Annotated in this window: 46 protein-coding genes (2 of these 46 only partly in view); 29 read left to right on the forward strand and 17 right to left on the reverse strand. The window is 67.3% G+C overall.

The window, feature by feature from the left end; genetic code table 11:
- Positions 1-954 carry the 3' portion of a glucarate dehydratase gene (gene gudD / locus LZ005_RS06275; protein WP_237805800.1) on the forward strand. It extends 378 nt beyond the left edge of the window, so the window shows 954 of its 1,332 coding nt (coding positions 379-1,332); its start codon lies off the left edge, out of view; the stop codon is at positions 952-954.
- A 6-nt stretch (positions 955-960) separates the two neighbouring features.
- Here the strand turns inward: gudD and LZ005_RS06280 are convergent, their stop codons facing one another.
- From LZ005_RS06280 to LZ005_RS06290, 3 genes are read right to left on the reverse strand one after another with little or no spacing between them, the layout of a single operon-like run.
- Positions 961-3,021 (reverse strand): GDSL-type esterase/lipase family protein, encoded by a 2,061-nt coding sequence (locus LZ005_RS06280; protein ID WP_237805802.1) that lies wholly within the window; start codon positions 3,019-3,021, stop codon positions 961-963.
- Positions 3,018-5,282, reverse strand: a complete 2,265-nt coding sequence (locus LZ005_RS06285; RefSeq protein WP_237805803.1) for a glycoside hydrolase family 2 TIM barrel-domain containing protein — start codon at positions 5,280-5,282, stop codon at positions 3,018-3,020. Before LZ005_RS06285 ends, LZ005_RS06280 begins: the two co-directional genes overlap by 4 nt.
- A complete protein-coding gene (locus tag LZ005_RS06290; protein WP_237805805.1) occupies positions 5,282-6,493 on the reverse strand; it encodes a DUF4861 family protein in 1,212 nt (403 codons plus the stop codon). Before LZ005_RS06290 ends, LZ005_RS06285 begins: the two co-directional genes overlap by 1 nt.
- 346 nt (positions 6,494-6,839) lie before the next feature.
- Here LZ005_RS06290 and LZ005_RS06295 point away from each other — a divergent pair, with 346 nt between their 5' ends.
- Positions 6,840-9,182: an outer membrane beta-barrel family protein gene (locus LZ005_RS06295; protein ID WP_237805807.1), complete on the forward strand. Its 2,343-nt coding sequence runs from the start codon at positions 6,840-6,842 to the stop codon at positions 9,180-9,182.
- A gap of 3 nt (positions 9,183-9,185) precedes the next feature.
- Positions 9,186-10,316 carry an FMN-dependent L-lactate dehydrogenase LldD gene (gene lldD, locus LZ005_RS06300; RefSeq protein WP_237805809.1) on the forward strand — a complete coding sequence of 377 codons (1,131 nt, stop codon included), beginning with the start codon at positions 9,186-9,188 and terminating at the stop codon, positions 10,314-10,316.
- 343 nt (positions 10,317-10,659) lie between these two features.
- On the opposite strand, the gene LZ005_RS06305 is transcribed toward lldD, so the two are convergent.
- Entirely contained in the window at positions 10,660-12,153 is a 1,494-nt protein-coding gene (locus tag LZ005_RS06305) for a glycoside hydrolase family 28 protein (protein WP_237805811.1), read from the reverse strand.
- Between the two features lie 127 nt (positions 12,154-12,280).
- Between LZ005_RS06305 and LZ005_RS06310 the strand changes: the two genes are divergently transcribed.
- The gene (locus LZ005_RS06310; RefSeq protein WP_237805813.1) at positions 12,281-15,517 is read left to right on the forward strand and encodes a discoidin domain-containing protein; all 3,237 of its coding nucleotides are present in this window, start codon (positions 12,281-12,283) and stop codon (positions 15,515-15,517) included.
- A 32-nt stretch (positions 15,518-15,549) separates the two neighbouring features.
- Positions 15,550-16,092 (forward strand): N-acetyltransferase, encoded by a 543-nt coding sequence (locus LZ005_RS06315; protein ID WP_237805815.1) that lies wholly within the window; start codon positions 15,550-15,552, stop codon positions 16,090-16,092.
- On the opposite strand, the gene LZ005_RS06320 is transcribed toward LZ005_RS06315, so the two are convergent.
- The 3 genes from LZ005_RS06320 to LZ005_RS06330 all read right to left on the reverse strand — a co-directional run bounded on the left by LZ005_RS06320 (position 16,070) and on the right by LZ005_RS06330 (position 18,309).
- Complete coding sequence (locus tag LZ005_RS06320) at positions 16,070-17,359, reverse strand: NCS2 family permease (RefSeq protein WP_237805817.1); 1,290 nt, start codon at positions 17,357-17,359, stop codon at positions 16,070-16,072. The two genes, LZ005_RS06315 and LZ005_RS06320, sit on opposite strands and share 23 nt — an antisense overlap.
- Positions 17,360-17,420: 61 nt before the next feature.
- Positions 17,421-17,834 (reverse strand): response regulator, encoded by a 414-nt coding sequence (locus LZ005_RS06325; RefSeq protein ID WP_237805819.1) that lies wholly within the window; start codon positions 17,832-17,834, stop codon positions 17,421-17,423.
- On the reverse strand, positions 17,824-18,309 hold the full coding sequence (locus tag LZ005_RS06330; RefSeq protein WP_237805821.1) for a GAF domain-containing protein: 486 nt from the start codon (positions 18,307-18,309) through the stop codon (positions 17,824-17,826). The genes LZ005_RS06325 and LZ005_RS06330 overlap by 11 nt, the downstream gene beginning before the upstream one ends.
- A gap of 89 nt (positions 18,310-18,398) precedes the next feature.
- Between LZ005_RS06330 and LZ005_RS06335 the strand changes: the two genes are divergently transcribed.
- Together LZ005_RS06335 and LZ005_RS06340 are read left to right on the forward strand one after the other, a co-directional pair.
- Positions 18,399-19,379, forward strand: coding sequence for a YafY family protein (locus LZ005_RS06335; RefSeq protein ID WP_237805823.1), 981 nt, complete (start codon positions 18,399-18,401; stop codon positions 19,377-19,379).
- 28 nt (positions 19,380-19,407) lie between these two features.
- Entirely contained in the window at positions 19,408-21,648 is a 2,241-nt protein-coding gene (locus LZ005_RS06340) for an ATP-binding protein (protein WP_237805825.1), read from the forward strand.
- Positions 21,649-21,654: 6 nt separating this feature from the next.
- On the opposite strand, the gene LZ005_RS06345 is transcribed toward LZ005_RS06340, so the two are convergent.
- The 4 genes from LZ005_RS06345 to LZ005_RS06360 are packed head-to-tail and all read right to left on the reverse strand — an operon-like array spanning position 21,655 to position 25,220.
- Positions 21,655-23,061: a glycosyltransferase gene (locus LZ005_RS06345; protein WP_237805827.1), complete on the reverse strand. Its 1,407-nt coding sequence runs from the start codon at positions 23,059-23,061 to the stop codon at positions 21,655-21,657.
- Positions 23,058-24,110, reverse strand: a complete 1,053-nt coding sequence (locus LZ005_RS06350) for a HEAT repeat domain-containing protein (protein WP_237805829.1) — start codon at positions 24,108-24,110, stop codon at positions 23,058-23,060. Before LZ005_RS06350 ends, LZ005_RS06345 begins: the two co-directional genes overlap by 4 nt.
- Positions 24,088-24,828, reverse strand: coding sequence for a YaiO family outer membrane beta-barrel protein (locus LZ005_RS06355; RefSeq protein ID WP_237805831.1), 741 nt, complete (start codon positions 24,826-24,828; stop codon positions 24,088-24,090). Before LZ005_RS06355 ends, LZ005_RS06350 begins: the two co-directional genes overlap by 23 nt.
- Positions 24,825-25,220: a response regulator transcription factor gene (locus LZ005_RS06360; protein WP_237805833.1), complete on the reverse strand. Its 396-nt coding sequence runs from the start codon at positions 25,218-25,220 to the stop codon at positions 24,825-24,827. Before LZ005_RS06360 ends, LZ005_RS06355 begins: the two co-directional genes overlap by 4 nt.
- Before the next feature lie 95 nt (positions 25,221-25,315).
- Between LZ005_RS06360 and LZ005_RS06365 the strand changes: the two genes are divergently transcribed.
- Both LZ005_RS06365 and LZ005_RS06370 read left to right on the forward strand, forming a co-directional pair.
- Positions 25,316-26,515, forward strand: coding sequence for a class I SAM-dependent rRNA methyltransferase (locus tag LZ005_RS06365; protein ID WP_237805835.1), 1,200 nt, complete (start codon positions 25,316-25,318; stop codon positions 26,513-26,515).
- A gap of 19 nt (positions 26,516-26,534) precedes the next feature.
- Complete coding sequence (locus LZ005_RS06370; protein ID WP_237805837.1) at positions 26,535-28,166, forward strand: PAS domain-containing protein; 1,632 nt, start codon at positions 26,535-26,537, stop codon at positions 28,164-28,166.
- Positions 28,167-28,177: 11 nt separating this feature from the next.
- Here the strand turns inward: LZ005_RS06370 and LZ005_RS06375 are convergent, their stop codons facing one another.
- Complete coding sequence (locus LZ005_RS06375; RefSeq protein ID WP_237805839.1) at positions 28,178-28,846, reverse strand: transposase; 669 nt, start codon at positions 28,844-28,846, stop codon at positions 28,178-28,180.
- Between the two features lie 244 nt (positions 28,847-29,090).
- On the opposite strand from LZ005_RS06375, the gene LZ005_RS06380 reads away from it, so the two are divergent.
- The 11 genes from LZ005_RS06380 to LZ005_RS06430 all read left to right on the forward strand — a co-directional run bounded on the left by LZ005_RS06380 (position 29,091) and on the right by LZ005_RS06430 (position 39,705).
- Complete coding sequence (locus tag LZ005_RS06380; protein ID WP_237805841.1) at positions 29,091-29,534, forward strand: bacteriohemerythrin; 444 nt, start codon at positions 29,091-29,093, stop codon at positions 29,532-29,534.
- Positions 29,535-29,597: 63 nt separating this feature from the next.
- Positions 29,598-31,091 (forward strand): PAS domain S-box protein, encoded by a 1,494-nt coding sequence (locus tag LZ005_RS06385; protein WP_237805843.1) that lies wholly within the window; start codon positions 29,598-29,600, stop codon positions 31,089-31,091.
- Between the two features lie 27 nt (positions 31,092-31,118).
- A complete protein-coding gene (locus tag LZ005_RS06390; protein ID WP_237805845.1) occupies positions 31,119-31,532 on the forward strand; it encodes a response regulator in 414 nt (137 codons plus the stop codon).
- 3 nt (positions 31,533-31,535) lie between these two features.
- On the forward strand, positions 31,536-33,005 hold the full coding sequence (locus tag LZ005_RS06395) for a response regulator (RefSeq protein WP_237805847.1): 1,470 nt from the start codon (positions 31,536-31,538) through the stop codon (positions 33,003-33,005).
- A gap of 5 nt (positions 33,006-33,010) precedes the next feature.
- Positions 33,011-33,649 (forward strand): response regulator transcription factor, encoded by a 639-nt coding sequence (locus LZ005_RS06400; RefSeq protein WP_237805849.1) that lies wholly within the window; start codon positions 33,011-33,013, stop codon positions 33,647-33,649.
- A 102-nt stretch (positions 33,650-33,751) separates the two neighbouring features.
- Complete coding sequence (locus LZ005_RS06405) at positions 33,752-34,159, forward strand: hypothetical protein (RefSeq protein ID WP_237805851.1); 408 nt, start codon at positions 33,752-33,754, stop codon at positions 34,157-34,159.
- A 3-nt stretch (positions 34,160-34,162) separates the two neighbouring features.
- A complete protein-coding gene (locus tag LZ005_RS06410; protein ID WP_237805853.1) occupies positions 34,163-35,146 on the forward strand; it encodes a zinc-dependent alcohol dehydrogenase family protein in 984 nt (327 codons plus the stop codon).
- Complete coding sequence (locus tag LZ005_RS06415; protein ID WP_237805855.1) at positions 35,143-36,537, forward strand: efflux transporter outer membrane subunit; 1,395 nt, start codon at positions 35,143-35,145, stop codon at positions 36,535-36,537. Before LZ005_RS06410 ends, LZ005_RS06415 begins: the two co-directional genes overlap by 4 nt.
- The gene (locus LZ005_RS06420; RefSeq protein ID WP_237805857.1) at positions 36,534-37,814 is read left to right on the forward strand and encodes an efflux RND transporter periplasmic adaptor subunit; all 1,281 of its coding nucleotides are present in this window, start codon (positions 36,534-36,536) and stop codon (positions 37,812-37,814) included. Before LZ005_RS06415 ends, LZ005_RS06420 begins: the two co-directional genes overlap by 4 nt.
- Positions 37,811-38,500: an ABC transporter ATP-binding protein gene (locus LZ005_RS06425; protein WP_237805859.1), complete on the forward strand. Its 690-nt coding sequence runs from the start codon at positions 37,811-37,813 to the stop codon at positions 38,498-38,500. The genes LZ005_RS06420 and LZ005_RS06425 overlap by 4 nt, the downstream gene beginning before the upstream one ends.
- Positions 38,500-39,705: an ABC transporter permease gene (locus LZ005_RS06430; protein WP_237805861.1), complete on the forward strand. Its 1,206-nt coding sequence runs from the start codon at positions 38,500-38,502 to the stop codon at positions 39,703-39,705. The genes LZ005_RS06425 and LZ005_RS06430 overlap by 1 nt, the downstream gene beginning before the upstream one ends.
- Positions 39,706-39,711: 6 nt before the next feature.
- On the opposite strand, the gene LZ005_RS06435 is transcribed toward LZ005_RS06430, so the two are convergent.
- Genes LZ005_RS06435 through LZ005_RS06445 form a run of 3 tightly spaced genes read right to left on the reverse strand, consistent with a single transcriptional unit; the run spans position 39,712 to position 42,143 of the window.
- Positions 39,712-41,508: an alpha/beta hydrolase gene (locus LZ005_RS06435; RefSeq protein WP_237805862.1), complete on the reverse strand. Its 1,797-nt coding sequence runs from the start codon at positions 41,506-41,508 to the stop codon at positions 39,712-39,714.
- Positions 41,505-41,699, reverse strand: coding sequence for a DUF2892 domain-containing protein (locus LZ005_RS06440; RefSeq protein ID WP_237805864.1), 195 nt, complete (start codon positions 41,697-41,699; stop codon positions 41,505-41,507). Before LZ005_RS06440 ends, LZ005_RS06435 begins: the two co-directional genes overlap by 4 nt.
- 33 nt (positions 41,700-41,732) lie before the next feature.
- Entirely contained in the window at positions 41,733-42,143 is a 411-nt protein-coding gene (locus tag LZ005_RS06445; protein WP_237805866.1) for a bacteriohemerythrin, read from the reverse strand.
- 144 nt (positions 42,144-42,287) lie between these two features.
- On the opposite strand from LZ005_RS06445, the gene LZ005_RS06450 reads away from it, so the two are divergent.
- The gene (locus tag LZ005_RS06450; RefSeq protein ID WP_237805868.1) at positions 42,288-44,744 is read left to right on the forward strand and encodes a cation-translocating P-type ATPase; all 2,457 of its coding nucleotides are present in this window, start codon (positions 42,288-42,290) and stop codon (positions 44,742-44,744) included.
- A 29-nt stretch (positions 44,745-44,773) separates the two neighbouring features.
- Complete coding sequence (locus LZ005_RS06455) at positions 44,774-46,372, forward strand: SulP family inorganic anion transporter (RefSeq protein WP_237805870.1); 1,599 nt, start codon at positions 44,774-44,776, stop codon at positions 46,370-46,372.
- Between the two features lie 4 nt (positions 46,373-46,376).
- Here the strand turns inward: LZ005_RS06455 and LZ005_RS21760 are convergent, their stop codons facing one another.
- Together LZ005_RS21760 and LZ005_RS06470 are read right to left on the reverse strand one after the other, a co-directional pair.
- Complete coding sequence (locus tag LZ005_RS21760; protein ID WP_373889308.1) at positions 46,377-48,038, reverse strand: methyl-accepting chemotaxis protein; 1,662 nt, start codon at positions 48,036-48,038, stop codon at positions 46,377-46,379.
- 157 nt (positions 48,039-48,195) lie between these two features.
- Positions 48,196-49,035, reverse strand: coding sequence for a universal stress protein (locus LZ005_RS06470; protein WP_237805872.1), 840 nt, complete (start codon positions 49,033-49,035; stop codon positions 48,196-48,198).
- A gap of 233 nt (positions 49,036-49,268) precedes the next feature.
- Here LZ005_RS06470 and LZ005_RS06475 point away from each other — a divergent pair, with 233 nt between their 5' ends.
- The 7 genes from LZ005_RS06475 to LZ005_RS06505 all read left to right on the forward strand — a co-directional run.
- Entirely contained in the window at positions 49,269-50,549 is a 1,281-nt protein-coding gene (locus tag LZ005_RS06475) for a hypothetical protein (protein ID WP_237805874.1), read from the forward strand.
- 120 nt (positions 50,550-50,669) lie between these two features.
- On the forward strand, positions 50,670-51,431 hold the full coding sequence (gene fnr, locus LZ005_RS06480) for a fumarate/nitrate reduction transcriptional regulator Fnr (RefSeq protein ID WP_237805876.1): 762 nt from the start codon (positions 50,670-50,672) through the stop codon (positions 51,429-51,431).
- 9 nt (positions 51,432-51,440) lie between these two features.
- Positions 51,441-51,842 (forward strand): TraR/DksA C4-type zinc finger protein, encoded by a 402-nt coding sequence (locus LZ005_RS06485; RefSeq protein ID WP_237805878.1) that lies wholly within the window; start codon positions 51,441-51,443, stop codon positions 51,840-51,842.
- A gap of 16 nt (positions 51,843-51,858) precedes the next feature.
- The gene (locus LZ005_RS06490; protein WP_237806128.1) at positions 51,859-53,220 is read left to right on the forward strand and encodes an MBL fold metallo-hydrolase RNA specificity domain-containing protein; all 1,362 of its coding nucleotides are present in this window, start codon (positions 51,859-51,861) and stop codon (positions 53,218-53,220) included.
- A 9-nt stretch (positions 53,221-53,229) separates the two neighbouring features.
- Positions 53,230-55,920: a bifunctional acetate--CoA ligase family protein/GNAT family N-acetyltransferase gene (locus LZ005_RS06495; protein ID WP_237805880.1), complete on the forward strand. Its 2,691-nt coding sequence runs from the start codon at positions 53,230-53,232 to the stop codon at positions 55,918-55,920.
- Positions 55,917-56,660: a sulfite exporter TauE/SafE family protein gene (locus LZ005_RS06500; protein ID WP_237805882.1), complete on the forward strand. Its 744-nt coding sequence runs from the start codon at positions 55,917-55,919 to the stop codon at positions 56,658-56,660. The genes LZ005_RS06495 and LZ005_RS06500 overlap by 4 nt, the downstream gene beginning before the upstream one ends.
- Positions 56,657-57,671 carry the 5' portion of a heavy metal translocating P-type ATPase gene (locus tag LZ005_RS06505; RefSeq protein WP_237805884.1) on the forward strand. It continues 1,397 nt past the right edge of the window, so only the first 1,015 of its 2,412 coding nucleotides appear in the window; its start codon is at positions 56,657-56,659; its stop codon lies off the right edge, out of view. The genes LZ005_RS06500 and LZ005_RS06505 overlap by 4 nt, the downstream gene beginning before the upstream one ends.

The following is a 57,671-nucleotide window of genomic DNA, read 5'->3' on the forward strand; positions in this document are numbered from 1 at the left end:
CTGCCCGTGTGTGCCCTGCTCGGCGACGGGCAGCAGCGCGCGCAGGTGCCGATGCTCGGCTACCTGTTCTACATCGGCGACCGGCGCCAGACGGACCTGGACTACGACAGCGCGCCCCAAGCCGAAGACGACTGGCTGCGCCTGCGCCACGAGGCCGCCCTGGACACCGCTGGGGTGCTGCGTCTGGCCGAGGCGGCCCAGCGCCGCTATGGTTTTCAGGACTTCAAACTGAAAGGCGGCGTGCTGGCCGGCGACGCCGAGATCGAGGCGGTGACGGCCCTGCATGCGCGCTTTCCCGAGGCGCGCATCACGCTCGACCCGAACGGCGCCTGGTCGCTGGCCGAGGCCGTGCGCCTATGCCGCGGCAAGGGTGAGGTGCTGGCTTATGCCGAAGATCCGTGCGGCGCGGAGAACGGCTTTTCGGGCCGCGAGGTGATGGCCGAATTTCGCCGCGCCACCGGTCTGCCCACTGCCACCAATATGATCGCCACCGACTGGCGCGAAATGGGCCATGCGGTGATGCTGCAGTCGGTCAGCATTCCGCTGGCGGACCCGCATTTCTGGACCATGGCCGGTTCGGTGCGGGTGGCGCAGATGTGTCATGAGTGGGGCCTGACCTGGGGCTCGCACTCCAACAATCACTTCGATGTGTCGCTCGCGATGTTCACCCATGTGGCGGCAGCGGCGCCGGGCCAGATCACGGCCATCGACACGCACTGGATCTGGCAGGACGGCCAATACCTGACGCGCAATCCGCTGCAGATCCTTGATGGCCAGGTCGCCGTGCCCAGCGCGCCGGGGCTCGGCGTGGAGCTCGATATGGACGCGGTCGAGCAGGCGCACGCGCTGTACCAGGCCAAGGGCCTGGGCGCGCGCGACGATGCGATGGCGATGCAGTATCTGATCCCGGGCTGGATATTCAAGCCCAAGCGCCCCTGTCTGGTGCGCGACTGAGGAGCGTCAGCGCAGCGCCGGCAGCAGGCTCGCCGGCACGGCGATGGCGGTCCCGTGGCGCATGCGCTGCGGCGTCCCTTCGTCGGGGAAGTGCATCTTGTCGCTCACGTTCTCCCAGTGGATCAGATCGCGCGAGCGCAATGCGCGGTAGTGCTTGGCCTGGTAGGCGTCGTAGTAGACGATGACGTCCCGGCCCACCTGCAGCGCGGTCGGCCCTTCGGCCCATTCGCCGGCGGGGCTGATCGGCGCGGACGGCGCGCCCACCTGGCCCTGCAGGCCGCCGCTGACGGGAGCCAGCAGCAGGTGCTTGCGCGGCGGGTAGCGCGTTTCATCCTTGTACAGTAGATAGGTCTGGCCGTCCTTCTGCACAAAGGTGGCGTCGATCGACGAAAAGCCCGGATCGAACATCACTTTCGGCGGCGTCAGCATGTACAGGTCGCGCGTGCTGCTCGTGTAGATGCGGTGGTTGTAGCCGTTCTCGGACTGGCCATCGCTCGCGGCGAAACGGCCCGGCACGGTGGACGCCCACATGAGCAGGTATTCGCCCTTGGCCGCGTCCCAGGTGATTTCGGGCGCCCAGGCATTGCGCGCCGTGGGTTCGCTCTCCATCACGGGCAGGGCGCGCGGCGTGGTCCAGGTTTTCAGATCGGCCGAGGCGGCGTAGCCGATGATGCGGTCGTTCCAGCCCGTGGTCCAGACCAGATGGAACAGGCCATCGGGACCGCGCAGCAGGCAGGGGTCGCGCATCAGGCCCGCACCGAGGTCGGAGCGCAGGAAGGCGGCGCCGCCGCCCAGCTTCTCCCAGTGGTAGCCGTCGGTGCTGGCGGCCAGGTGCAGGCCGTCCTTGCCGTTCTCGATGAAATAGGCGAAGACATAGGCCACGGCCTCGTCGCCGAGCGGACGCGCGGCCTGCTTGCCGGGGCTGGGCGGCACGGCGAAACTGGCTTGCTCGAGGTCGGGCGCGATGAAGGGCGCGAGCGCGGGCTGCACCTGCTTTAGCTGGCTGGCGACCAGGCGCGCCAGTTCCCAGGCGCCGCGGTTGCTGTGGTGGGTGTTGTCGATGCGGTCAGGCGCGGGCTGGGCGAACAGCTGCTTCGAGCCCTCCACCCCAAAGCGCTGATACAGCGGCTTGCTCAGGGCGTTCAGGTCGATGAAGGGCGCGCCTGCGGCGGCGGCCGCGCTGCGGGCGGCATTCGCATAGTCGATCAGCGAGGGCAGTACCTCGCCCTGGGCATTGAAGCCGCGCCGCTCCATCGGCGACAGCACCACGGCCACGCCGCCGCGCGCGCGGATGGCGTCGATGTGCTGGGTCAGCTCGGCCTGATAGCTGGCCAGGCTGCCTTTGCCGCTGGCGAGCTGCTTCTGGTCGTTGTGCCCGAACTGCAGCAGCACGGTGTCGCCCGGGCGCAGGCTGGCCACCACCTTATCGAGCCGGCGGCGGCCGATCGAGTCGCGGTAGGTCTCGCCCGATTCCGCGTGGTTGGCCACGGCCACTTCGCCCGTCACAAAGCGCGGCAGCATCTGGCCCCAGCTGGCATACGGCTCGCCCGACTGGTCGGCCACGGTGGAGTCGCCCAGCAGGAAGACCGTCGGCACGCTCACCGGCTCGATGCGCACCGCCTGTACCTGCGGGTGTTTACCTTCGAAGGACAGGGTCAGGCGGCCGTCCCAGGCCCAGGCTTCGTCGATCGCTTCGCGCGGGGTTTTGAGTCTGACCTCGCCGGCGGCGATGCCCGCGAGCGCCGGAATCTTCGGCGTGCGCACATTGACGATGAATCTGCGCGTGAGGCGCTGGCCGGGCGCGGTGGCCACGGCCTCCAGCATCAGGCGGCGCAGTTCGGCCTTGATGGTGGTGTCGCCCGCGTCCTTGCCGCCGAGGGTGACGGTGACGCGGTAATTCCCCTCGGGGACATCGACGCTGAAGGCCTGCGGCTGCTGCGGCTCGCTGCCGTAGCCGCGCGCGGCGCTGTAGACCGGCTGCGGCCCGGCCGAAAAATCGAATTGCAGCGGACCGGCGGCCAGGGCCGGCCCGCCCAGCAGGGCAAGCAGCAGGGGCAGGGCCTTCATTCGGTGCTCAGGGTGAGGGTCGCGGACGGCAGATTCGGCGCGCTGGCGGTGAACACCAGCCTGCCCTTGGCGGCCGTGGCCTTCACGATGGCGAGACAGCGCCCGGCGTAGCTCGCGCATTGCGGCGCCTGATAGCTGGCGTGGCTGTTGGCATCGCCATTGTCGACGGCGGCGATGCGGCCCGCGCCGTCGAGCTTGAAGCTGATCGGCAGACTCCCCACCGGGACCAATGTGCCCTGGGCGTCGAGCACGCGCACTTCCACCAGCGCGGCATCGTCAAAGCTGGTGCCAAGCCGCTGGCGCGTAGTGGTCAGGGCGATGCTGGCCGGCGCGCCGGCTGTGCGCAGGGTTTCGCTGGCCACGGCGCGGCCGCCATTGCGGGCTTCGGCGCGCAGGGCGCCGGCGGCATAGGCCGTGGTCCAGATGCGCGGGGCGTCGTTGGCCGGCTTCTTCTTCACACCGAGCGATTTATCGTTGAGGAAGAGTTCGACTTCTTCCGCGTTCGAATACACGGCCACCTGGGCTTCGTCATAGCTGTCCGGATCGCGCGGCGTCCAGTCGGCCACCCAGTTGCCGGCGCCGGCATTGCCGTCGCGCCGCACGATGTGCACCACCGGCTGGCGGCTCCACCAGCTCTGGCGCTGCAGGCCGAAATGGGTCCAGCTGCCGATGCGGTTGAACAGGGCATTGTTCCAGGTCGTCGCCGGCCAGTCGGCCTCGCCCAGATAGGCAAAGCCGGTCCACAGGAACTGGCCCGCATAGAAGGGGTTGTCGCGCAGGGCCAGCCATTGTTCGAGCGAGTGGTCGTTCTCGGTGCCGATCACCTTGCGCGTGGGCTTGGCCTGGTGGACGGCGATCAGCTCCTTGGGCCGGTAGTTCTGACCGATGATGTCCATGGTGTCGGCAAAGCCGTTTTCGTACACCTTCGACAGGGCCGGGCGGAACAGGCCCATGGTCACGGGCCGGGTCGGGTCGAGCTGGTGGATCAGGTCCTGCTGCTGGGCGTATTTGCGGAAGCCCTCGGGCGAGTTCAGGTCGTCGTGGATTTCATTGCCCACGCTGTAGAGCACGATCGACGGGTGGTTACGGTCGCGCACCACCATGCTGCGCGTATCGGCTTCCCACCACTGGCTGAAGAAGCGGTTGTAGCCCTGTTCGCCAAACTGCTTGGCGGCCGTCCAGGTATCGAAGGTTTCGTCCATGACGAGGAAACCCATCTCATCGGCCAGGTCGAGGAACTCCGGCGCCACCGGGTTGTGCGAGGTGCGGATCGCATTCACGCCCGCTTCCTTGAGCTTGCCGAGGCGATAGCGCCAGACGTCGAGCGGCACAGCCGCGCCGACGGCGCCGCCATCGTGGTGCAGGCAGACGCCGTAGAGCTTGATGTTCTCGTCGTTGAGCCAGAAGCCGGTGTCGGCGTCAAAGCGGGCCGAGCGGATGCCGAAGCGCGTCGTCTGCTCATCGAGCAGCTTGCCGTCCTTGCGCAACTGGGTCACAGCGCGGTACAGGCGCGGGCTGGACAGGCCCCAGCGCTGCGGCGCCGGGATGTTTAGCTCAAACGTGCTCGCAGCGCCCGTGTGCCGGGCAACTTCCTTGCCGGACGGGTCGTAGATGCTGGTGCTGATGCTGGCGTCCGCCTTGCCGGCATCGGCCTGCACGCGCAGCGTGGCTGTTTCGTTCGTAACAGATTGTGTTGCGATGAAAACGGATTGCAGGAACTGCGGCGCCGTGCTGACCAGGCGCACATGGCGGTAGATGCCCGCGCCCGTGTAGTAGCGCGAGGCCGGCTGCACGCTATTATCTACCCGCACCGCCAGCACATTGGCGCCGCCGACTTTCAGATGGGGCGTCAGATCGTAGCTGTAGCTGCTGTAGCCGTAAGGCCGTTGGCCGAGGCGCTTGCCGTTGATCCAGACCTCGGCATTGGCCATGATGCCGTCGAATTCGATGCGCACGCTGCGCCCAGCTTCATCCTTGGGGACGGTGAAGCGCTTGCGGTACCAGCCAATGCCGGTGGGCAGATAGCCGCCGCCGCGACCGGCTGGCGCGGCCTGATCGTAGGGGCCTTCGATCGACCAGTCGTGCGGCACGGCCAGGCTGCGCCAGGCCTCATCGCGAAAGCCCGGCTGCTCCGCGCCCTTGGCATCGCCTTTCAGAAAACGCCAGCCGGCGTCGAAGTCCTGGGTCACGCGGCCGTCGAGCGCCCAGGCGGGCAGGGCAAAGATCAGGACCAGCAGGGCCGCCAGCCTCGTGCGGCGCATTATTGGCCCTCCGCCGACCAGCTGACCTTCAGCGGATTGCGTTCACGCGCCACCATATTGCTGACCATGGCCTGCCAGTCGGCCATGGATTTCACATCGCTCGCGCGGTTCCAGGCGGCGCCCATCAGGTAGCGCAGCGGCTGGCCCGACTTGACCTTGGCCAGCAGCAGCAGATTCTTGTCATCCGCGGCGAACTGGGCCGGGGCGCCCGGAATGACGATGGCGGTGCCGAAGTCGCCATTGGTCTTTTGCTGGAACCACTGCAGGGTGGCGCCTTCCGGTTCCATCAGTTTGAATTCGGTTCTCGGCTCCTGGCCCTTGTCGGTGGGCGCCTTGTTCACGCCGACCGCGGCCGTCAGCTCAGCCTTGCCGCCGAAGTAGAAGGTGCTTTCCACGCGGTCGAACTGCTGGCCCGCGTCGAGCGAGATGCGCTTGGTTTCGCTGACGCCGACACCGCCGCCGTCCCAGGTGTCATAAGTGACTTCGAAAGTCGTGCGCACGGGGCCGTTGGCCAGCACTTTCCAGGTGGCGTAGTTGCGGCCGACGTAGAGGCGTTTGCCATCCCAGATGCCGGTGCCGCCCAGGCCGCGCGTGGTGCCGACCGAGTACATGTCCATGCCTTCGCCTTCGTCCACGTGGTAGTGGTCGTGGCCCTTGTTGTACCAGCGGTCGACGATCGGATAGCTGACGCGCTTGAACCAGATGTCGATGCCGCTAGTGACCAGCACTTCCTTGTCCGTGCCGGCCGGGGCCGGTGCCGCCAGGGCCGGACCATACATACGGTGGGCCAGACGGTCGTTTTCCCAGGCGAAGTCGTCCAGACGCTCGGGCACATAGCGCCCAAAGGCCTTGGCCGGGAAGACCGGCGCCACGCCGTCGATTTTTTCGACCGTGAAGCTGGCCGCCTTCTCGCCCTTGGCAAAGCTGTGCTGGAACAGCAGTTCACCGTAGGCCGCGCCGACGTTTTTCGGGTCTTTGATCAGCGGCGCCACATTCGTCACCTGGTAAGCCAGCACCTGGCCTTTGGCATCCTTGACGACCAGCTGCTGCAGGCGCGCGCCCGGCAGGGCCGCGTTGACGGCCGTCCAGGGTACGGCAATGGTCTCGGACGGACGCTCCGCGTCCAGCTCGTTGGTGACCGTGATCGTCATGCGCTCGGCGGCGGTGGCGGCGAGGGGCAGGGCAAGGGAAAGCAGGGCAAGGTGGCGCATCGTGGGTTCCGTCGAAATCAAAGTGGTCTAACCAATTATGCAAATTGGTCGGGTTGCTTTTTCGGATTGTAGTCGTAAATCCCCGCGTGGAGACATGCTGTTTGTAAAGTAATGTATATCTTTCAGACACACTGGGCTTACAAACGCAGAGTAGTGTGTCACAGTGGCCTGACCACTTGGTTCCGGCCCCAACACAAGGTTTAAAATACTCAAGTTCTTGATCGCCCATACACACGACGCGATCAAGCTGATGATTGTTTAGCAAAGCCGGATCACCAGGCGGGGCCAGCACGGTTTACAGTGTCGGCGTGCCGCGCCCAACGTGACGGCACCACCGGAAAACCCCATGCGATTGCCCATCACCAGCTGTCTTCTGATTACCCTGCAAGCCGGCGCCGCCCTGGCCCAGAGCGCGCCCGCGCCGGCCGCCAAGGACCCGGCCGCGCCGGCCCAGCCCGCCAAGCCGGCGGCCAGCACCACCGCCACGCCCGAGAAGAAGACCGATCCGGCCGCCGATGCCGCTCCCATGCAACAGGTGGAGGTGGTGGCCGAGCGCCCCACCAACCGCATCGACCGCCAGGTGTATGACGTCAAATCCGATATCAGCACCAGCAATGCCTCGGCCGCCGACGCGCTGTCGAATGTGCCCTCAGTGCAGGTGGACCCGGACGGCGCGGTGCGCCTGCGCGGCAACCAGAACGTGACGATTCTGCTCGACGGCAAACCCTCGGCCATGCTGTCCGGCGAGAACCGCGGCGCGGCCCTGAATGCCATGCCGGCCGATTTCATCGAGTCGATCGAAGTGATCAACAACCCGGGCGCCGAGTTCGGCAATGAAGGCGGCGGCGGGCCGATTCTGAATTTCATCTCGCGCCGCAATCGCAAGCCGGGCGGCTTTGGCGGCATCAATGGCAACTACGGCACGGCCGGACGATACAACGGCGGCATCAACGGCAGTTACAGCGAGGGCTATGCCTCGGTCGACGCCTTCCTGAATTTTCGCCATGACGGCCGCGGCAGCAACAGTTTCACCGAGCGCGAGCGGATTGACCCGATCAGCCGCGCCATCAGCCCCAGCACCCAGGAAGGGCGCAGCAAGGGCCTGAACGACAACGTCAATTTCGCGACGAATTTCCGCTACAACGTCGGCACGGCCGACCGGATGGGCGGCTCGCTCGGCTATAACCACGGCGGGCGCGACAGCAACGGCCTGACCCACTACCTCGATTACGCGAGCGACGGCCATTTGCTCGGCGATTCGCTGCGCAGCACCAGCAATTCCGGCACCTCCACCAGCCACAGCGGCAGCGTGTTCTACGAGCACAAGATGGAGGACGATGCGACGATCAAGGCCGACCTGCGCGTCTCGTCGAGCAAGAGCCCCTCGAACGTGCATGCGCGCCGCACCTTTACCCTCAGCACTTACCCGCGCCCGGACGACATCAGCAGCCAGTACCGCGATCCGTCGACGCGCCTAAGCGACTTCACGGTCGACTACCTCGGCAAGCTGGGCGAGGATGGCTATCTGGTGGCTGGCATCAAGGTGATCGACACCACCCAGGATTTCGACACCCGCTACACCAACACCGACCCGGTGACCGGCAACGAGACGATCAATGGCATCTACACCAATGCCTTCAATGTCGATGAGCGCGTGAGCGCGGCCTATGCCAGCTACGAATACCGGCTCAACGAGCGCTGGAGCGTGAAGGGCGGCCTGCGCACCGAGCACACCAAGATCGACCTCGAACAGCTGACCTCGCACATTTCGGTCAGCAATAGCTACAACAACACGATGCCGAGCGCCTTCGTGTCCTACAAGCTGGACAAGGACACCACGCTGCGGCTCGCCTATTCGCACCGCCTGCACCGGCCCAACTCGAACGATCTGAATCCCTACATCGTCTACCAGTCGCCGACCGACCGCAGCGTGGGTAATCCCAAGCTCAAGCCGTCGCAGAGCAATTCCTACGAGCTCAGCTACGACTCCACTGTGGCCGGCGTGAAGACCGACGTGCGCCTGTTCAGCCGGGTGGAGGACGATGTCGTCACCCAACGCCAGAGCCTGGCCAAGGACGAGAACGGCCAGGACATCGTGGTGACCACGCGCGAAAACTTCGGCACGTCCAAGTCGCGCGGGGTCGAGCTGGTGTTCAGCGGCAAACCGCTGCCCGGCCTGACCGTCAACCTGAACGGCAACTGGCGGCATAGCGAGCAGACCCAGTTTGCCAGCCTGTTCGGCGGACCGGCTACACTGAGCGGCAATGCCGTGTCCTGCCGCGCGCGCCTGAATTACCAGCTCAACGAGGCCGACCAGATTCAGCTGGCGATCAACGGCCAGGGCAAGCAGCTGTACGGCCAGGGTTACCGCGATCCGAACTGGACCGCCAACCTGACCTGGTCGCACCGCTTCAGCCCGACCCTGACGATGCTGATCAACAGCACCGATATTTTCAACACCAACCGCATGGAATCGCACACCACTTCCGACTTCCTGCGCCAGACCACCACCACCCGTTACGATGGCCGCATCATCTACATCGGCTTCCGCTACACGCTCGGTGGCGTCACTGGAGACCAGCGCTTCCGCCGCGGCGACGGCACGCCCGGCATGCGTGGTCCCGGCGGCGGCATGGGTCCCGGCGGCATGGGCCCGGGCGGCGGCGGGGGCGGCGGTCCCGGCATCTAAACGATGATCATTTCTTCCGCTACTGATTTTCGCGAGGCGGCGCGGCGCAAGCTGCCACCGTTTCTGTTCCACTATCTCGATGGCGGCGCCGGGGCCGAGCAGACCCTGCGCGCCAATGTCGACGATCTGCAGCAAGTCAAGCTGCGCCAGCGCGTGCTGCAAGGGTCCGAGCAGCTCGACCTCAGCACCACGTGGTTCGGCCGCCAGCACGATCTGCCGATCGGGCTGGCCCCGGTCGGCCTGACCGGGATGTATGCGCGGCGCGGCGAAGTGCAGGCCGCGCGCGCCGCCGCCAGCCGCAATATCCCCTTCATCCAGTCCACCGTGTCGGTCTGCCCGCTGGCCGAGGTCGCGCGCCAGGTCAGCCAGCCGATCTGGTTCCAGCTGTATGTGCTGAAAGACCGCGGCTTCATGCGCGACGTGCTGCAGCGCGCCAAGGACCTCGGCGCCAGCACCCTCGTGTTCACCGTCGACATGCCCGTGCCCGGCGCGCGCTACCGCGACGCCCACAGCGGCATGAGCGGACCGAACGCCGCGCTGCGCCGGATCATGCAGGCCATGCTGCATCCGACCTGGGCGCTCGACGTCGGCGTGTTCGGCCGGCCCCACGACCTCGGCAATATCTCCGCCTACCGCGGCCATGCCACCGGGCTGGAGGACTACATCGGCTGGCTCGGCGCCAATTTCGATCCCGGCATTGGCTGGAAGGACCTCGAATGGATCCGCGAAGAATGGCAGGGGCCGATGGTCATCAAAGGCATACTCGAAGCCGATGACGCGCGCGCCGCGCAGCGCTTCGGGGCCGACGGCATCGTCGTCTCCAACCACGGTGGGCGCCAGCTCGACGGCGCGCTCAGCACGGCGCAGGCCCTGCCCGCGATTGCCGACGCCGTCAAAGGCCAGATGAGCATTTTCGCCGACAGCGGCGTACGTACCGGCACCGACGTTTTCCGCCTGCTCGCGCTCGGCGCCGATGGCGTGCTGATCGGCCGCGCCTTCGTCTATGCGCTGGCCGCGCAAGGCCAGGCCGGTGTCGAAAAGCTCCTGGCGATCATGGAAAAGGACATCCGCACGAACATGGTGCTCACCGGCGTCAAGTCGATCCGCGACATCGGCCCCCACCTGCTCGCCTAAACACGGGGTCAGGTCCGGCAATCGGACATCCGAGAACCAAATGGCCCGCAGATTGTCTCGCTCATGGCGCGACAATTTGCGGGCCGCTTAGTTTCAACATGTCCGATTGCCGGACCTGACCCCGTTCTTAATCTGATGATGGCGGGGCGGGCGTCGGGGCTGCGCCGCTTGAATTGGACTTGCTGCAGATGGCGGCCTTTCACCTGGCTCGCCTAAACACGGGGTCAGGTCCGGCAATCGGACATCCGAGAACCAAATGGCCCGCAAATTGTCTCGCTCATCGCGCGACAATTTGCGGGCCGCTTAGTTTCGACATGTCCGATTGCCGGACCTGACCCCGTTCTTAATCGGTGACGTCGTCGGTGATGATGGCGGGGCGGGCTTCGGGGCTGTGCAGCTTGAATTGGACTTGCTGCAGGCGTAGGCCTTTCACGTGGCGTGCGTACAGGCCGTACGCGGGTGTGACGCCGAACATGCTGGGCTCGGGATACATGGTCTCGTTTTCGGGGATCGGGCGCTCGGCGTCCTCGCGCTTGCCGCCGCCGGCATGCACAGTCGTGATGTTCGACAGCACGACGTCCTCGATCGGATGGCCGGGCAGGCCGGCGATGATGCTGGCGTACTCGTGGGCGGCGCTGGCAACGCTCACCTGGTGGATGCTGATGCGCCGGATCTTGCCCACCGGCGTGCCTTCGGGCGCGCGCATGCGTCGGCCCAGGCGGATGAAGATCGGAGAATTGGTCAGCTCGCGCATGGCCAGATTGCTGACCACCACGTCCTCGATCAGCGCGCCGTCCACACTCTCGATCGCCAGCCCGCGGCAGCGCTCGAACACGCAGTTGCTGATGGCGATGTTGCGAAAGCCGCCGTTCGATTCGGTGCCGAGCTTGATGCGCCCGCACACGCCTTCGAGATCGGGCGCGCGCTGGGTCGTGCGGCCAAAGCTGCCGTCGAGATAGGTGCCGAGGTCGTAGCCGGATACCTGGCAGTTGGTGATTACCACGTTCTCGGTCATGCGCGCGCTGCCCAGCGCATACGAACTCTTGAGGCAGATGGCGTCGTCGTTCGGGCTGTTCACGCCGCAATTGGCGATGCGCACGTAATGGCAGGCGTCGATGTCGAAGCCGTCGCGCTCGGTATCGACCTGGAGATTGTCGATCGTCAGATGGTCGACGCCGGTTGCCAGCACGGCGAAATGGCCGCCTTTCAGTATGCTGAAGTCGCGCAGCAGCACGTGGCGGCAGTTCTTGAGGGCGATGGCTTTGTTGCCCTTGCCCTTCATGTCGGCCGCGTATTCCTGGCCGGGCTTCTGGCGTTCGCCCATGGGGTCGGCATTGCCGAGCGAACTGGGCATGTCGCCGGGCTTGCTCTGGCGGCGTGGGCCGGGTCCCTGGCGCGTCAGCCCGCGGCCCCAGATGCGGCCCTGGCCGGTGATCGCCACATGCGTGATGCCATCGCCGACGATGAGGCTGTTGTGCCAGTGGCTGTGGCCGAAGTCCTGGTACATGTCCCAGGGATTGGGCTCGGCCAGGTCGTAGGCCTTGCCTTCCGTACCGGGCTCGGCGGCGATCAGCAGGCTGCCGTTGTCCAGGTGCAGGGTGACGTGGGATTTCAGGTGCAGGGTAAAGCTCAGATACTGGCCGGCCGGCAGCAGCACGGTGCCGCCGCCTGCCTGCGCGGCGGCGTCGATGGCGCGCTGGATGGCCTCGGTATCGAGGGCCTTGCCGTCGCCCTTGGCGCCGTAGTCGCGCACATTGTGTTGCAGGGGCTGGGCGTGGATCGTGCCGGTGAGGCCGAGCAGGGCGGTGGTGGCGAGAAACTGGCGGCGTGCGGACATGGGCGTTGCGGGTGGTCGTCAATGCTGCGAGCCTAGCATTATTCGCCCCGTGCAATCCGCTCAATCTTGCGATTAGATGCGCTGGCCCGATTGCCGCTGGCGGGCTGGCCTCGGTAGACTGGTCCGCATGAAAATCCTGTCCACATTGCTGCTGAGCTTGATGCTCGCTGCCTCGGCCCAGGCGGCCGACCGTCTCGATTTGTCGGGTAGCTGGCGCTTTGCCCTGGACCCGCAGGATCATGGACCGCCATCGACCTGGCAGGCTCAGATCCAGTTGCCCGGGATATTGAACGCCCAGGGCTTTGGCGAGCCGATCAGCACGACGACACCCTGGGTTCTGTCGTTGTACGACAAGAACTGGGCGCTGCGCGATGAGTACAAGGCCTTCACCCAGCCGGGCCAGGTGAAGGTGCCGTTTCTGGCGCAACCGCCGCGCCACTATCTGGGCGCAGCCTGGTATGCGCGCGAGGTGGAGGTGCCGGCCAGCTGGCGCGGCAAGCGCATCAGCTTGTTCATGGAACGGCCGCATTGGGGTTCGACGGTCTGGCTCGATGGCCGCAAACTGGGCGAGCGCAATAGCCTGGTGGCCGAGCATACTTACGAACTCGGCATGCTGGCGCCGGGCCGCCATCAGCTGGCGGTGCGGGTAGACAACCGCATGCTGCTGCCTTATCGGCCCGATGCGCATAGTGTGTCCGATTCGCTGGGCATGAGCTGGAATGGCATCGTCGGCAAGCTGGAACTCCGCGCCAGCACGCCGGTCTATCTGGATGATGCCCAGGTCTATCCGGACGTGGCCACGCGCACGGTTGTGCTGCGCGTGAAAATTGGCAATGCCAGTGGCCGCGCCGGTCAGGGGCAGATCACGGCCAATGGCCAGCGCCTGGCTGTGCGCTGGTCTGCCGAGGGCGGTACGGCGGAGCTGCGCCTGCGGTTTCCGGCCGCCACGCCCCTGTGGGATGAATGGCATCCGGCCCTGCAGCAGATTCAGCTGCGCCTGCAGGGCGTGGGGGCGGACGATGCGCGCACGCTGAGCTTTGGCTTTGTGGAGGTGAAGGCACGCGGCAACGATATTCTGGTCAATGGCCGGTCGGTGTTCCTGCGCGGCACCCACCACGGCGGGGACTTCCCGCTGACCGGCTATCCGCCGACCGATGTCGCCTACTGGAAGCGCATCTTCAGTATCAACAAGGAATGGGGCATCAACCATATCCGCTTCCATTCGTTCACGCCGCCCGAGGCCGCTTTCCATGCAGCGGACGAGGTCGGCATCTATCTGCAGCCGGAGCCGGGCATGTGGAATGAGGTGTCGCCCGGTACGCCGATGGAGGCCATGCTGTATGCGGAAACGGAGGCGCTGATCCGCGCCTACGGCAACCACCCGTCCTTCCTGCTGCTGAGCCCGAGCAATGAGCCGAAGGGCAAGTGGAAGGCGGCCTTCGACACCTGGATCGCCCATTACCGCGTGGCCGACCCGCGCCGCCTGTACAGCAATGGTACGGGCCACACGGAGCCGGTGGTGCCGGAACTCGATCAGGGCACGGATTTTCTCGCCGTCCAGCGCATCGGGCCCAAGCCTCTGCGCAATGTGAAGGGCTGGTTCGGGCGCGACTATGCGGAGTCGATGGCCGGCATTCAGGTGCCGGTGCTCGGTCACGAAACAGGCCAGTGGGTCGCCTATCCGGATTTCCGCGTGATCGAGAAATTCACCGGCTATCTGCAGCCGGGCAATTACGAAATCTTCCGCGCCTCGGCCCGCGCCAACGGCGTGCTGGAAAAGAATGCCGAGTTCGCTTATGCCTCGGGCCGCTTCCAGCTGGCCTGCTACAAGGAGGAAATTGAGGCCGTGCTGCGCACGCCGGGCATGGCCGGCTATCAGCTGCTGGACCTGCACGATTATCTGGGGCAGGGCACGGCCCTGGTCGGTATTCTCGACCCCTTCTGGGAGCCGAAGTCCTATGCCACGGCGGCTGAGTTCCGCCGCTACAACGCGGAGACGGTGCCGCTCGCGCGCCTGAGCCGCAACACCCTGACCACAGCCGATACCCTCGATGTACCGGTCGAGGTGGCCCATTACGGGCAAGCGGCGCTGACGGCGGTGCAGGCCAGCTGGCAGGTGCTCGACAGCCAGGGCCGCGCGCTCGCGGGCGGCCAGTTCGCGCCGCGCGACCTGGCCATCGGCCGCGGCCAGGTGCTGGGCCGCATCGTCCAGCCGCTGGCCGCATTGCCGGCCCCGGCCGCTTACCGTCTGGTGGTGCGGCTGGACGGCCGCCAGATCGAGAATGACTGGCCGTTCTGGCTGTATCCGGCAAAAGTGGAGACGGCCGTGCCGCAGGGTGTGCGCCTGACCCAGTCCTGGCCCGAGGCGCAGGCCTGGCTGGCCGAGGGCGCGCGCGTGCTCTATCAGCCGCGCAAGGCCGACATCGCCTGGGATGGCGCGCCCCTCGACACCGTGCCGGTGTTCTGGAACCGCCTGATGAACCCGGCCTGGACGCGCATGCTGGGCCTGTGGATCGACGCCCGGCATCCGGCCCTGGCGGGCTTTCCGACCGCGGGCTTCATGGAGTGGCAATGGACGGAGCTGGTGCGCGGCGCGCGCAGCCTGCCGCTGGCCGGTCTGCCTGCCGCGCTGCAGCCGATCGTCCAGCCGATCGACGACTGGAACCGCAATCACAAGCTGGGCATGCTGTTCGAGGCGCGCGTGGGGCAGGGGCGTTTGCTGGTGTCGAGCATCGATATCAGCAGCCAGCTCGACGAGCGCATCGTCGCGCGCCAGCTGCGCCGCTCGCTGCTCGACTATATGGCCAGTGATGCGTTCGCGCCGACCGCCATGCTGAGCCCGGCGCAACTGCAGACCATGCTGTTCGATACGCGCGTGATGAAAAAGCTGGGCGCCACGGCTGAGGGGGCGGGCGCAGGCGCCATCGATGGCGATCCCAATACCAATTGGCAGGTGCCGGGCCGGCCGGATCTGGTGATCCGCTTCGCCGCGCCGGTGCCCTTCAATGGCCTGCTGCTGATGCCGCGCCAGAATCACCGCGACCACGAGGGCGATGTGCGCGACTATCTGGTGTCCGTGTCCGACGACGGCCAGCAGTGGCGCGAGGTGCAGCGCGGCAGCCTCGTTTCGGGCTTTGCCTTGCAGACGATTCGCTTCGCCGACGAGGTCAAGGCCCAGTACCTGAAATTCACGCCGCTGAGCGGCTTTGGCAACGACAAATTGACTGCGCTGGCCGAGCTGGCCGTGCTCTACACCGGGCCGGCCCTGCCGGAGACCGAGGGCGAGGTCCGCTACCAGCGCGCGCGCTCGGCCGCCGCCGACGTGGACGAGGCGGGGATGGTGGAGGACAAGCGCAAGCGCTAAACTCCCGCCTGTCGAGTTTGTCGGGAGCGGGAGTGGAAGCAGTGATCAGGCAGGCGCAGGGCGCCGATCTGGACGAGTTGATGCGCCTGGAGCGGGCTGGCTTTGCGCCCGCCATTCAGGAAACGGCGGAAACCTTTGCCGGCCGCCTGGCCGCCTTTCCCGGCGGCTGCTGGGTCATCGATGGCGGCGACGGCCGTCTGTACGGCTATCTGTGCGCCGAGTTCTGGCCGTATGCGCCAGACATCGACGCGGCGCGCTTCGCCCGCGACCACGCGGCGGCCGACACTCATCGCGCCGACGGCACCGAAGTCTATGTGTCCTCGACGGTGATCGACCCGGCCCTGCGCGGCGGCGGCTGGGGCCGGCGTCTATTTGAAGGCGCATTGGCGCGCATGCAAGCGAGCGCCCCCTGGCTGTGCTCGGCCATCCTGATCGTGCATCCCGAATGGCTGGGCGCACGGCGCATTTACAGCAGCGCGGGCTTTGGCGAGATTGGCCAGATCGATGGCTACTTCCCCGGCCACCCGGCCATCATCATGCGGCGCAGCCTGCTCAGTTCAGCCAGGCGAGCTTGAACACGAAGACGGCGGCGATCACCCAGACCACAGGTTGGACCTCGCGCCCGCGCCCGCTCAGCAGCTTCAGTCCGGCATAGCTGATGAAACCAAACGCGATGCCGTGCGCAATCGAGTAGGTGAAGGGAATGCTGATCGCGGTAATCGCGCCGGGCAGGCTCTCGGTGCTGTCTTCCCAGTCGAAATGGGAAAGGTCGCGCAGCATCAGGCAGGCCACGAACAGCAGGGCCGGTGCGGTCGCATAGGCGGGCACCACCCCAGCCAGCGGGGCAATAAATAGACAGGCCAGAAACAGCAGGGCGACGACCAGGGCCGTCAGGCCGGTGCGGCCGCCAGCCTGCACGCCGGCCGCGCTTTCGATATACGCGGTGGTGGACGATGTGCCGAGCATGGCCCCGGCCACGATAGCGCCCGAATCGGCCAGCAGCGCGCGGTTCAGGCGTTTGAGCTTGCCTTCGCTGAGCAGACCGGCGCGGTTGGCCACGCCCATCAGGGTGCCGGTCGCGTCGAACAGCTCGACCAGGAAGAACACGAGCACGATATTAAGCACACCCATCGACAGCGCGCCCTGAATGTCGAGCTTGAGGAAGGTCGGCGCCAGCGAGGGCGGGGCCGATACAAAGCCGTGGAACTGGTTGCCGCCAAACACGAAGCTGAGCGCGGTGACGGCCGCAATGCCAATCAAAATCGCGGCGCGCACCTTGAACTGGTCGAGCACGACGATCAGCGCGAAGCCGGCAATGGCCATCAGCGCGGGCGGCTTGTGCAGATCGCCGGCTGTGATGAAGGTGGCCGGATGGGCGGCCACGATGCCGGCATTTTTCAGTGCAATCAGGGCCAGGAACAGGCCGAGTCCGGCCGTGATGGCAAAGCGCAGGGTGCGCGGAATGCCGTTGACGATCATCTCGCGCAGGCCCAGCAGGCTGACGGCGATGAATAGGCAACCGGAAATGAAGATCGCGCCGAGCGCCGTGGTCCAGGGCACGCCCATGCCGAGCACGACGGCATAGGCGAAATAGGCATTCAGGCCCATGCCCGGCGCCATGCCGATCGGATAGTTGGCATACAGGCCCATGATCAGGCTGCCGAGCGCCGCCGCCACGCAGGTGGCCACGAAGACGGCCTCGCGCGGCATGCCCGCCTCCCCGAGGATGGCCGGGTTGACGAACATGATGTAGGCCATCGTCAGGAAGGTAGTCGCCCCGGCAATCAGCTCGGTGCGCACATCACTGCCATGGTCTTTTAGCTGGAAAAAGGAGGCGAGCATGGGAACTCCAGAAATGGCTTTCCGCGAGTGTGCCTGCTTGTTGGGCCTTTGCCAACTGTGTTCACGACGCCGCGCCCTGCTGACGCAGGAACTCGGCGAAGGTGTCGAGCAGGGTGCGCGCCCGGAAGGGCTTGATGATCACGCGCGCCACTTCGCGCTGGCGGAAGGCCTCGGCCAGCTTGCCATCGACCTGGCTGACCATCACGGCCAGCGGCAGCGGCCGCGTGGCGGGGCGCTCGCGCAGGTGGTCGATCAGGCGGAAATCGTAGTCGTAGGCTGAGCGTTCGGCGTCAAAGGCGAGCACGGCGCCGCCGACTTCGGTGGACTTGAGGGCCTGCATGGCCTGCTCGGCATTCCCGGCCTCGACGATTTCGGCAATCGCCAGCGAGCGCGCCGTCATCACCACGGTGCGGCGCAGCAGGGCGTCGGGCTCCACCAGCAGCATCGGTTTCAGCGCCATCTGCCTATCGGGCATGGAGTTCCTCCTCCACCAGTTGGCGCAGGCTCGCCAGGATCGCCAGTTCCACCGAGTCGAGCTGGCGCGTCACGCGGTCGATCAGGCACAGCGTGCCGGGCTTGCTGCCATCGGCCAGACGCAGTTGGGCGCCCGCGTAAAAACGGATGTGCGGCGCGCCCGTCACCAGCGGATTGTCGGCGAAGCGCGGATCGGCCAGGGCGTCGGGGATGACGAGTATGGCGTCCTGCAAGATGGCATGGGCGCAGAAGGATTCGTCGCGCCCGGTCTCGCACACGTCCAGTCCGACGCGCGACTTGAACCATTGGCGCTCGGCGTCGACCAGAGAAATGGTGGCAATCGGCACCGCGAATTCCTGCGCGGCGAAGGCGGTGATGCGGTCGAAGCGCTCCTCGGGCGGGGTGTCGAGGATAAGCAGGGCGCGCAAGGCGGCCAGGCGTTCACGCTCGTTGTCTGGGAGCGGGGCGGCGAGCATAGCATGTGGGCGAATTGTCGTGAATCGCACTGTAGCGGCTTTTTCAGGCGGCGTCGACTGGCGCACGCGAATCGGGTAGATTGCTGCCCATGGATCGGACCGAACGCCTGAAAAAGATCGAACGCCTGCTGCGCGAGCGCACTGTGGTGCCCCTGCAGGATTTTTTACATGAACTGGAAGTTTCCAAAGCCACTTTCAAACGTGACCTCGAGTATCTGCGCGACCGCCTGAACGCGCCCATCGACTGGGACCGCGACGCCGGCGGCTATCGCCTGGGCGAAGCCGGCGTCGGCGAGAAATACGAGCTGCCCGGCCTGTGGTTCACCGCCACCGAGGTGCATGCCCTGCTGACCATGCAGCAGCTGCTGGGCCAGCTCGGCCCGGGCCTGCTGGCGCCCTACATCGCGCCGTTTCAGGAGCGTCTGCGCCAGCTGTTGGACAGCAAGGCGGTGCCGGTTGATGCCTTTGCCGAGCGCGTCAAGATTCTGCGCCCGCAGGCGCGCCAGGGCGAGGCGCAGTTCTTCGAGACCGTGGTCTCGGCGGTCCTGCAGCGCCGCCGCCTGCGCCTGCGCCACTACCACCGCGAGCGCGACAGCCATCAGGAGCGCGAAGTCTCGCCCCAGCGCCTGCTGTATTACCGCGATAACTGGTATCTCGACGCCTGGTGCCACCTGCGCCAGGACCTGCGCCGCTTTGCGCTCGAGACCCTGAGCGCGGTGGTGCCGGCCGAGGGCGCCGTGCACGAGGTCGCGCTGGACGAGGTGCAGCGCCGGCTCGACGGCGGCTACGGCGCCTTTGCCGGCGGGCCCCTGCATTGGGCCGAACTGGAGTTCGCGCCCGAGCGCGCGCGCTGGGTCTCGCGCGAGCACTGGCATCCGGACCAGCAGGGCGAACTGCTGGCCGACGGGCGCTACCGCCTGCGCGTGCCGTATGGCGATCCGCGCGAGCTGCTGATGGACATTCAGCGCCATCTGCCCCAGGTGAGCGTGCTGGGGCCGCCGGCCCTGCGCGCCGCCCTGGCCGATCATTGCCGGGCCGCGTTGCGCCAGCTGGAGGCAAAGCCGGTATGATAAAGCCCCGTATCCCCCCGACCCCGTGATGCCTTTTCGCCGATTCCTCCACCGCCGCGGCCTGGCCGCCTATCTGGCCGCCGCACTGGCCGGCCTGTCGGTCGTGCTCACGCTGATTCTGGTGCTGGTCATCGGTGTGGCTGCATCGCAGCCGGTCAAGGAGAACATCGGCAATGGCCTGGCCGAACTGGCCGGCCAGCTGTCGGACAAGCTCGATCGCGGCATGTTCGAGCGCTATCGTGAAGTGCGCCTGATGGCCGAACGGGCTGAGATGCGGCCCGGCCACGTGCGCCCGGCCGAGCAGCGCCGCCTGCTCGACCAGCTGCGCGACACCTATCCCTACTATGCCTGGATCGGCATCGCCACCCTCGACGGCAAGGTGCTGGCTGCCACCGGCGGACTGCTCGAAGGCGCCGATATCAGCCAGCGCCCGTGGTTCGGCAATGCGCAGAAGGGCGTGTATCTGGGCGATGTGCACGAAGCCGTCAAGCTGGCCAAGCTGCTGCCCAATGCCAGCGGCGAGCCGCTCCGCTTTGTGGACGTGGCTTTTCCTGTGCAGGACGACGAAGGCAAGGTGGTGGCCGTGTTGGGCGCCCACCTGTCCTGGCAGTGGGCGCGCGAGGTCGAACAGTCGATCATGGAGCCGGTGGCCCAGCGCCTGCAGGCCGAATCGCTAGTCGCCGGGACCGACGGCTCGGCCCTGCTGGCCAGCCCCGGCATGCCGGCCAATGTGGCCAGCCAGGCCAGTTTCGCGGCGGCCGGCAAGAAGACCGGCTACCTGGTGGAGCGCTGGCCCGATGGGCGCAGCTATGTGGTCGGCTACAGCCGCAGCCAGGGCTTCGCCAGCTACCCGGGTCTGGGCTGGGTGAGCCTGGTGCGCCAGGATATCGATGCGGCCTACGCGCCGCTGCGCGCCCTGCAATGGCGCGTGCTGCTGATCGGCCTGGCCGTGGCCCTGCTGTTCTCGGCGCTCGGCGTGTGGCTGTCGCGCGCGATTTCGCGTCCGCTGACCGCGCTGGCCGACGCCGCCAGCGCCATGCGGCGCGATCAGCCGGCGCCTTTGCCGGCGGCGGCCGACACGTATATCGAAGTCCATACCCTGCGCGCCGCGATCGACCGGCTGGTGCAGGACCTGGGCAAGGAGCAGGGCGCGCTGGCCGCGCTGAACGCCGGCCTGGAGTCGCGCGTGGCCGAACGCACGGTGGCGCTGGAGGCGGCCCTGCAGGCCGTGCGCCTGAACGAGGCGCGTGTCCAGGCGATTCTGAATGCGGCCCAGGATGCCTACCTCGCCGTCGGCCTCGATGGCTTCATCCAGGATTGGGGCGGCGCGGCGCCGGCCATGTTCGGCTGGTCGCGCGAGGAGGCAGTCGGCAAGCGCGTGACGGACCTGCTGATTCCTGCCGCTTACCGGCAGCGCTTTGACAGCGGTCTGCTCGACGCCGGCGAAGTGGCGCGCGCCGAGGGGCGCCGGCTGGAGCGCGTGGTGCAGGCGCGCGACGGGCACAGCTTCCCGGTGGAAGTCAGTTTCACCTTGGTCGCCGCCGGCGGCCAGCAGTTTTACAGCGCCTTCCTGCACGATATCTCGGAGCGCAAGCAGGTGGAGCAGCGCAAGGATGAATTCATCGGCACCGCCTCGCATGAGCTGCGTACCCCGCTGACGGCCCTGCGCGCTGCCATCGACATGCTGGTCGACGGCATGGCCGGCGCGCTGCCGCCCGACGTCGACAAGCTGCTGCGCGTCGCCCAAGGCAGCTGCGACCGCATGGTGCGCCTGGTGAACGACATGCTCGACCTTGAGAAGATGGAGTGCGGGAAGATGAGCTACCAGTTCCAGCCCCAGGCCCTGCAGCCGGTGCTGGAGCAGGCGCGTGCCGCCATGCTGCCGCTGGCCGAGGAGGCCAATGTGCGCCTGCAGCTCGAGGTGGAAGGCGCGTTGGCCGCGCGGCTCGATGCCGACCGCATGCAGCAGGTGCTGACGAATCTGCTGTCGAACGCGATCAAGTTTTCGCCGCCGGGCGGCACGGTGTACCTGAGCGCCGGCCGTCACGGCCCCTGCCTGCGGGTGCGCGTGCGCGACGAAGGACCTGGCATTCCGGCCGAGTTTCAGGCGCGCGTGTTCGAGCGCTTTGCCCAGGCCGGGAAAGGGCCAGGCGGCAGCGGCCTCGGTCTGTCGATCTGCAAGCACATCGTCGAGGCCCACGGCGGCAGCATCCACTTCCAGAGCGTGGACGGCAAGGGCGCCAGCTTCATCATCGACCTGCCGGCCTGAGGACCGCTAGGCCTGCCAGCTGCCCTTGCGCTTCATGGCGCCCCACTGGGCGTCCTGCTGGCGCGCCCAACGATACAGACCGACCAGTCGCCACCAGCTATTGAGCTGGCGGTAGCCAAAATTTTCGACGATGCAGACCAGGCCAAGCGCCAGCAACTGGCGCCCGCGCGGGTAGATGTGAAACGACATCTCCTCCAGCATCAGGCCCGACGCCGACAGCAGGATGCCCAGGCCGATGGCGACGAACAAAAAAACGCTGAAGGCCTGCCACGAGACCCAGCCCATGGCGAAGGCCGCAATCATAAACAGATAGCCGCCCAGTTCAATCAGGGGGCCGAGCCACTCGAACAGGACCATGAAGGGAAAGGCCAGCCAGCCGGGTGCGCCGCCGTTCCGGCTGAACATCAGGCCCCAGTTGGCGCTCAGGCTCTCGCCCAGGCCGCGCTGCCAGCGGATGCGCTGGTTGCGCAGCGTAGCCAAGTCCTCGGGCGCTTCAGTCCAGCAGATCGGATCGGGCACAAATTCGATGCGATAGGCCTGGCCGCGTGCGCGCAGGGTGCGGTGCAGGCGCACGACCAGCTCCATGTCCTCGCCGATCGATTTGACCTTGTAGCCGCCGGCCGCGACCACCACATCCTTGCGGAAGATGCCGAAGGCGCCCGAGATGATCAGCATGCCGTTCAGGGCCGACCAGCCGAGGCGCCCAAACAGAAAGGCACGCAGGTACTCGACCACCTGAAACAGGGCGAGCGGATTGCGCGGCAGGCCGACCTTGGTCAAAAAACCGCCGGCCACTTCGCAGCCATTGGCGATGCGCACCGTGCCGCCGGTGGCGATCACGCTCGGATCGCTGAGGAAGGGCGCGACCACCCGCTGCAGGCTGTCGCGCTGGAGGATGGAGTCGGCATCGACGCCGCAGAACAGTGGATAGCGGGCCGCATTGATGCCGGCGTTGAGCGAATCGGCCTTGCCGCCGTTTTCCTTGTCGATCACGCGCAGATTGGGGTGGCGCGTGGAGCGGTAGACGCCGCGCACGGCCTGCGTTGGCAGCTGCAGGCGGTAGGCCTCGGACAGCGGCAGCAGGCCAAAGGCTTCGGTCAGCACGCGCAGCGTGCCGTCCTTGGAGCCGTCGTTGATGACGATGATTTCGAATTCGGCATAGGTCAGCTGCAGCATCGAATGGATCGAGGCGACGATCGTCGCTTCCTCGTTGTAGGCCGGGACCAGAATGCTGATCGGCGGCTCCAGGCCCGAATAGACCTGGGGCAGATCATCGAGCACGGCCTCCTGGGCGCGCCGGCGCAGGCTGACGATGGAGACCAGGTTAAGCAGCAAGTAGCTGCAATTGAGCAGAATGAAGTACAGCAGGATGAACCAGGTGAGGGCATCCACCAGCAGGCCATGCCAGTTCATGCGAGGCCTCCTTCGGCCAGAACGTGTTCGATCATGTCGCTCGCATAGCGGTCGCCGCTGCCCGCAGCCAGGGCGCGCAGGCGCTGCGGGTCAAGAAACGGCAGGCGGCACAGGGCTTGGGCTGCGCGGTAGCGCACCCACCATTGCGAATCCATTAACAGGGTCAGCAGCAGATTCAGGTCGGCCTCCTGGCCAACCTGGCCGAGGGCCTTGGCGGCCTGCACGCGCACATGCCAGTCCGGGTGGCGCGCCAGCGCGCGGATGCGCGGCAGCAGGGGCGGCGCGGCCGGCAGGCGCAGGGCCGCGCTCACCACATCGCTGCGTGGATGCGCGAGCAGCGGCGCGTGCACGCTGGCCGGCAGCTGCACGCGCAGGCCGTCGGCGATGCGCAGGCAGCGCAGCAGTGCATCCTCCTGTTGGTTTTGCAGCTGCTCGGTGAAGACGTGGGTCGCATCCTGCCCAGCCTCCTGCAGGATGGCGACGACTTTGGCCAGCGGCCAGTCGGGCCGGCCGATGGCCAGATAGACGAGGGCGCGGGTGGCGCGCGCCGGGTCGATCTTCACCATCGCCCAGGCGGCCACCAGTGAGCCGAGGGTATTGCGCCCGCGCGCCATCTCCAGCAGCCGCGGCCAGGCCGAGGCGGCCCGCAGATAGCCAAGCACCAGGCAGGCCACCAGCACGGTCGGGCGGTTGCCGCGCGCCAGAAAGCGCAGCGCCATCTGTTCTGCCCCGAGTTCCTGGGCGACCCGGTTCAGGCCTTCGCGCGCGCTGCCGCGCAGCGAGGCCTGCAGATGGACCCACAGGCGCAGAAAGGCCAGTTCGTCGCGCCGCGCCAGCGGCGGCAAAGGCGGCAGCGCGTCCTCGCTGGCAGCAATGGCCAGCAGCGGGCGCCAGACGGCGACCAGGCGCGCTGCGCGCCGTTCGGCGCGGCGCAGAGCGATCCGCATCAGCACGATCTGTCCGGCCAGAGCCAGGGTCAGGGCGAGCGCGCCCATCCCGGTCCAGAAGGCCAGGCGCAGATAGGGATCAGAAAGCGGTCCGAAGCCCAAGGCTGATGCTGGTGCGGTTGTACAGGTCGGGCTGGCGCGTGCGCGCCAGGCCGTATTGGAGGGTCCAGTGCGCGTCCAGGCTGTGGTGGCCGGTGACGGCCAGGGTGCGCGAACTGGTCAACAGCACGCGGCTGCCAAGCTGGCTCGCCTCCTGGCCGGCCGCCAGCGACAGGCTGACGGCGTCGGTGTCGCTGTAATACCAGTTCGAGCGCCATTCCGCGCTGTGCGCCGCGCTGCCATACGCGTGCGCACTGCGCAGCAGCAGGGCGTGGCTGAAGTCACCCGTGTAGCGCTCGGCGCCGAGCGTGAACTGGTTGACGCGCACGTTGGCGTAGCCGCTGGTGCGCACCGCCGCTTGCAGCAGCCAGCCGTGGGCGGCTTCCCACAGCAGGCCGCCGCCCAGCATATCGCGCGCCAGCACGTGGTGGCTGCTGCTGTAGGCTGCTTCGCCGGTGAAGCTCAGCTCGGGCAGCACCTGCAAGCTGCCGTCGGCTGCCACGCGCTGGTCGCGCAGGCCAAAGCGCTCGGTCTGAGATAGTTCCAGACCGGCGTTCAGATGGCGCCCATTCACCCGGCGCAGGCTCAGGCTATGCTCGGTCCAGTCGCTGCCGCCATTCGACAGCTGGTCGCGCGTGCTGGACAGGGCTGCCTGCCACTGGCCCTCGGCTTGGGCGCCGCCGCACGCGGCCAGCAGCAGGAGCAGGGCGCGCGCCTTCATGCTGTGCTCCGCAGGTAGCGGCGCAGGCGCGCCAGCAGTTCGTTGGGCTGAAAGGGTTTGACCACATAGTCGTTGGCGCCGGCGTCGAGGGCGCGCACGATGTCGGCCTCCATGCTTTTCGCCGTCAGCATCAGAATCGGCGCCGACTGCCAGCCATCGCTACGGGCGCGCATCGCGCGCACCAGCGCAAAGCCATCGTGAAAAGGCAGCATGACGTCGCTGAGGATCAGGTCCGGCACCGGCGCGCCCTGAGCGATGCGGGCCATGGCGGCGCGGCCATCGGTCGCCAGTTCCACCGTATAGCCTTGGCGCTCCAGCATGAACTGGAGGACCTGGCTGATGTGCTCATCGTCTTCCACCAGGAAGATCCGGGCGGGCGTGGTGTCGGGCATGGCGTCTCGGAAAAGTGATTTGGCGCCAATCTTAACGGAATTTCTAAGCCTGTGAAGGCGGTGTTGTACGCAGGCCCCTTGTTATAATCGCGGCCATGTTGACCATTACTCTGAAGCCCGGCAAGGAAAAGAGCCTGCTGCGGCGCCACCCCTGGGTGTTCCCCACCGCGATCGAGCGTGTCGATGGCAAGCGCGATGAATTGAATAAGCCTGGCGCCACCGCCGTGGTGAAGGCCGCCGATGGCCGCTTCCTCGCGCGCGCCGCCTTCAGCCCCGCCTCGCAGATCCGCGCCCGCGTCTGGACCTTCGACGAAAACGAACCGGTCGACCACGGCATGATCAAACGCCGCGTGCAGAAGGCGCTCGCCTACCGCCAGGCCGTGGTGCGCGACAGCGACGCAATCCGCCTGATTTTTGGCGAGGCCGATGGCTTCCCCGGTCTGGTGGTGGATTGGTACGGCGGCCCGTCCGGCCAGCTGGTATGCCAGTTCCAGTCGGCCGGTGTGGAAGCCTGGAAGCAGCCGATCGTGCAGGCCCTGATCGCCGCCACCGGCTGCCCCAACGTGTATGAGCGTTCCGACGCCGCCGTGCGCGAACGCGAAGGTCTGCCCCAGGTGACGGGCGTGCTGGCCGGCGCCGAGCCGGGCGACGAGACCCTGGTCACCGAGAACGGCGTGCGCTACGCGATCAATGTGAAGACCGGCCACAAAACCGGCTTCTACGTCGACCAGCGCGACAACCGCAAGCTGGTGATGGACCACGCGGCCGGGCGCGACGTGCTCAACTGCTTCTGCTACACGGGCGGTTTTTCGCTGGCCGCGCTCAAGGGCGGCGCCGCGCATGTGACCTCGGTCGATTCGGCCGGCGAGGCGCTCGCCCTGGCCCAGCGCAACCAGGCGCTCAACGACTTTGCGCCCGAACGCGCCGAGTGGTGGGACGACGATGTCTTCAAGCTGCTGCGCCACCTGCGCGACGAAGGGCGTACTTACGACATGATCATTCTCGACCCGCCCAAATTTGCGGCCTCGCCGCAACAGGTCGAGCGCGCGGCCCGTGCGTACAAAGATATCAACCTGATCGGCTTGCAATTATTGCGGGAGAATGGTTTATTGTTCACCTACTCGTGCTCAGGGGCAATCTCGGCCGATCTGTTCCAGAAGATCATCGCCGGCGCGGCCAGTGACGCCAAGGTGGACGCGCGCATTCTCAAGCGCCTGTCGGCCGGGGCCGATCACCCGATGTGCACCAATTTCCCAGAGGGCGAGTATCTGAAAGGCCTGATGCTGATGCGCTGAGGACAAGATGTCATCCACGATGGACCAAGACGAAAGCCTGCTCGAATTCGCGCCCGAAGAAGCGGCGCCTGTCGCCGATCCGGCCGATACGGCGCCGCCGTGGCGCGTGCTGATCGTGGACGACAACGAAGACGTGCACACGGTCACCGTGATCGCCCTGCGCAATACCGTGTACCAGGGCCGCAAGATCGAATTCATCCACGCCTACAGCGCCCAGCAGGGGTCCTCGATCCTGCGCCATCAGGAAGACATTGCGCTGGTGCTGCTCGACGTGGTGATGGAAACCAGCGACGCCGGCCTGCGCCTGGCGCGCCACATCCGCGAAGACCTCGACAACCACGCCGTGCAGATCGTGCTGCGCACCGGCCAGCCGGGCGAAGCGCCCGAGCGCCACGTGATCGTCGACTACGAGATCAACGACTACAAGTCCAAGAGCGAGCTTGGCGGCACGCAGCTGTTCACCGTCGTGGTGTCGGCCTTGCGCGCCTACGACAATCTGGTCAAGCAGCAGCAGAAGCACGATGCGCTGGCGGCCTCGCTGGCCAAGATCCACGACCTCGAGACCGCCATCAACGAGCACGCGCTGGTGGCGTTCACCGATCAGTATGGCTGCGTGATCCATGTGAACGACACCTTGTGCGAGGTGACCAAGTACACGCGTAGCGAGCTGATGGGGCGCGACCTGCGCCTGCTCAGTTCGGGCCAGCATCCGGACGCGTTCTGGAAGCATCTGTGGAGCACGGTCAGCGAAGGCCAGACCTGGCAGGGCGAGATCTGCAACCGCGCCAAGGATGGCAGCCTGTACTGGAGCGCCACCACCATCACCCCGTTCAAGCGCCCCGATGGCCGGCTGTACCAGTACATCTCGATCGGCACCGACATTACCGAGCGGCGCCGCGCCGAGCAGGTGCTGCGCGAAACCGAGGAGCGCTGGAAGTTCGCGCTCGAGGCCTCGGGCGACGGCGTGTGGGACGTGAATTTCGAGACCGGGCACGTGGTGTTTTCGCGCCGCTGGAAGACCATGAACGGCTATCCCGAGGATGCGCCCGATCTGGCCCTCGAAGGCTGGAAGAATCTGATCCACCCCGAGGACCGGCCCCAGGTCGAGGCCGACATGCGCGCCTACCTGACCGGCAAGACCGCGACCTATGTGAGCGAGCACCGCACGCGCTGTGCCGACGGCAGCTGGAAATGGGTGCTCGACCGCGGCCTGATCGTGCGCCGCAACGCACTCGGCAAGCCCGAACGCATGGTCGGCACCCACACCGACATCAGCGAGCGCAAAGCGGCGCTGACGCGCATGCAGGGCGGGGCCGAGGAATTCCGCAGCATGGTCGACAGTGCGCCGTTCGCGATCTGCGTGCGCCATCTGAGCGAGACCAGCATCGTCTACGCCAACACCGCGTATGCGTATCTGGCGGCGCAGACGGCCAGCATCAGCGTCGAGCGCGGGCCGCACGACAGCGAGCCCGGCGTGACCAGTCTGGACGCCTGGTTCGCCCAGCGCAGCGGCAAGGGCCCGAGCCTGCTGCATCTGCGCGAGACCGACGGCCATCTGCGCAATGTGGTGGCGTCCACCTATCCGCTGCAATTTGACGGCGTGCCCGCGCTGGTCGCCTGGTTCGTCGACGTCGCCCCACTTTCCGCCTAAACAAATCGGGGTCAGACCCCATTTATCTGGCGGGATACTTTTTGATGGGGCGGGCGGCCGCGCGGCGCGCTGGTTGTTTCCAATGGCAGATTGCGTTGCACGGCTTTGCGGAGCGCTTCGTCGGCATTGTGCGCCTGGGAGTCGAGGAAGAGTTCGCGATAGGCACGCCGGCGCGCATACACATCGGCGCCGAGGTCCAGCATGACCGGGTGGGGCGTCAGCCAGGGCTTGCCGGCGCCGTCGGCATTCGCGTGGTAGCTCGACCAGGGGAAGTCGCCCGGGTGCGCCACCAGGCCGGCGCGCACCGGATTGCTCTCGATATAGCGGTGGCAGGCGAGGACGTAGTGATCGTGTTCAGTCACGCTGGCATGAAAGCGCCCCTCCCACAGGCTGCCCGTGCGCGTGTAGCGGCGGTTCACGTACTGGGCGTAGCGCTGGTTCAGATGCTTCATTAGCAAAGAGACGCCGCTTTCGCTGGCTTGCGTCACCAACAGATGGACGTGGTTATCCATCAGCACGTAGGCATGCACGGCGCACGCCAGCTGGCCACTGTAGCTGGCCAGGTAATCGAGATACATCCGCCGGTCCGCGTCCTGCAGAAAGCAGACCTGACGGTTATTGCCGCGCTGAACCACGTGCATGGTCAGGCCGGGGATGCAAACACGGGGGCGGCGTGGCATGGAAGGCTCCAGTGAACTCAAGCAGACGCCATGCTGCGCGCCGTCCTGCTCACACAATACGATTTTGCGCAAAGCGCGAGCCACGTTTCCATCCAAACAAATGGGGTCTGACCCCGATTTTTCCGCGCAGATAAATGGGGTCTGACCCCGATTTTTGTTGGGGGAAGTTTGATCTGGGTCAAATTGGAAACATGACAAATCGCAAACTGGGGATTAGGCTGTAGGTGTTGTGGAGGAGGGGATCATGAAGGCACCTCGCTGGTCAGCGCAGATGGAAACCGGGCAGGATGCGGTCGACGCGGGCCACCGCGCCATGCTTACTTGCCTTGCGGAATTGGAACGCGTGCCCGACAGTCTGCTCGCGCCCCAGCTTGAAAGCCTGTTGGCAGCCGCGTGTGCGACCTTCGACGCGGAGGAAGCCTTGATCGCCTCGCTGCACCTGCCTCATGCCGCTGAGCATGCGGCCCACCACGCGCGTCTGCTCGATACCCTGCGCCAGGCGATTCCGTTTGCGCGCTCGGGGGATATGGGCACGGCGCGTGAGCTGCTGGGCTTGCTGCCGGTCTGGTTCAATCACCATATGATGACCATGGACGCGGCCTTGACCATGGCGGCGCGCTGGCTGCGCGCCAAGGCGCGCTTCGGTTCGGCGCCCGATGGTTTCATGGAAATGATGCAGGGCGCCTGAAACCCTTGGCCGCGCGGCCCGCGTGCCGCTATCATGGCGCTTTGTCTTGCGCCAGGATTTTTCGTGAACACGCCTCCCATCGCCGGCCAGAGCATCGAATGGCTGCTCATGTCGGCCACCGATCCGATGCTGATCGTCGATCGCGCCGGCCATATCGAAATGGCCAATCCGGCCGTCGAACAGCTGTTTGGCTATGCCCCGGGCGGCCTGCTCGGCCAGCCGATCGAGGCCTTGATCCCGCAACGCTTCGCCCACAGCCACGTGGGCCAGCGCGATGCCTATTTTGCGCGGCCGCGGTCGCGCTCGATGGGGGCGGGGCTGGAGCTGTCGGCGCGCCATCAGGATGGACGCGAGTTCCCGGTCGAGGTCAGCCTGTCGCCGCTGCGCACGCCGGACCAGCAGGTGATGGTGATGGCCACCATCCACGACATCAGCGCGCGCAAACAGGCGGAACTGGCCCTGCAGGAGAGCGAGGCGCGCATGCGCGCGATCTTCGAGACGGCCGTCGACGCCATCCTTACCATCGATGAGCATGGCATCCTCGAAAGCCTGAATCCGGCCGCCGAAGCCCTGTTCGGCTATGCGGAGGCTGAGCTGATCGGCAAGAATGTTTCGGTGCTGATGCCGGAGCCGCACCGCAGCCGCCACGATGGCTATCTGGCCCACTATCTGGGTACGGGCGAGAAGCGCATCATCGGCATCGGGCGCGAAGTCGAGGGCCTGCGCAAGGATGGCTCGGTGTTTCCGATCGATCTGGCCGTGGCCGAAATGCAGATCGGCGGGCGGCGCATGTTCACCGGCCTGGTGCGCGACATCACGGCGCGCAAGCGCAATGAAGAGGAAATGAAGCGTCTGCTGCAGGAAATCAGCAGCGCCAATGAGGAATTGACCAACTTCGCCTACGTCGTCTCGCACGACCTGAAGGCGCCGCTGCGCGGCATCGGCTCGCTGGCGGCCTGGCTGGCGGCCGACTACGCCGACAAATTCAACGAGGAAGGCAAGGAGCACATGCGCCTGCTGATCAACCGGGTCCACCGGATGAGCGGGCTGATCGATGGCATCCTGCAGTATTCGCGCGTGGGCCGGGTCAAGGAGGCGATGGTGCCGGTCGACCTGAACAAGCTGCTGGCCGATACGGTCGACCTGCTGGCGCCGCCGCCGCACATCACGGTGTCGGTGGCGCCGGGCTTGCCGACCCTGGTGCTGGAGCCGACCCGCATCGAGCAGGTGTTCCATAACCTGATCTCGAACGCCATCAAATATATGGACAAGGACGCCGGCCGCATCGAGGTCCTGTGCGAGGACGGCGGCGCCGACTGGAAGTTCTGCGTGGCCGACAATGGCCCGGGCATCGAGGCGCGCCATTTCGAGCGCATCTTCCAGCTGTTCCAGACCCTGGCCCCGCGCGATCGGGTGGAAAGCACGGGGGTCGGCCTGGCCCTGGTGAAGAAGATCGTCGAGATGTACCGCGGCCGGGTCTGGGTGGAATCGCGCGTGGGGGAAGGCGCGCGCTTTTGGTTTACACTACCGAAGGCTGCCGCTCGCGGCGCTCGCTAAGGCAGCCTATCTTTACAGGAAGGAAGCATGCACGTTACGAATAAGCCGATTCTGCTGGTGGAGGATGATCAGGTCGATGTCATGACCATCCTGCGCGCGCTGAAGGAAATCCATGTCGTGAACCCTGTCGTCAGCAAGGAGAACGGCGAGGAGGCCCTGCTGCACCTGCGCACGCCCGGCGTGGAGCGGCCTTGCATCATCCTGCTCGACTTGAACATGCCGATCATGAACGGCATCGAGTTCCTTCAGGCCGTGAAGGCCGACGAGAATCTGCGCCGCATTCCCGTCGTGGTCCTGACGACCTCCGAAGAGCAGCAGGACAAGGTCCGCAGTTTTGATCTCGGGGTGGCCGGCTACATGGCCAAGCCGGTGGATTACCACCGCTTCGTCGAGATGATCCGCTCGATCGACATGTACTGGACGATCAGCGAAATGCCCTGAGCCATGGTGCCGATCCGGGTTCTTATCGTCGAAGATGATCTGGTTGACCGCATCGCCTGCCGGCGCGCGTTTGCCGCTGACAGCGCGCGCCAGTTCGATCTGATCGAGGCCGACAGCGGCCAGCGCGGTCTGGAGCTGTGTCTGGCCCAGGCGCCCGACTGTGTGCTGCTCGACTACCATCTGCCCGATCTGACGGGCCTGGAATTCCTGGCGCGCCTGGTGGCCCAGACGCCGGCCGGCGAACTGCCGGTGCCGGTGATGATGCTGACCGGCGCCGACAGTGCGGCCGTGGCGGCCGAGGCCATGCGCAATGGCGCGCGTGACTATCTGGTCAAGGATGTCGACGGCACCTATCTCGACTATCTGCCCGGGGCCATCGAGCGCATGCTGCGCGAGCAGCGCCTGATGCAGGATAAGCACCAGCTCGAGGCGAAGTTCCGCACTCTGGTCGAGCAGATTCAGGCCATCACTTATATCGCTACCCTGGGCGAGCCGGCCAGCCTGCAGTACATCAGCCCGCAGATCCGCAGCCTCGGCTATTCGCCCGGCGAATGGCTGGCCCATCCGGATTGGCAGCGCAGCATGATGCACCCGGACGACCGTCAGCACGCCTGGCAGGCCATCACGGCCGCGCGCATCGCCGGCACGCCGCTGCGCACCGAATACCGGCTGTTCGCCCGCAGTGGCCAGGCCCTGTGGTTCCGCGATCAGGCCGAAGTCGTGCTGGACCCGGCCGGCAAGCCGCTGTTCATGCAGGGCCTGCTGGTCGATATCACGGCCTCCAAGCACGCCGAGCAGGCGCTGCGGTCCTCGCAGGCGGAACTGCGCAAGCTGGCCGCCCACCAGGAGGCCATCAAGGAAGATGAACGCAAGCGCATCGCGCGTGAAATCCACGATGAACTCGGAGGCCTGCTGACCGGCATCCGGGCGTATATCTCGGTGGTGCTGCAGCGCGCCGAGCAGGAGGGCAAGACGGCCGATCCGCTGCTCTCCGACGCGGCCGGCCTGACCCAGACCGCCATCGAAACGGTGCGCCGCGTGATCTCCGACCTGCGCCCTTCGGTGCTCGACCAGCTTGGCGTCTGGGCTGCGCTCGAATGGTATGGCGAGCAGATCCGCCAGCGCGCGGGTCTGGACTGCGAATGTGAACTGGAGCCGGAAGTCTCGGCGGTGGAGCTTGACCCGGAGCGCAGCACGATGGTGTTCCGCATCGTGCAGGAGGCGCTGACGAATGTGGTCAAGCATGCCAAGGCGACGCGGGTGCGCTGCCGCGCCGCGCTCGAGGGCGCGCAGCTGCTGCTGACGATCGAGGACAATGGGCGCGGCATCGATACCGAGCGTCTGCTCAACCGCGACTCTTTCGGCATCCTCGGCATGCACGAGCGCACGCGGCGCTTTAACGGTGAACTGAAAATCATGGGCCGGCCAGGGCAGGGTACCCTGCTGGAACTGCGCCTGCCATTGAAGGGATAGTGGGAATGGGTCAAGCGGGAATCAAGGTCTTGCTGGTCGATGATCATGCGATCGCGCGCAATGGCGTGCGGCTGATGCTGGGCACGGCTGGCGATATCACGGTCATGGGCGAGGCCAGCAATGCGCAGGAGGCGATGGAGCGCATCGCCGAGCAGGACTTCGACGTGGCCGTGGTGGACATCACCATGCCGGGCAAGAATGGGCTGGACCTGCTGAAGACCCTGCGCGCCGAACGGCCGCGCATGGCCGTGCTGATCCTGTCGACCTATTCGGAGGAAGTGTATGCGGTGCGCGCGCTCAAGCTGGGCGCGGCCGGTTATCTGACCAAGGATACGCCGACGGCGACGCTGGTCGAGGCTGTGCGCAAGGCGGCCGCGGGCGGCAAGCACGTGTCGCCGGCGCTGGTGGAAAAACTGGCTACGCTGATCGGCGGCGGCGGCGCTACCGACCATGAGGCCTTGTCGAACCGGGAATTCGAGGTCTTCAAGCTGATCGCAGCCGGCGAGTCGCTGGTGCGGATCGGCGAACTGCTGCACCTGAGTCCGAACACGGTGACGACCTACCGCACCCGGATTCTGGACAAGATGGGCATGGGCAGCAATGCCGAATTGACGCGCTACGCCCTCGAGCACGGCATCATCTGAAGCGCCTGTAGGGGAAGCCCTACAAAATCTGATGGCCTTGCCCGATTTTAAGGCAGGCTCGGCTCTTGCATACTGGCTTTATCGTTCCATTAAGGAGGTGATATGCAAGCCTTTCATCGTCTGGCCGCCGCCATCGCGCTCGCTCTGCCATTGCTGGCCAGTGCGGCCGGGCCGTCCGTCCAAACCCAGCAGGGCACGGCCTATATCAGCGGTGGTATCGGCGCTGAGGAACAGGCCGCGCTGGCGGCCGTCAAGCAGGACTTCAATCTGCATCTGCTGTTTGCCACCAAGGGCAGCGGCGAATTCCGCGCTGATGTCGCCCTGGTGATCACTGACGCCAAGGACGCGCCGGTGCTCAAGCTCACGGGCGCCGGCCCGCGCGTGTTCGTCAAGCTGGCACCGGGCAGCTACAAGGTGCAGGCCACGGCGGTCGGCAAGACGCAGCAGCAAAGCACGGCGATCAAGACCGGTGCGGCGCGCGAGCTTGTGTTCTACTGGGAAGGCGAGTAAGCCATGCTGGCGATGCAGCTCGGTGCACCGGGCCAGCCGCTGATGGCGGCCGAACTGCCGATTCCGCAGCCGGGACCGGGCCAGCTGCTGCTGCGCGTTCTGGCCTGCGGGGTCTGCCGCACCGATCTGCATATCGTCGATGGCGAACTGGCGCCGCACCGCAGCCCGCTGATTCCGGGTCATGAAATCGTCGGCGAGGTGGTCGCGCTGGGCGCCGGCGTGCAGCGCTTTGCCCTTGGCGCGCGGGTCGGCGTGGCCTGGCTGGGCGACAGCTGCGGCCACTGCCCGTTCTGCGCGGCGGCCCAGGAAAACCTGTGCGACGACGCCCGCTTCACCGGCTATGACTGCGACGGCGGCTATGCCGAATACACGCTGGCGCGGGCCGATTACTGCTTCGCGCTGCCCGCCGCCTACGACGACGCCCACGCGGCCCCACTGCTGTGTGCGGGCCTGATCGGCTACCGCGCCTACCGCATGGCGGGGCCGGCTGCGGTGCTTGGCCTGTATGGCTTTGGCGCGGCCGCCCATATCCTGGCGCAGGTGGCCCTGGCCGAGGGGCGCACCGTGTATGCGTTCACGCGGCCGGGCGATACCCAGTCGCAGGCCTTCGCGCGCCAGCTCGGCGTGCACTGGGCCGGGCCGAGCGACGCGGCGCCGCCGCAGACGCTCGATGCGGCCATTCTGTTCGCGCCCGATGGGACGCTGGTGCCGCGCGCACTGGCCCAGGTGCGCAAGGGCGGCAGCGTGATCTGCGCCGGCATCCACATGAGCGACATTCCAGCCTTTCCCTACCACCTGCTGTGGGGCGAACGGCGCCTGCAGTCAGTGGCCAATCTGACCCGTGCCGATGGCGAGGGCTTCATGCAGGTTGCGGCCAGCGTGCCCTTGCAGACCCATGTGCGCCCGTATCCGCTGCGCGCGGCCAACCAGGCCCTGGACGACGTGCGCGCCGGGCGCATCGACGGCGCGGCCGTGCTGATCCCATGAAACGACTGATCCTGCTTCCCCTGGCCGCCTTGAGCGCCTGCGCCTGGCTGCCGCAACCGACGCCGGTCCCGCCGGCCGCCGTGCAGGCCGTGCCGCCCGCCTGGACGCTGCCGGCCGGCGCCGGCGCCCAGCGCGACCTGGCCGGTTGGTGGGGCGACTTCGGCGATCCGCTGCTGGTCGAACTGGTGGAGCGCGCGCAGCGCGCCAACCCGAGTCTGGAAGCGGCCGGGGCCGCGCTGCGGCAGGCGCGCGCGCTGCGCGATGTGGCGGCGGCGGCGCTGGCGACGACGGTGTCGCTGTCGGCTTCGGCCCAGTCGAGCAAGAACGGCGACGCGGCTGCGGCGCGTACCTACAACGCCACCATCGATGCGGCCTGGGAGCCGGACTGGTTCGGCACGCGCCGCCTGTCGCTGCAGGCCAGCGAAGGCGAACTCGAGGTCGCCCGCATCACCCTGGCCGATGCCCGCGTGAGCCTGGCGGCCGAAGTGGCCCAGGCTTACATCACGCTGCGTGCGGGCCAGGAGCGTCTGGCTATCGCGCGCGACAATCTGGCCAGCCAGAGCGAGACTGAACAGATCACGGCCTGGCGCGCCCAGGCGGGTTTGCTGACTTCGCTCGAAGCCGAGCAGGCGCGTGCCGCGCGCGAACAGGCGGCGGCCCGTCTGCCTGCGCTGGAAACGGCCGTGGCCCAGGCGCGCCATGCGCTGGCCGTGCTGTGCGGCGAAGCGCCCGGCGCGCTCGACGCGCGTCTGGCCGCGCCGCGCCCGCTGCCCCTGGCCGGTGCCGATTTCGCCGTCAGCCTGCCGGCCCAGACCCTGGCCCAGCGCGCCGATGTGCGCAGCGCGCAAACCCGGGTCAGCATCGCCGAGGCGCGCTTTCGCCAGGCCGACGCGGCCCGGCTGCCGTCCCTGAAACTGGAAGGCTCGATCGGCCTGCATGGCCTGGGGATCGGCGGTGTCAGCACGACCTGGCTGACCGCCTTGCTGGGCTCGATCACCGGGCGCGCCTTCGACGGCGGCGCCGCGCGCGCCCAGATGGCGGCCGAGGCGGGCGCGCTGGCGGTGGCCCAGGCGAATTACCGCAGCACGATTCTGCAGGCCTTGCTGGAAGTCGAGGACGACCTGCAGAGCCTGGCCGCCGACAAGGCGCGCGCGGCCCGCCTGACGCAGGCGCGCGACGCGGCCGCCAACGCGGCTTTGCTGGCGCGCCAGCGCTATGCCAGCGGGCTGACCGATTTTCAAACGGTGCTGGAAACCCAGCGCAATCTGTTTTCGACCCAGGACGACCTGGCCGCCACCCGGAGCGCCCTCGCGGCCGACCAGGTGCGCCTGTACAAGGCGCTCGGCGGCGGCTGGGAAGCGCCCCCCATCGCAGGCAAGACGACACCATGAGCACGACACAAGCGGATCCCTTTCTCGACGGCGTGCGCCGTCCCTGGTGGCGCCAGCCCTGGCTGTGGGCCGCGCTGCTGGCCCTGGCCCTGGCCGGCGCCGGCATCGCCTGGTGGCAGCTGCAGCGGGCCGCGGCCGAGCAGCCGCGCTACCGCACGGTGGCGGCCGAACTGGGCGACGTGGCGCACACGGTGACGGCCAATGGCAGCCTGCAGCCGACCCGCTCGGTCAATATCGGCTCGGAGCTGTCGGGCACGGTGACGCGGGTGCTGGTCGATGTCAATGATGTGGTCAAGCGCGGCCAGGTGCTGGTCGAGCTCGACACGGCCAAGCTCAATGACCAGGTCCAGCGTTCGCGCGCGGCCCTGACGGCGGCCGAGGCGGCTGTCACCCAGGCGGTGGCCACGCGCGTCGAGGCCGAGGCCAGCCTGGCCCGCCTGGAAGAGGTGGCCCGCCTGTCGAACGGCAAGGTGCCGTCCAAGGCCGAGCTCGACACCGGACGCGCGAATGTGGCGCGCGCCAAGGCCAATGAATTGAACGCGCGCGCCGGCGTGAACAGCGCCAAGGCGGCCCTGTCGACCGATCTGACCAATCTGAGCAAGGCCGCCATCCGCGCGCCGATCGAAGGCGTGATCCTGAGCCGCAATGTCGATCCGGGCAATGCGGTGGCCGCCTCGCTGCAGGCCGTGACCCTGTTCACGATTGCCGAGGACCTCAAGCAGCTCAAGCTGCAGGTGAATATCGACGAGGCCGACGTCGGCACCGTCCAGCTCGGTCAGAAGGCGCAGTTCTCGGTCAGCAGCTATCCGAACCGGCCGTACCCGGCCCGCATCACGCGCGTGGCCTATGGCGCCACCATCACCGACAATGTGGTCACCTATCCGACCCAGCTCGAAGTCGACAACCGCGACCTCAGCCTGCGCCCCGGCATGACGGCCACGGCCACGATCCGCACGGCCGACCGCCACAATGTGCTGCTGGTGCCGAACAGCGCGCTGCGCTTCACGCCGGCCGGCACGGCCGCGGCGGCGAGCGCGGGCGGCGGCGGTCTGGTCTCGAGCCTGGTGCCGCGCATGCCGCAGCGCGCGCCGCGCAAGGCCGGCGCTGCCAATGGGGCCGAGGCGGCCGCGCGCAAGGTCTGGGTCCTGCGCGATGGTAAAGCGGTGGAGGTGGCAATCAGCACCGGCATCAGCGATGGCCGCATGACCGAAGTGGTGGGCGGCGATCTGAAACCGGGCATGCTGGTCATTACCGAGCAGCGGGCCGCTGCCAAATGAGCGAAGCGCTGATCCGCCTGCGCGGCGTCACCAAGCGTTACGGCAGCGGCGCAGCCACGGTCATGGCCCTGGCTGGCATCGATCTCGATATCGCGGCCGGCGAATTCCTCGCCATCATGGGGCCGAGCGGCTCCGGCAAATCGACGGCGATGAATATCCTCGGCTGTCTCGATACCCCCAGCAGCGGCGAATACCGGTTCATGGGGCGCGAAGTCTCGCGCCTGAGCCGCGACCAGCTGGCCCTGCTGCGGCGCAGCTACCTGGGCTTTGTGTTCCAGGGTTTTAATCTGCTGGCGCGCACCTCGGCCCAGGAAAACGTCGAGCTGCCGCTGCTGTACCGCGGCGAAACGGCGGCGCGCCGCCACGAGCTGGCGGCCCAGGCGCTGGCCGCCGTCGGCCTGCAGGGGCGCGAGCAGCATACGCCGGCCGAGCTGTCGGGCGGGCAGCAGCAGCGCGTGGCGATCGCGCGCGCCATCGTCAGCGAGCCGCGCGTGCTGCTGGCCGACGAACCGACCGGCAATCTCGACACCCAGCGCAGCCAGGAGATCATGGACCTGCTGGTGCGCCTGAACCAGGAGCGCGGCATCACGATTCTGATGGTCACGCACGAACCCGATATGGCCCATTACGCGCGCCGCATCGTGCGCTTTCGCGACGGCCGCATCGAAAGCGACGGAGGCGCCTGATGTTCTGGAATACCGTGCTGCTGGCCTTGCGCTCGATCCGGCGCAATGTGCTGCGTTCCTTCCTCACCATGCTCGGGATCGTGATCGGGGTGGCGGCGGTGATCACCATGGTCACGCTCGGCAATGGGGCGACCCAGGCCGTGCACGACCAGATTTCCAGCCTGGGCAGCAATCTGCTGATGGTGCGGCCCGGCCAGCGCCAGTTCGGCGGTGGCGGCCCCGGCGCGCCGGCCTTCAAGGAGGCCGATGTCCAGGCCATCGCGAGCCAGATCGGCGGAGTGCGCAAGGTGGCGCCCGAGGCGCGTGCCGGCATCATCGCCATCGCCAATGGGCGCAACTGGAGCACCTCGGCGATCGGCACCACCAATGACTGGTTCGAGGTCGGCAACTGGCGCCTGGCCGCCGGGCGCCTGTTCGAACCGGCCGAGCAGCGCGCCGGTGCGGCCGTCTGTGTGATCGGCGAGTCGGTGCGGCGCGCCCTGTTCGACGAGCAGATGCCGCTCGGCGAACGCCTGCGCCTGAAGCAGTTCTCGTGCGAGATCGTCGGCGTCATGGCCGGCAAAGGGCAGGGCGCGATGGGCAATGACCAGGACGATATGGTGGTGCTGCCGCTGTACACGGTGCAGCGCCGCGTGACGGGCAATCAGCGCGTCGGCACCCTGCTGGTGTCGCAGGCCGATGACGTCGACAGCGAAGCCGTGAAGGCCGCGCTGACCCAGCTGATGCGCGAGCGGCGCAAGCTGGCCGCCGGCGAAGACGATAATTTCAATGTGCTCGACACGCGCCAGCTGGCCGACACCCTGAGCGGCACCACGCGCGTGATGACCATGCTGCTGGGCGCGGTGGCGGCCGTCAGCCTGCTGGTCGGCGGCATCGGCATCATGAATATCATGCTCGTCAGCGTGACCGAGCGCACGCGCGAAATCGGCCTGCGCCTGGCCATCGGCGCGCTCGAGCGCGATGTGCTGATGCAGTTTCTGATTGAGGCGATGGTGCTGGCGGCCTTCGGTGGCCTGACCGGGGTGGTGCTGGCCACGCTGGCTTCGAGCCTGCTGGCGGCCGTGATGGGCGTGCCCTATCTGTTCAATCCGGCCATCAATGTGCTGTCCTTCGTGTTCTCGGCCGGGATCGGGGTGGTGTTCGGCTATGTGCCGGCACGCCGCGCCGCGCGCCTCGATCCGATCGAGGCGCTGCGGCACGAGTAGGGCGCCTCAGCGCTGCAGCACGTAGCTGCCGGGCGCGGCGCCCAGGCTGGCGCCCATCGGCGGCGGCGCCACGCGCTTGCCGGCATGGCGGCCCAGCCAGTCGGTCCAGGCCGGCCACCAGCTGCCTTCGGTCTGCGGGGTCTGGGTCTGCCAGGTGTCGGGATCGACATAGGCGCCGCCGCGCGCACGCGTACCCAGCTGGTAGCTGCGGCGCGGCTGGCCCGGCGGCGACACGACGCCGGCGTTGTGGCCGCCCGTGGTCAGCAGGAAGCTGATTTCCTCTTCCGCATGCAGGTGCAGCTTGTACACCGAGCGCCAGGGCGCCACGTGGTCGGTCACGGTGCCGACGGCGAAGATCGGCACGTGGATGTCTTCGAGCGCGACCGGCTTGCCGCCCGCGCGGTAGCGGCCGCTGGCCAGATCATTGCGCAGGAACAGCTGGCGCAGGTATTCCGAATGCATGCGGTAGGGCATGCGGGTGGCGTCGGCATTCCAGGCCATGAGGTCGGTCTGCACATCGGGCAGGTCGAGCAGGTATTTGCGCAGCCGGTAGGACCAGATCAGATCGTTGGAGCGCAGCAGCTGGAAGGCGCCGGCCATCTGGCGCGTGTCCAGATAGCCTTGCTGCCACATGCTGGCCTCGAGGAAGTTGACCTGGCTGTCGTCGATAAACAGCGACAGTTCGCCCGGCTCGGTGAAATCGACCTGGGCCGCCAGCATGGTCATGCTGTTCAGGCGCTGATCGCCGTCGCGCGCCATGGCGGCTGCGGCGATCGAGAGCAGGGTGCCGCCCAGGCAGTAGCCGCAGGCATTGACCTTGGGCGCGCCAATCGCGTCGAGCGCGGCCATGATGCCGAGGCGGCGGTAGTCCTCGAGCGAGAGATTGCGGTCGGCCTCGCCCGGATTTTTCCAGGAGATCATGTAGACCGTGTGGCCCTGGTCGACCAGATACTTGACCAGGGAGTTGGCCGGCGACAGGTCGAGAATGTAGTACTTCATGATCCAGGCCGGCACGAACAGCAGCGGCACGCTGTGCACGCGCGCCGTGCTCGGCGCGTATTGGATCAGCTCGATCAGTTCGTTACGGAACACGACCTCGCCCGGGGTGATGGCCAGGTTGCGCCCGACGGCGAACTCCTCGCTTGCGGGCGCCTCGCCCTGGGCGGCGGCGCGCAGGTCCTCGGCAAAGCGCAGCGCGCCATTCCAGAGATTCATGCCGCCGCGCTGCAGCGTGGTGTCGAGCACGACCGGATTGGTCAGCGGGAAATTCGAGGGCGCCAGCATGTCGAGCCACTGGCGCACGGTGAAGGTGACCACGTCTTCGTGGTGCTGGGAGACGCCGCTAACCCCGGTGGTGGCGCAATGCCACCATTGCTGCTGCAGCAGAAAAGCCTGGGACAGCAGATTGAAGGGCCAGCGGCGCCAGGCCGGATCGAGGAAGCGCTTGTCCTGCGGCAGCGGGTCGATGGCGTCGGGCGTGTGGTTGCCGCCGTTGGCCGCCAGGCGCAGCGCATACATTTGCCAGCGCCACAGCTTTTTCCAGGCCTTGAGGACGAGTTCCTCGCGCTTGGACGGCGACAGGCTCAGGTGGCTGAGCCAGTCGATATAGGCCAGGCCGATGGCGGCCGGCGAAATATTGCCCGTCACCCGGCCGAGCATGGCATTGAGAATCAGGTCCCAGCGCGCGGCGGCCAGGGCCTGTTGCGGGTCTTCTTGGTCGAGCACGCCCTGCCAGGCGCTGGCCAGCCTTTCCAGAGGGAGGCCGGGTCGGGTGGTCAGCGGTGACAGCGGCAGGTCGGTCATGCTTCCTCGCGCGAGCAGGTGTTAAAGCCAAACGGCAGATAGGCCGGGCAGAAGCGGATCACGCCGGTGGCCATGGGGATCAGGCCGAGATAGCCCCAGGCGCCCACCAGTCCAAGGGCGGCGCCTGCCACCAGGGTGAGACCAACGGCAATACGCAGAGCACGGTCAGTGGGGCCGACATTGGTTTTCATGATGTTCCTCTCTCGATGTAATAGACGAAAAACTCAGGCGCCAAGTTCCACCTGCGCTGGCTGGGCCAGCGCGACGGCCATGGCGAGGGCGCTGTCCATGGTCGCAATATGCAATTCCAGCCAGCGCGGCAGCAGTTCGAGCGCGCGCCGGGCCGGGGCCGGGTCGCCTGCGTCGAGCGCCGCCAGCGCGTGGTGCAGACCGCCGAGCACGCGCGCATGCTGCTCGCGGTGCGCCTGCAGGCCGGGAAAGTGTATCTCCTCCATCAAGGCTTCCTCCTCCTTGCAGTCGAGTTCGAGCGCGTCGAACAGGGCACGGCAATGGTGGGCAAAATCGCCCGGCGCCAAACGCGCCACGTGGGCCAGGGTGTCGAACAGGGCGCGGTGGGCTGCGTCCATATTCGGAACCCCAAGTTCCAGACTGCTCGACCAGGACGGCATGGACATGCTGGGCTCCTTGGATGGGGATGCTGGCGCCAGTGTCTTCCCGGGCCCCTGCAACTGCCTATGATCTAGATCAAATTTTACAACCATGTTTCACATTTTGCGTAGACGCGTAACAAGCCAGGTTGGCAGTGGTATGCTGTGCAGATGCGAGATACCAGTAGTCAATACGGCCTCAGCTCGGATGCCGCCGCGGCCCGGCTGGCGTCCGATGGGCCGAACGCCTTGCCGACCCAGCGCCGCCGTGCCTGGGATCTGGTGCGCGAGGCGGTGCAGGAGCCGATGTTCCTGATGCTGATCGTCGCGGCCGGGCTGTATCTGGCGCTCGGCGATGTCCACGAAGGCCTGGTGCTGCTGCTGATGGTCGGCGTCACCATCGGCCTCACACTCTTTCAGCAAGGTAAAACCGAACGCGCGCTCGACAGCCTGCGCGAGCTGGGCAGCCCGCTGGCCGCGGTCTGGCGCGATGGCGAGGTGCGCCAGGTGTCGAGCCGCGACATCGTGGTCGGCGACGTGCTCGTGCTGTCCGAGGGCGCGCGCGTGGCGGCCGATGCCCTGCTGCTGGAAGCGGTCGACCTCGAACTCGATGAATCCCTGCTGACCGGCGAGGCGCGCCCGGTCGCCAAACTGGCCGATCCCGAGGGCCCGCCGCCGGTGCCGGGCGAAGCCGTGCATGCGGTCTGGTCGGGCACCCTGGTCGTGCATGGCAGCGGGCTGGCGCGCGTATTCGCCACCGGGCCGCGCAGCGAGATCGGCAAAATCGGCGCCGCGCTGCATGGATTGGAGACGGCAGCCTCGCCGCTGCAGCAGCAGCTGGGCGGGCTGATCCGGCGGATGGCGTTTCTGGGTCTGGGCATGGCCTTGCTGGTCGCGCTGCTGCACGGCTTCTTGCAGGGCAAATGGATGGAAGCCCTGCTGGTCGGCATCGCGCTCGGCATGTCGCTGCTGCCGGAGGAATTCCCTGTCATCCTGACCGTGTTCCCGGCGATCGGCGCCTGGCGTCTGGCCCAGGCCCAGGTGATCACGCGCCGCCTGGCGGCGATCGAGACCCTGGGCGCCGTCACCGTGCTGTGCAGCGACAAGACCGGCACCCTGACCGAAAACCGCATGGCCGTGGTGGCCGTGCATACGCCGCAGGCCGCGTGGGAAGGCGGCGAGATGCCGGCCCCCTGCGCCGATCTGGTGCGGCTGGCGGCCCTGGCCAGCAAGCCGCTGCCTTTCGATCCGATGGAGAAGGCCTTCCATGCCTTGGCCGGTGAACTGAGCCTGGCCGGTGAACTGGTCCATGAATTCAGCCTGAGCGCCGAGCTGCCGGCCATGAGCCAGCTGTGGCGCCAGGACGATGGGCGCCTGCTGGTGGCCTGCAAGGGCGCACCGGAAGCGGTGGCGCGTCTGTGCGGGCGCGACCCGGCCCCGCTGCGGCCCGAGGTCGAACGCCTGGGCGCGCGCGGCTGGCGCGTGCTGGCGGTGGCGCGCGGCTGGCATACGGGCCCGCTGCCGGACGGGCAGGATGGCCTGACGCTCGAGTGGCTGGGTCTGGTGGCCCTGGCCGATCCGCTGCGCCCGGAAGTGCCGCAGGCGGTGGCAGCCTGTCACACGGCCGGTGTGCGCGTGCTGATGATCACTGGCGACCACCCGGCCACGGCGCGCGCCATCGCCCAGGCGGCGGGCCTGGCCTCGGACAGTGTGCTGCTCGGCGCCGAGATGGCCACGCTCGACGAGGCCAGTCTGCGCGCACGCCTGCAGAGCACCGGCATCTGCGCGCGCATCACGCCGGCCCAGAAGCTGCGCATCGTCCAGGCCCTGCAGGCCAATGGCGAGGTGGTGGCGATGACCGGCGACGGCGTCAATGATGCGCCAGCCCTGAAGGCGGCCCACGTCGGCATCGCAATGGGACGGCGCGGCACCGAGGTCGCGCGCGAGGCGGCTGCACTGGTGCTGCTGGACGACCATTTCGCTACCATCGTGCGCGCCATGGCCCTGGGCCGCCGCATCTTCAGCAACATGCAGAATGCGATGTCGTATGTGGTATCGATGCATGTGCCGATCGCCGGTCTGGCCCTGCTGCCCACGCTGCTCGGCACGCCGGTGCTGCTGTACCCGATGCACATCGCCTTCCTCGAACTGGTGATCGATCCGGCCAGTTCGCTCGCCTACGAAAGCGAAACGGCCGAGCAGGGCGCCATGCTGCGTCCGCCGCGTCCGGCCCGCGCCAGCCTGTTCGATCGCGGGCGTCTGCTGCGCGCCGTGGCTGGTGGTCTGGTGGCGATGACGGTGGCGGGTCTGGCCTACGTCTGGTGCATGCGCCACTTTCCGGAAGCCGAGGCGCGCGCGCTCAGTTTCGTGGCCCTGGTGGCGGCCAATCTGGGCCTGATCTGGGCCAATCTCGGGCGCCGCAGCCTGTGGGCCACGGCGCGCGAAAACCGCATGGCCCTGAGCCTGGCCGGGATCACGCTGGCGATGCTGGCCGCCGTCACCTATATCGCGCCGCTGACGCGCGCCTTTGAATTCGAACGTCCGCCGCTGGCCGCCCTGGTGCTGGCCTTTGGTTTCGGTTTTCTGACCTATTTCGGTGCGCGCCTGCTGCGTGCCGGACGCGCCTGAGGCGCACTGCAACAAGGAGTCTGCCACCCATGATCGCCATTCTTGAAGCCCACCGTGCCGGCCTGTTCCGGCGTCCGCATCTGCTGTCGAATGTCGTCTCCGGTCTGATCGTCGGGGTGGTCGCCTTGCCGCTGGCGATGGCGTTTGCGATCGCCTCGGGCGCACGGCCGGAGCAGGGCCTGTACACGGCCATCGTGGCGGGCGCGCTGGTGTCGCTGCTGGGCGGCAGCCGCGCCCAGATCGCGGGGCCGACCGGGGCCTTCATCGTGATCCTGTCCGGGATCACGGCGCGCTATGGCATCGACGGCCTGCAGATCGCGACCCTGATGGCCGGCCTGATGCTGGTGGCGATGGGCGCGGCGCGCATGGGCGGTGTGATCAAGTTCATTCCGGCGCCGGTGATCCTCGGCTTCACGGCCGGTATCGGCGTCATCATCTGGGTCGGCCAGTGGGCCGACTTTTTCGGCCTGCCGGCGCCGCATGCGAGCCACTTCCACCAGAAGCTGTGGCTGCTGCTGCAGAGCTTCCCGCAGCTGCATCCGGCCACCACCGGCCTGGCCGTCGGCAGCCTGGTGCTGACCTTGTTCTCGAACCGGCTGCCGGGCATGGCGCGTGTGCCGGGACCGCTGGTGGCTCTGGTCGCGGCCACGCTGGCCCAGGCCTACTTCCATTTCGATGGCGTGGCCACGATCGCCACGGCCTTTGGCGGCATTCCCCAGCAGCTGCCGGGCTTCTCGCTGCCCAGCCTGTCGTGGGCGCGCGTCATGGAGCTGATCGGTCCGGCCTTCACGATCGCCATGCTGGGCGCGATTGAATCGCTGCTGTCGGCCGTGGTGGCCGATGGCATGGCGGGTACGCGCCACGACTCGAATCAGGAGCTGATCGGGCAGGGCGTGGCGAATATCGTGGCGCCCCTGTTCGGCGGCTTTGCGGCCACCGGCGCCATCGCCCGCACCGCCACCAATGTGCGCAACGGCGGCACCAGCCCGCTGGCCGGGGTCGTGCACGCGGCCACGCTGCTGCTGGTGATTCTGCTGCTGGCCCCATTGGCGGCCCATGTGCCGCTGGCGGCGCTGGCGGCGATTCTGTTCGTGGTGGCCTACAACATGAGCGAGATCGGCCACGTGCTCAATCTGCTGCGCCGTGCGCCGCGCGCCGATGCCGTCATCCTGGTGATCACCTTTGCGCTGACGGTGCTGACCGATCTGGTGGTGGCGGTGAACATCGGCGTGATTCTGGCGACGCTGCAGTTCATGCGCCGCATGGCCGGTTCGGTCGAAGTCCAGCAGCAGACCGGCAGCGAACTGGGCGCCGAGCTGCCGCGCGGCGTGCTGGTGTACGCGATCGAGGGGCCGTTCTTCTTTGGCGCGGTGGAGAACTTCGAGCGCGCCCTGGCCCAGACCCACACCGATCCGCGCCTGCTGGTGCTGCGTCTGGGCGACGTGCCCTTCATCGATATGACTGGCTTATTGACGCTGGAAGAAGTGGTGGCCAAGCTGCATAAGCGCGGCGTGGCCGTGGTGGTGTGCGAGGCGAATGCCCGCGTGCGCGCCAAACTGGAACGGGCCGGCCTCGGGGCCCAGCTGCGCGTGGTCGACAGCTTGCCCGAGGCCGTGGCCCTGGCCTGAACGATCAGGCGCGCAGGGCGACGCGGTCCTGCGCCTTGTCTGCGGCGGGGAGGGCGCTGGTGCGGCGCGCCCGGCGATGAGCGTCGAGCGAGACCGGCGCGCTGTGGACGCTGGCGCGCAGCTTGAAGGCGGAGAAAGCCTCGGCCAGTTCGGCCGCCTGCTCGTGCAGGGCTTCGGCGGCCGATGCCGCCTCCTCGACCAGCGAGGCGTTCTGCTGGGTGGCGGCGTCGAGCTCCATGACGGCCTGATTGACCTGGGTGATGCCGGCCTCCTGCTCGGTGCTGGCCAGGCTGATTTCGCTGATGATGCCCGAAACGCGCTGCACGCTGCCGACGATCTCGCCCATCTGCTCACCGGCCTGATTGACCAGGGCACTGCCGCTGCTGACACGCTGCACGGAGTCGTCGATCAGGTCCTTGATTTCCTTGGCGGCGGCGGCCGAACGCTGGGCCAGGCTGCGCACTTCCTGGGCGACGACGGCGAAACCGCGCCCTTGCTCGCCGGCGCGGGCTGCCTCGACGGCGGCGTTGAGGGCCAGGATATTGGTCTGGAAGGCGATGCCGTCGATGACGCTGATGATGTCGGCCATGCGCCGTGCCGAGTCGCTGATGGCGCCCATGGTCTGCACCACTTCCTCGACCACGGCGCCGCCCTTGGTGGCCACGTCCTGGGCCGACTGGGCCAGCACATTCGCCTGGCGCGCGTTGTCGGCGTTGTGGCGCACGGTGCTGGTCAGCTCCTCCATCGAGGACGCGGTTTCCTCGAGCGTGCCGGCCTGGCGCTCGGTGCGTCCGGACAGGTCCTGATTGCCGCTGGCGATCTGCTCGGAGGCGCTGGCGATCGTCGCCACGCCCTCGTGCACCTTGCCGACGATGGTGTGCAGGCTTTCATTCATGTTCTTCAGGGCCAGCAGCAGCTGGCCGGCCTCGTCGCTGCCCTTGACGCGGATATCGCTGGTCAGGTCGCCCGAGGCCACGGTCTGGGCGATGCGCACGGCGCGCTTGAGCGGCTTGACGATCGAGCGGGTGATGGCCAGTGACATGCTGATCAGCAGACCGCCGAGCAGCAGGGTGCCGACGGCCGTCTTGGCCACGCGCTCCCAGACGGCGGCGTTGACGGTGTCGACATACACGCCCGAGCCGAGCACCCAGCCCCAGGCCTTGAAGGCTTTGACGAAGGAGATTTTTGGCATCGGCTGGTCGCTGCCGGGTTTCGGCCACTGGTAGGCGACCAGGCCGCCGTCGGCGGTGGCGGTGGCGGTGCGCGTGAATTCGCTGAAGATGGCTTTGCCGTCCGGGTCCTTGAACTGGCTCATGTCCTTGCCGTCGTTCTCGGGCTTGGTCGGGTGCATCACCATGACCGAATTGAAATCATTGACCCAGAAATATTCATTGCCGCTGTAGCGCATGGTTTTGAGCTGGGCCAGGGCGGCGGCCTTGGCCTCGGCTTCGCTCATGGCGCCGCTGGCGGCCAGCTGCTGGTGGCGCACCAGCACGCCATAGGCGGTTTCGACCGCCTGGCGCACGCTGGTTTCGCGCTCATGCAGGATCAGATTGCGTTCGGACAGCAGGAAGGCCGCCGCCAGCAGGACGATGCCGGCGCCGGTGGACAGGGTCAACACCCAGAGTTTGGTACCAATATTCAGGTCAAGCAGCTTGCGAATCACTTTTGTCTCCAGAGGGGCCCTCTGGTGACGCGCTTCGCCGATGGACAATGCTGCCGTCTCCGAGAGGGATGACCGCGGCGTCGGGGCGGTGGGTAGGATGAGAAACGGCCGCGCGGGGGAAGGGCGCGGCCGTGTAATTACATTTTAATAATGTAGCTTAGTGTGACATTATCACAGGAATGGTCATCGACGCCAGCAAAGTTCTTGTCGCGCCGCCCAAAACCAGCTCGCGCATGCGCGTGTGGCCGTAGCAGCCCATGACCAGCAGGTCGGCGCCGATATTGGCGGCCTGCGAGAGCAGCACATTGCCCACATCGGCCGTGGCCGGTTCGGCTTGGACTTCGACCTGCACGCCCTGGCGCGCCAGGTAGAGGGCGATGTCGGCGCCCGGTTCCTCGCCGTGGGCGTCGGCCCCGACTTCGGCGCCGATGATGGAGACGATCACCTTGCGCGCCTGGCGCAGCAGGGGCAGGGCGTCGGCCACGGCGCGCGCGGCCGAGCGGCTGCCGTCCCAGGCCACCAGCACGGTCTCGCCGAAGGTCTTCTGTTCAAACGCATACGGCACCAGCAGCACCGGGCGGCCGCTGTGCAGCACCACGAACTGGGGCAGGTCGTCGAGCCAGCTGTCGCTGTCGCCGTCCGGGTCGGTCTGGCCAAGCACCAGCAGGTCGGCATAGCGCGCCTGCAGGCACATGCCGCCGTGGTCGTCGTCTTCGAGCAGGCGGCTTTCGATGCTGTCGACGCCGGCGGCGCGCGCTTCCGTCTCGAAGCGGGTCAGGGCGTCACCGCTGCGCTGGCGCAGAAAGGCGATGTGGTCAGTCAGCAGGGCGCCATTCAGGTCGACCATGGTGCTGCCATAAATGAAACGCGAGATGCCGCTCATGGCCGAACCGACCAGATGGGCGCCGAAGCGGCGCGCCAGCTCGGCGGCCAGCTGCACGCGGCGCGGAACATGCTTGGAGTGATCGATATGCACCACGATGGTCTTGTAGCTCATGCGTTTTCTCCTTGGTTGGGAATAGTGGAAGACTAGAACGGGCCGGGGCGCTCGTCCAGCAGCACCTGTGTAAAGCATATGCAAAGTTTGAGCATTTTGACTTAAATCAAACTAAAAGTTACCACCCGACCCATTTTGACTTGGATCAATGATATAGGGCCTTTGCCTGCGTAGACTCGCTCCCACTGTCCAACATTCCGCAGAGAAACGTGGACGCCCTTGGAGCGAATACGATGACCCAACCCAGCACCGCCAGCGAAGCCAGCGTCCCGTGGGACGACGCCTTGATGCGCCGCTTCGCCGTCGGCCAGCCGGACTACGTGACCTATCCGGAAGTGCGCCATTTTGCCGAGGGTTTCGGCTATGCCGATTACCTGCAGGCGGTGGCGGCGCTGCGCGCCCGTCCGGGCCGCCAGCCGCTGTCGGTGGCGATCACGGTGCCGGAGCAGGCCTGCAAGCGCGGCCGCCTGGGTCTGTACCTGTCGGCCTTAAAGCGTGAAATCGACCTGCATGCGCGCCTGTTCGGCGGCCCGCACCCGGCCGCGGCCCTGCATGTGGGCGGCCCGCAGGCCGTGCAGCTGAGCGAAAAACAGATGGACGAGCTGCTGGCCCATCTGCGCCCCTGGCTGCAGTTCAGCCCCGATGGCCATGGCCGCTATGTGATCGAGGCCAGCGCCGCGCGCTTGACGCGCGATCGTATTGACAGCCTGCGCAACCAGGGTTTCGACCACATCGTGCTGCATGCCGGTCCGCTGCGCGAGAGCGAGGACACGCTCGACGAAATGCTGCTGGCGGCGCGCGCGGCGCGCTTCCAGGTGGTGGCGGTGGCGGTCGAAGTGGCCACCGGCGGCACCTGGCCGCTGGCCGGGCTGCAGGCGGTCACGGCCGCCATCTATGCGGGCGCCGACCGCGTCCTGCTGCAGCTGCCGGCCGACGTCTCGAGCCTGGAAACCTGGCGCTGCGCCGTCCAGCGCCTGGGCGACGCCGGCTATGTGAGCATCGGCGCGCGCGAATTCGTGCGTGCCAGCGACCCGCTCGCCGCCGCCCAGCGCCAGGGCCGCCTGTTCCGCGACCTGGACGGCTTTGCCTGCTCGCCCCAGGGCGACTGGATCGCCTGCGGCGCCGGCGCCATCGGCAGCATCGGTGGCGCCTATCTGCAGAACGCCGACAAGCTCGACGACTATCTGGAACGCATCGAGAACAACACGGTGCCGGTCGCGCGCGGCCTGCGCCTGTCGCTCGACGATCTGGTGCGGCGCAGCCTGATGTTCATGCTGCTGTGTAATGGCGCCGTCTCCCAGCAGGCGCTCGAACAGGCTTTCCCGCTGCCGGTGCCGGCCTATTTCCGGCGCGAGCTGGCCGCCTTGCGGCCGTTTGTCGAGGCCGGCGTGGTCGAGGTCGGGCCCGAATGGATCGCCGTCAGCGCGCGCGGCCGCCTGCTGCTGCCGGCCCTGTGTCAGGTGTTCGATAAATACCGCCAGACGGCCAGCCAGCCCGAAGCGCTGGTGATGTAGGGGAAGCCCTACAATTTCTGATCAGAAAAACCCGACAAAATCTGATCAGCATGCTTGATACCCTGCGTTGCATCAACACCCCATACTGGCGGGGTTGGAATGCCACGCAGGAGACCAGACATGATCGCACCCCTACAATTCAATCTCGCGCCCCAGGCGCCGACCTTGCGGACCTGCACCGCCGACCAGTGCTCCGCCTGTAGTCTGCACGGCGTGTGCCTGCCGACCGGTCTCTCGGACGACGAGATGCAGCGACTCGACAGCATCATCGGGCGGCGCCGCCGGGTGCCGCGCGGTGCCAGCCTGTTCCGCACGGATGAAGGCTTCACCAAGCTGTACGCGATCCGCGTCGGCCACTTCAAAACCTGCCAGCTGAACGCCTCGGGCGAAGAGCAGGTGACGGGCTTCCAGATGCCGGGCGAGCTGCTCGGCCTGTCCGCCATCGGGACCCAGCGCCATTCCTGCACGGCGGTGGCCCTGGAGGACAGCGAAGTCTGCGAGATTCCGTTCACCCAGCTGGAATCGCTGCTGCAGGAGATGCCGACCCTGCTGCGCACCTTCCATGCGCTGATGAGCCGCGAGATCACGCGCGAGCAGAGCGCCATGCTGCTGCTCGGCTCGATGCGCGCCGAACAGCGTCTGGCCGTGTTCCTGGTGAATATGGGGTCGCGCTACGCGGCGCGCGGCTACTCGCCCTACAACTTCCAGCTGCGCATGCTGCGCGACGACATCGGCAACTACCTGGGCCTGACGATCGAATCGGTCAGCCGCCTGCTTACCCGTTTTCGCAAGGAGGGCCTGCTGCGTGTCTCCAACCGCGAAATCGAAATCCTTGACCCGGACCGCCTCAAAGCCCTGGCTGCCGGTACTTCCACCACCTAAAAGACCATCATGAGCGAACACGAACACCTCGATATCCCCGCTTTCAAGGCCCGTCTGGAGGCCGAGCGCCGCAGCCTGGTCGAGCGCATCCGCGCCGCCATGCATGCCTCGGATGATCCGGACGTGCTGGCCCTGGCCCAACGGACGGCCGAGACGGTCGACGGCGGCGACGCCGCCCTCGGCGAAGCCCTGCGCGGCGCCGATCTGGCCCTGCTGCGCCAGGAACAGGAAGAACTGCGCATGATCGATCTGGCGCTCGAGCGCATCGCCCTCGGCACCTACGGCCTGTGCAGCCACTGCGGCAACCCGATCGGCCAGGCCCGCCTCGACGCGCTGCCGATGGCCAACTGGTGCCTGAGCTGCAAGTCCGAATTCGAACAGCGCCGCGGCATCGTCGGCTCGCCGGCCTGAGGTTCGCGCCGTGACGCTGCGTCTTCAATTCCTCGGAGCTGCCGGCACCGTGACCGGCTCGAAATACCTGGTGCGCGGCCAGACCGGTTCGATCCTGGTCGACTGCGGTCTGTTCCAGGGTTACAAGAACCTGCGTCTCCGCAACCGCGACCGCCTGCCGGTGCCGCCTTCGAGCGTGGAGTCGGTCGTGCTGACCCATGCCCACCTCGACCATAGCGGCTACCTGCCGCTGCTGGTCAAGGACGGCTTCAGCGGCGTGATCCACTGCAGCGAAGCGACCTATGACCTGTGCAAGATCCTGCTGCCCGACAGCGGCCGCCTGCTCGAGGAAGAGGCCAACTTCGCCAACCGCCACCATTATTCGCGCCACTCGCCGGCGCTGCCGCTGTACACCGAGGATGACGCCTTCCGCGCCCTCAAGCATTTCCGTCCTGTCCCGATGGGCAAGCAGTTCTCGCCGGCCGACGGGCTGAATGTGCGCATGCAGGGCGCCGGCCATATTCTCGGCGCGGCCAGCGTCCTGCTCGAACACGCCGGCACCACGCTGTGCTTCTCGGGCGACCTTGGGCGCCCCAACGATCCGCTGATGGCGGCGCCCGACTACATCGAGCAGGCCGACTATCTGGTGGTCGAATCGACCTATGGCGACCGGGTGCACGACAATGCCGATCCGGCCGAACTGCTGGCCCAGGTCATCAACAGCACCTGCGCGCGCGGTGGCGTCACCATCATCCCGGCGTTTGCCGTCGGCCGCGCCCAGACCATCATGTACTACCTGCAGCAGCTGAAGGCAAGCGGGCGCATTCCGGCCCTGCTGCCGGTCTGGCTGGACAGCCCGATGGCGACCGATGCCACCGCCCTGTACCGGCGCCACCGCTACGCCCACCGCCTCAACCACGACGAGTGCCAGGCCATGTGCCAGGTGGCCCAGATCGCGAATACGCCCGACCAGTCGCGCGCGCTCGATCTGCGCCAGGTCCCGATGGTGATCATTGCCGCCAGCGGCATGGCCACCGGTGGGCGCGTGCTGCACCACCTGCGCGCCTTCCTCGGCGACACCCGCAACACCGTGCTGTTTGCCGGCTTCCAGGCGGCGGGTACGCGCGGGGCGGCGATGATCGCCGGTGCGCCCTCGGTCAAGATTTTCGGCGAATATCTGCCGGTGCGCGCCCAGGTCAGCCAGATCGGCAACCTGTCGGCCCACGCCGATGCGCCCGAGATCATCGACTGGCTGCGCCACTTCAAACAGGCGCCGCGCCAGACCTATGTGACCCATGGCGAGCCGCAGGCGGCCGACGCGCTGCGCCTGCGCATCGAAGAAACCCTGCATTGGCGCGCGCGCGTGCCCGAGCATCTGGAAACCGTGAACCTGAGCTGAGAACCGTCTGTGAGTATCCGCAATCTCGACCATTTTTTCCGCGCGCGCAGTGTGGCCGTGATTGGCGCCAGCGGGCGCCCGGCCAGCGTCGGCGCCACTGTGCTGCAGAACCTGATCGACGGCGGTTTCGCCGGTGAGATCTGGCCCGTCAACCCCAAGTACAACGAACTGGCGGGGCGGCGTGTGTTCGGCAGTGTCGGCGCCTTGCCGGGCGCGCCCGAAGTGGCCGTGATTTGCACCCCGCCGGCCACCGTGCCGGGATTGATCGCGGATCTGGGCGCACGCGGCACGCGCGCGGTGATCGTGCTGACGGCCGGCCTGTCGGCCAGCGACGGCAAAGGCGGCACGCTGCGCCAGGCCATGCTGGATGCGGCGCGCCCCTACCTGATGCGGATTCTCGGACCGAACTGCGTGGGCCTGCTGGTGCCGCGCATCGGTCTGAATGCGAGCTTTGCCCACGTCGGCGCCCAGACGGGCCGGCTGGCTTTTGTGTCGCAGTCGGGCGCGCTGGTGACGGCGGTGCTGGACTGGGCCAAGGCGCACGGGATCGGCTTCTCGTGCTGCGTGTCGATCGGCGATGCGACCGATGTCGACGTCGGCGACATGCTCGACTACCTGGCCACCGATGCCAATAGCAGCGCAATCCTGCTGTATCTGGAAGATGTGAAGAGCGCGCGCAAGTTCATGTCGGCCGCGCGCGCCGCTGCGCGCGTCAAGCCGGTGCTGGTGGTGAAGGCCGGGCGTGCGCCCGAAGGCGCCAAGGCCGCCGCCTGCCACACCGGCGCCATGGCCGGCGCCGATGCCGTGTACGACGCCGCCTTCCGCCGCGCCGGCATGCTGCGCGTGCTGAGCATGGAAGAACTGTTCGCCGCCGTCGAGACCCTGGCGCTGGCGCGGGTGCCGCGCGGCGAGCGGCTGGCGATTCTGACCAATGGCGGCGGCCCCGGCGTACTGGCGGCCGATGCGCTGTCTCTGGCCGGCGGCAAGATGGCCGAACTGGCGCCCGATACCGTGGCCGCGCTCGATGCCTTCCTGCCGTCCAACTGGTCGCGCTCGAACCCGATCGACATCATCGGCGACGCCGATGGCACGCGCTATCAGAAGACCCTCGAACTGCTGGCGCGTGACCCCGGCGTGGACGCCGTGCTTCTGGTGCACGCGCCGACCGCGCTGGCGCGCAGCGAGGAAGTCGGGCGCACGCTAGCCAGCGTGGCGGCCGCCGCGCCGGTGCCGGTGCTGACCTGCTGGCTCGGCGCCACGCCGGCCGTGGAGATGGCGCGCGGCGCCTGTCTGGGCGCCGGTATTCCCACCTATGACACGCCGGAAGACGCCGTCGCCGGCTTCCTGCAGCTGGTGCAGTTCCAGCGCAACCAGGCCATGCTGCTGGAAGTGCCGCCCGCGATGGCGGCCAGCAGCGCGCCCGATCGCCATGCCGCGCGCAGCGTGATAGGCCGCGCCCTGTCCAGCGGCACGCGCATGCTGTCGGAGCCCGATGCCAAGGCCGTGCTGAGCGCCTACGGAATCCCGGTGGTGGACACGCGCGTGGCCCATTCGCCCGAGCAGGCGGCCACGCTGGCCAGTGCGATCGGTTTTCCGGTCGCGCTCAAGGTGCTGTCGCCCGAGATCAGCCACAAGACCGACGTCGGTGGCGTTGTCCTCAATCTGGACAGCGCCGCGGCCGTGAAGAACGCTGCCTGCGCCATGCAGGAGCGGGTGGCGCGCCTGCGTCCCGATGCCGTGCTCGAAGGCTTTACCGTGCAGGCCATGCTGCGCCGTCCGCAGGCGCTGGAACTGATCGCCGGTACCAGCAGCGATCCGGTATTCGGCCCGCTGGTGGTGTTCGGCCGCGGCGGCACGGCTGTCTCGCGCCACAATGACAGCGCGCTCGAACTGGCCCCGCTGAATGCGCCGCTGGCGCGCGCCCTGATCTCACGCACCCGCGTGTCGCGCCTGTTCGAAGGGGCGCGTGGTCTGCCGACCATCGACACCGACCAGGTGGCCGATGTGCTGGTGCGCCTGTCGGCCCTGATGGCCGACCATCCCGAAGTGGCCGAAATCGATATCAATCCGCTGCTGGCCGACGAGCAGGGCGTGGTCGCGCTGGATGCGCGCATGGCGCTGCGCACCGAGGTGGCCCCAGGTACCAACCGCTTCGCCATCTGCCCCTATCCGGCCCAGCAGGAAGAAACCGTGGCCTGGCAGGGCGAGCTGCTGCACCTGCGCCCCGTGCGTCCCGAAGACGCCGGCCAGCACCGCGACTTTTTCGAGGCGCTCGATCCGGCCGATGTGCGCCTGCGCTTCTTCGAGTCGCTCAAGAGCCTGGACGCGGGCCGCCTGGCGCGCCTGACCCAGATCGACTATGAGCGCGAAATGGCCTTCATCGCCGAGCGGTTGGGCGCCGATGGCCGGCGCGAGACCCTGGGCGTGGCGCGCGCCGTGGCCGACCCGGATCTGTCGAATGCGGAATTCGCGATCGTCGTGCGCTCGCGCCTGAAGGGCAAGGGCCTGGGCCGTCTGCTGCTCGACAAGCTGGTGCGCTATTGCCGCGAGCGCGGCATGGACGTGATCGAAGGCGAAACCCTGGCGCACAACCAGGGCATGCGCGAGCTGGCCCAGTCTCTCGGCTTCAGCATCACCCAGGGCGAGATGGGCTGCGTGAACATGCGTCTCGATCTGCGCGCGCAAGGCAAGGCGGCATGAACGGTGCGTTTCTGATCCCGGCCTTTCTGGCTGGCCTGCTTGGCAGCGCCCACTGCGTGGGCATGTGCGGCGGGATCATCACGGCCTTCTCGGCCGCGCGCCTGCGCCGTTTTCCGGTGCCGGTGGTGGCCACCACGGGCACGCTGTCGTATGCGCTGTCCTACAACAGCGGGCGGATCGTCAGCTACAGCCTGGCCGGAGCGATTGCCGGCGGTATCAGCGGCGGCATCAGCCGCCTGACCGCCATCGCCAGCTTCCAGCATGGCCTGTATTGGGCCGCCAATCTGATGCTGGTGGCGCTCGGCCTGTATTTCATGGACGCCTGGCGCGGCCTGGCGCGCGTGGAAGCGGCCGGCGCGCATCTGTGGAGCCATGTGAAGCCCGTTCTGAAACCGCTGGTGCCGGCCGATACGGCGCCCAAGGCCTTTGCGCTTGGTATGGCCTGGGGCTGGGTGCCGTGTGCAATGGTGTATTCGGTGCTGCTGACGGCGCTGACCAGCGGCTCGGCCTTGACCGGCGCCGCGACCATGGCCGCCTTTGGTGCCGGCACCTTGCCCGCGCTGCTGAGCGTGAGCCTGGGTGGCGCGGCACTCGCCGAGTTTGTGCGCCGCCCGCGCGTGCGTCAAATCGCCGGCCTTGTGCTGATTAGCTTCGCCGTGCTCGGCATGTACCGCGCCGTGCATGGCTTGTCGCTGGGCTGGATCGACGCCCTGTGCATCGCCCCGGGAGCCCATTCGTGAGCGAGGCCGCACTCTGCTACCACTGCGGGCAGGCGCTGCCCGGCGGGCAGGCCTTTTCCAGCGTGACGATCGACAGCGTGGCCCAGCCGATGTGCTGCGCCGGCTGCGCCGCCGTGGCCCAGGCCATCGTCGATTTCGGCCAGACCGCCTACTACCGCGAGCGCACCGCCTACGCCCAGACGGTCGATCTGGAGGCCCTCTCGCCCAAGGCCTTGGCCGTGTACGACGCCGAACCGACGCCCGAGGAGGAAGTGCGCGAAGCCAGCTTCGCCATCGACGGCATCCGCTGCGGCGCCTGCGTCTGGCTGATCGAGCAGCGCGTGGCTGCGCTGGCCGGTGTGCTGGCGGCCACCATGAATATGGCGACCGAAAAGCTGTACGTGCGCTGGGACACGCGGCGCTGCTCGACCGGCGCGATCCTGCGCGCCGTGCGCGAGATCGGCTATCTGGCCTATCCGTATGACGCCGGCCGCCACGGCGAGCAGCTGGCCAAGGCCAGCCGCACCATGCTGAAACGGGTGTTCATCGCCGGGCTGGCGATGATGCAGGTGATGATGTACGCGGCGCCCGGCTATTTTGCCCACGATGGCACGCTCGACGCCGACATGGCCTCGCTGCTGCGCTGGGCCTCGCTGGTGCTGACCGTGCCGGCCATGCTATACGCTGCCTGGCCGTTCTTCGCGGGCGCCTGGCAAAGCCTGGCCACGCGCGCGATCGGCATGGATGTGCCGGTGGCGCTTGGCATCGCGGCCGGTCTGCTGGGTTCGGTGGCGGCCACGCTGCAGGGCAGCAGCGAAGTGTATTTCGACTCGGTGTCGATGTTTGTGTTCTTCCTGCTGGGCGCGCGCTACCTGGAACTGGGTGCGCGCCGCGCCGCCGCGAATGCGCTCGAAAAGCTCCACCATGGCCTGCCGGCCGCGGCCACCCTGGTCGGCGGCACGCCCGAGCAGCCGGTGCAGACCGTGGTGCCGGCCGCCTCGCTGGTGGTCGGTGACCGGATCAGCGTCAAGC

Source organism: Massilia sp. TS11 (assembly GCF_022012445.1).
Lineage (GTDB): Bacteria > Pseudomonadota > Gammaproteobacteria > Burkholderiales > Burkholderiaceae_D > Telluria.

Excerpts from the sequence above, each read along its gene's own strand:
- LZ005_RS06410 (WP_237805853.1), top strand. The coding sequence starts at position 34,163 with ATGCTGGCGATGCAGCTCGGTGCACCGGGCCAGCCGCTGATGGCGGCC.
- LZ005_RS06290 (WP_237805805.1), bottom strand. The coding sequence starts at position 6,493 with ATGCGCCACCTTGCCCTGCTTTCCCTTGCCCTGCCCCTCGCCGCCACC.
- LZ005_RS06445 (WP_237805866.1), bottom strand. The coding sequence starts at position 42,143 with ATGTCCATGCCGTCCTGGTCGAGCAGTCTGGAACTTGGGGTTCCGAAT.
- LZ005_RS06355 (WP_237805831.1), bottom strand. The coding sequence starts at position 24,828 with ATGAAGGCGCGCGCCCTGCTCCTGCTGCTGGCCGCGTGCGGCGGCGCC.
- LZ005_RS06295 (WP_237805807.1), top strand. The coding sequence starts at position 6,840 with ATGCGATTGCCCATCACCAGCTGTCTTCTGATTACCCTGCAAGCCGGC.
- LZ005_RS06280 (WP_237805802.1), bottom strand. The coding sequence starts at position 3,021 with ATGAAGGCCCTGCCCCTGCTGCTTGCCCTGCTGGGCGGGCCGGCCCTG.
- LZ005_RS06285 (WP_237805803.1), bottom strand. The coding sequence starts at position 5,282 with ATGCGCCGCACGAGGCTGGCGGCCCTGCTGGTCCTGATCTTTGCCCTG.
- LZ005_RS06455 (WP_237805870.1), top strand. The coding sequence starts at position 44,774 with ATGATCGCCATTCTTGAAGCCCACCGTGCCGGCCTGTTCCGGCGTCCG.
- LZ005_RS06415 (WP_237805855.1), top strand. The coding sequence starts at position 35,143 with ATGAAACGACTGATCCTGCTTCCCCTGGCCGCCTTGAGCGCCTGCGCC.
- LZ005_RS06430 (WP_237805861.1), top strand. The coding sequence starts at position 38,500 with ATGTTCTGGAATACCGTGCTGCTGGCCTTGCGCTCGATCCGGCGCAAT.
- LZ005_RS06340 (WP_237805825.1), top strand. The coding sequence starts at position 19,408 with ATGCCTTTTCGCCGATTCCTCCACCGCCGCGGCCTGGCCGCCTATCTG.
- LZ005_RS06425 (WP_237805859.1), top strand. The coding sequence starts at position 37,811 with ATGAGCGAAGCGCTGATCCGCCTGCGCGGCGTCACCAAGCGTTACGGC.
- LZ005_RS06335 (WP_237805823.1), top strand. The coding sequence starts at position 18,399 with ATGGATCGGACCGAACGCCTGAAAAAGATCGAACGCCTGCTGCGCGAG.
- LZ005_RS06440 (WP_237805864.1), bottom strand. The coding sequence starts at position 41,699 with ATGAAAACCAATGTCGGCCCCACTGACCGTGCTCTGCGTATTGCCGTT.
- LZ005_RS06400 (WP_237805849.1), top strand. The coding sequence starts at position 33,011 with ATGGGTCAAGCGGGAATCAAGGTCTTGCTGGTCGATGATCATGCGATC.
- LZ005_RS06435 (WP_237805862.1), bottom strand. The coding sequence starts at position 41,508 with ATGACCGACCTGCCGCTGTCACCGCTGACCACCCGACCCGGCCTCCCT.
- LZ005_RS06310 (WP_237805813.1), top strand. The coding sequence starts at position 12,281 with ATGAAAATCCTGTCCACATTGCTGCTGAGCTTGATGCTCGCTGCCTCG.
- LZ005_RS06390 (WP_237805845.1), top strand. The coding sequence starts at position 31,119 with ATGCACGTTACGAATAAGCCGATTCTGCTGGTGGAGGATGATCAGGTC.
- LZ005_RS06395 (WP_237805847.1), top strand. The coding sequence starts at position 31,536 with ATGGTGCCGATCCGGGTTCTTATCGTCGAAGATGATCTGGTTGACCGC.
- LZ005_RS06365 (WP_237805835.1), top strand. The coding sequence starts at position 25,316 with ATGTTGACCATTACTCTGAAGCCCGGCAAGGAAAAGAGCCTGCTGCGG.
- LZ005_RS06420 (WP_237805857.1), top strand. The coding sequence starts at position 36,534 with ATGAGCACGACACAAGCGGATCCCTTTCTCGACGGCGTGCGCCGTCCC.
- LZ005_RS06485 (WP_237805878.1), top strand. The coding sequence starts at position 51,441 with ATGAGCGAACACGAACACCTCGATATCCCCGCTTTCAAGGCCCGTCTG.
- LZ005_RS06320 (WP_237805817.1), bottom strand. The coding sequence starts at position 17,359 with ATGCTCGCCTCCTTTTTCCAGCTAAAAGACCATGGCAGTGATGTGCGC.
- LZ005_RS06375 (WP_237805839.1), bottom strand. The coding sequence starts at position 28,846 with ATGCCACGCCGCCCCCGTGTTTGCATCCCCGGCCTGACCATGCACGTG.
- LZ005_RS06405 (WP_237805851.1), top strand. The coding sequence starts at position 33,752 with ATGCAAGCCTTTCATCGTCTGGCCGCCGCCATCGCGCTCGCTCTGCCA.
- LZ005_RS06500 (WP_237805882.1), top strand. The coding sequence starts at position 55,917 with ATGAACGGTGCGTTTCTGATCCCGGCCTTTCTGGCTGGCCTGCTTGGC.
- LZ005_RS06345 (WP_237805827.1), bottom strand. The coding sequence starts at position 23,061 with ATGAACTGGCATGGCCTGCTGGTGGATGCCCTCACCTGGTTCATCCTG.
- fnr (WP_237805876.1), top strand. The coding sequence starts at position 50,670 with ATGATCGCACCCCTACAATTCAATCTCGCGCCCCAGGCGCCGACCTTG.
- LZ005_RS06360 (WP_237805833.1), bottom strand. The coding sequence starts at position 25,220 with ATGCCCGACACCACGCCCGCCCGGATCTTCCTGGTGGAAGACGATGAG.
- LZ005_RS06450 (WP_237805868.1), top strand. The coding sequence starts at position 42,288 with ATGCGAGATACCAGTAGTCAATACGGCCTCAGCTCGGATGCCGCCGCG.
- LZ005_RS06330 (WP_237805821.1), bottom strand. The coding sequence starts at position 18,309 with ATGCTCGCCGCCCCGCTCCCAGACAACGAGCGTGAACGCCTGGCCGCC.
- lldD (WP_237805809.1), top strand. The coding sequence starts at position 9,186 with ATGATCATTTCTTCCGCTACTGATTTTCGCGAGGCGGCGCGGCGCAAG.
- LZ005_RS06370 (WP_237805837.1), top strand. The coding sequence starts at position 26,535 with ATGGACCAAGACGAAAGCCTGCTCGAATTCGCGCCCGAAGAAGCGGCG.
- LZ005_RS06475 (WP_237805874.1), top strand. The coding sequence starts at position 49,269 with ATGACCCAACCCAGCACCGCCAGCGAAGCCAGCGTCCCGTGGGACGAC.
- LZ005_RS06380 (WP_237805841.1), top strand. The coding sequence starts at position 29,091 with ATGAAGGCACCTCGCTGGTCAGCGCAGATGGAAACCGGGCAGGATGCG.
- LZ005_RS06305 (WP_237805811.1), bottom strand. The coding sequence starts at position 12,153 with ATGTCCGCACGCCGCCAGTTTCTCGCCACCACCGCCCTGCTCGGCCTC.
- LZ005_RS06470 (WP_237805872.1), bottom strand. The coding sequence starts at position 49,035 with ATGAGCTACAAGACCATCGTGGTGCATATCGATCACTCCAAGCATGTT.
- LZ005_RS06325 (WP_237805819.1), bottom strand. The coding sequence starts at position 17,834 with ATGCCCGATAGGCAGATGGCGCTGAAACCGATGCTGCTGGTGGAGCCC.